Raw genomic sequence first — 57671 nt, 5'->3', positions numbered from 1 at the left:
ACTGGTTTTTGGGCGAACGCGAGCGCAGCAGAAGGCACTTCGCGCTCGCCTACGAGACCGCCGTGACGGAGGGGGACCGTGAGGATGTCCGAGAAGCGGTACGCACGGTGGGTGCAGGGGATCCGGAGGAGCTCGGCCTCCGGTGACGGGTCGGACGGGGGCGCTCGTCCTGCCGACGGGTCGGACGGGGGCGCTCGTCCTGCCGACGGGTCGGACGGGGGCGCTCGTCCTGCCGACGGGTCGGACGGGGGCGATCGCACCGCCGACGGCCCTGAACACGGCTTGGCCAAGGCGCTGATGGCGGCGGAGTCGGTCCAGCAGGCCGAGGGAGTGCTCACCGGCCAGGCCGGGCGCTACGACCCCGATGCCCTGCTCCGGGAACTGGCTTGTCTGCGGGACGAGTTGACGGCCCAAGGGCGTCCCGCCGAGGCGGCCCTGGCGGACTTCCACCGGGAGTCGGTTGCCCACAAGCGTTCCTTCCTGGAGCGCGCAGGAGCCCTGCGCAACCGCGCCACACGACCGGAGGGCCGCGACTGGCCGATCGGCTTCCCGGAACCAGTCGACACGCCCCGGGAACTGCTGGAGCGGGAGGCGTCCGGGCTCATGGGACGCGGTGAGCTGGACGCCGCCCTCGCCACGCTGCGACGGGCCGAGCGGATCCCCTCGTCCCGGCCGGAGGACGTCCCGGGGTTCGCCGGACTGCGCATGCACCTCGCAGGTGAACTGCGCGCCCGGGGGCGGTCCCGGGAGGCGCTCGCGCTCCTCGACACGGTCGCGTTCGGCCCGGAGGCCGGCGGAGTCGTCGCCGCAGACACGCTCACCCAGCAGCTGCGCACCCGGTTCCAGCGGCTGCGGGGACTGCTGTGCGACGACAACGGCGCGTACGAGGACGCCCGGTACTCCTTCCGGCTGGCGATGGACGAGGCCCGGGCGTGCGGCGACCTCGAAGCCGAGTACCAGGCGCACACCGACTTCGCCGCCTCCTACCTCAAGGCGGGCCGCCCCCGGGAGGCCATCCGCGAGTTCCGCCGTGTGCTGGCCTTCGTCGAGGCCCGCGGCGGCCGGACCGTCGGTGTGCTCAACAACCTCGGCCTCGCCTACCAACAGGCCGGATACACCGGTGCCGCGCGCGGCTGCTTCCACAAGGCGCTCGCCCTGCTGGAGCAGGAGGGCGGCGAGGGCATGAGCGTGGTCAACGCGCTGCTCGGCCTCGGCGACCTGGCCTCGCGTGAGGGGAACAAGGAGGAGGCGGCCGAGGCGTACTTCCAGGCGCTGCTGAAGAGCTGGAGCCCGGTCAAGGGCGTCCTCGAGGCGGGGATGCCGCTGGTCATCTCCCGGTTCTCCGGCCTCGGGGAGGCCGGTGACCTTCTTCTGACCACAGCTGAGGTGCTCCGCGACCAGATGGGTGTCGACCTGGACGCGTGGCCGGGCCAGGCCCTCTACCGCCAGGCACGCGCGGACCGGGCGCTGCGGGCCGGGCGCTACGCCGAGGCGGTGGCGGAGCTGCGCGACCTCAGGGCTCAGGCCGAACGGCAGGCAGCGGACGTTCAGTGGCGGCTGGGGGTGACGCTGCGGCTGGCGGACGCCCTGGCGACCTGGGCGGTGGTACGCCCCGAGGCGCGTCAGGAGGCCTTCGACGTCGTGTGGGAGGCCCGCGAGCGGCTGCTGCACGGCGCGGTGAATGGAAACGTGCAGGACCGGCCCGCGCTGGTCGCGCTCCACAGCGGCGTGTACGACCGGCTGATCGGGCTGCTGGCCGACCACGGACCCGCGCTGCGCCCGCCCACTGGGCAGCCTCCGCTGGAACTCGCCTTCGATCTCCACGAGGAGTACAAGACGTGGACGAGCGGCGTCGGCCGCGAGCCGGTCACGCCCGCCTGCTTCCGCGACCTGCGGGACTGGCTGCGCGGCCACCCGGACGCCGCCGACTGCGCCTTCCTGTCGTACTTCTGCGGCCAGGACGCCGTCACCGTCTTCGTCCACCTGCCCCTGACCGACCACCTGACGGCCGTGCGCACACCGCTCTCCCGCGACGTGCTGCGGCAGGCCGCCGAGCGGCTGCGGCGCACGTTCGACGGCGACCCGGACGCGTTCCCGCCGCAGGGCCCGCTGCCGGCCAGGCGGCCGTGGCGGCGCCCTCTCGGCTTCTTCGAGGAACTGGCGCCCGCACTGCTCGCCGCTCTGCCCCACGTGGCCGGCCGTGAACTGCTGTGCGTGGCCGCCGACGGCCCCGTGCACGACCTGCCGCTGCCCGCGCTGCCCCTGCCCGGCGACGGCCGCCCGCTGATCGAGCGGCACGCCGTCGTCCAGGTCGGCAGCGCCACGACGCTGCTTCGGCTGGCCGCCCTGCCGCCCGCCCAGGCCGACCCCACGGTGTACGTCGGCGCGGTCGCCGCCCGCGACGATCCTGTCGCCGAACGCCTGGAGCGGGACGCGGAACTCGTCGCGGTCGCCGGCCTGCCGGTCACCGGCGCGGCCGGCGCCGAGGCCACCGCGGACGCGGTGGCGGCAGGGCTGCGCGGCGCGACGGTGGCGCACTTGGCGGCGCACGGCTGGTTCGACGTGGCCGAGCCGCTGGACTCCGGCGTCTTCCTGGCCCACGGCGGGCGACGCCCGCCCCGGGATCCGTACGCCGTCGACGTCCAGACCCGGCTCGACCACCTGCTGACGGCCCGGCGGCTGGCCCGCCAGGGGCTGCGCCTGGACCTGCTCACCCTCAGGGCGTGTTCGACCGCGCGCCGGGACGCGCACAGCACCGGCTACCTGGAGGGCATCGTGCAGGCGCTGCTGCACTCCGGGGTGCGCACCGTCGTGGCCACGCTGTGGGACGTGGACGACACCAGTTCGCGCAGGCTCTTCGCCGAGTTCTACCGTCGCCTCTTCGACGACGGCGGCCGCCCCGGACAGCCGCCCTGGCGGGCGCTCAGGGACGCGCAGCGTGCCATGCTGCGGCAGCCCGACGAGCCCTGGGAGTCCCATCCTTTCCACTGGGCCGCACCGGCCCTGTTCGGTCTCTGGAGGCACACATGACCGTCGACCGGGTCGCCGCTCTCGACGACCGCTCGCTGATCCTGGCCCTCGAGGAGGTGATCGAGGACCTCACCGCCGAGGTGCCGCCGGAGACCCTGCCCATGGACCGGGACGAGGCCCGCGCCCTGCTGTCGGCACTGCTCGAGGCCGGCGGACAGGGCGGCACGGAGCTGCCGGAGCTGGACGAGCCCGACCAGTACGCCGCCGCCCGCCGGGTCTTCGCCGCGCTCGTCCAGGACCCGGCGACCCGCGGGACAGCCGGCCCCGTGCTCGCCGAGCCGCCCACCGACACCCGGCTGGGCGCGGAACTCGCGATGCCGTCCCTGGTGGCGGTGGCCGGCGTGGTGGCCTGGCTGCAGACGAAGGTGGATGTGCGGATCAAGCGCAAGGACGGCAGAACGGAGTTCGAGTTCCGGCTGGCGAAGGAACCCGCCTCCGCCGGGCTCCTGAAGGAGCTGGCGGCGGCGGTCCTGCGGCTGTGGAACGGCCCACCCCCACAGTGAGGGCAACCCCGTCGTCACGGACGTCGTCAAGTGCGCGCGCGGCGGCCCGCCTGGCCGGGTGACGGTCGGCAGAAGCTGCTACGGGGCAGAGTGCTGTGGCGTGGTGGTAAAGGAACCGCCGGGAGCGGGCGGCGGCGCTCCATGCGGTGCGGGGGCGGAGACGCCGGTGTCTGCTCGGTGACGGCGGATGCAGAACCGCTGGTGCGCCTCGTGCGGTTCAGCGTTCGGCCGTCTCCTGCAGTACGGCGCCCCCGTGCGGCCCCGGTCGCCACGTTCACCACGACGTCGCCGGAGGCCGGGCCGGTGCATCGTGAGGCTGTGCGGTTGGGGCGGGCGGAACGGCTCCGGGGTGAGGCATCTGAGTTCGCGGCCGCTGTGTTCGGGTCGCTGCCGCAGTGTGACCAGCGGCGGCAAAGCGAGTGGTGTCCAGGGGGACGGTTGTAAGCCGGCCGTGGAGCGGGGGGCGGCACCGACGGTGACGCGGGCCGGGGTTTCCCTCCGGGGCCGGCCATCACCGTGCTGGCGTTCATGTCATGTTCCGGTGCTCGGGTCCGGGATGCCGCTCGGGACCAGATCGTGCCGATCGACGCCACCGGTCGCAAGGCCGCGCAGCTCATCGCTGACGCCGAGCTCAAGGTGTACGAGGCCGGCAGCCACGGCATCGCGATGGTCGACGGGGACAAGCAGCGGTTCAACCGGGACCTGGTGGACTTTCTCGCCCGCTGAACGGCTGGCTGTCGCGCTGTGTCACGCGTGACGACGAGACGGATGACTGACGGCCCAGCTCGGCGGGCCCCTCGTGCCGGTCAGTGGTGTGCGTTCATGTGGGCGAGGGTCTGCCGCGCGCTGTCATGGGCGAAGGCGCTCCGGATACCTTCGGCGGCGCCCTCGGCGGCCTTGATGGAACGGGGCAGCAGGGTGTTCTCGTAGGCCGTGACGACCTCGTCCAGTGTGGGCTCGGTGACGAGGGCGCGGGCGAGGTCGGCGTCGAGCATGGCCAGGTTGGCGCCCATGCCGGAGAAGGGGGACATGAGGTGCGCCGCGTCGCCGAGAAGGGTGACGCCGGGGGTGTGGGGCCAGGTGTGCGGGACGGGCAGGGCGTACAGGGGCCGGTTGACGAATCCGGTGTCGGTTTCGGTGATGAAGCCCAGCAGGGTGTCGCTCCAGCCCGCGAACCGCTGAAGTAGCACGTCGCGTACGGCCGTGGTGTCGGTCGAGTAGTTGGGGCCAGTTCTCGTCGGTGCGCATGCCGATGTAGGTGCGGATCTGTCCGCCGCTGTTGCGTTGGGCGACGAAGCCCTGGTTGTTGTCGAGGGCCATCAAGGTGCCGTTTTCGGTGAGGGCGGCGAGCTGCGGATGCCGGGCGTCGGCGTTGTCGAGGCCGGTCTCGACGAAGGTGACGCCGGTGTAGAGGGGCGCAGCATCGGACAGGAGCCGGCGGACCTCCGACCGGGCGCCCTCGGGGCGCCGTCGGCTCCCACGAGGAGAATCGGCTTCGGCGGTGGCGCCGTGGGCGAAGTGCAGGCGGTGCGTGCCGTTGCCGAGCGGCTCGGCGCGTTCCAGCTTGTGGCCCCACCGCACGGTTCCCGGAGTGAGGGAGTCCAGCAGAAGGTCGCGCAGTTGGCCGCGGTCGATCTCCGGGTTGCCGTCCTCGGGGTCGGCTGCGGGCGGCGTCGAACAGGACGCGTCCGTCGCGGCCGACCAGGCGCATCCGCTGGCCTTCGGGGCGGGCGAGGGGCAGGAAGTCGTTCCAGAGTCCGGCTTCGTGCAGGGCCCTCTGGCCGGAGTCGGGGTGCATGTCTGGCGGGCTCCGTCCTCCGGAGGGCGGAGCCCGCCGCCGCAGGCCGGAGTGTCAGGCGGTGTGCAGGGTCAGGCCGTAGCGGTTGAGGATCTCGTTGACGGGCTGGAACCAGGTCTCGCCTCCGCTGGTGCAGTTGCCCCAGCCGCCGGAGGTGACTCCCTGTGCCTGGTCGCCGCTGATGAAGGAGCCTCCCGAGTCGCCGGGTTCGGCGCAGACACTGGTCTTGGTCATCTCATGCACCGCGCCCTGGCTGTAGTTGACCGTCTCGTTCTTGGCCAGCACCGTGCCGCAGTGCCAGTGCGAGGTCGAGCCCGACCGGCAGATGGAGGCGCCGACGGGTGCCTCGGCCGAGCCCCGTACGAGCTGGTCGGAGACGGTGCCCCAGCCGAGCACGACCGGAACCGTCCACCAGCCGTTGCCGACGCTGACCCAGGCGTAGTCGTTGTCGGGGAACGAGGACCCCTGGAAGGTGCCGATGTAGGAGCCGTCCCAGCCGCTGACCCCGGCGCCGGGCTGTCCGCAGTGCCCGGCGGTGACGAAGCCGCCGTACACCGAGAATCCGATGGAGCAGCGGACGTTCCCGGTGTAGTAGGGGTCGCCGCCGACGGTTCCGGCGGCGTAGGTGCGTGGTGCGGCGGCGGCCTCCTCGACGGTGACCGGACCTGTCCGGCGCGCGCGGGTGAGGAACCGTTGCACGTCCTTGTCCGCGCGCCGTCCGTGGAGGACGGTGACGACGACCGTGCTGGTCTTGGGGTCGACGTGCCAGCTGCTGACGCTCTTGGGTGCGGACAGCTTGTCGAGCCGTGCCTTGGTCGCGTCGAGCTGTCCGGCGCTGTGGGCGACGGTGCGGACGGCCGCGCCGGTGGCGCGCAGCGCGCGGACCGTGGTGGTGGGGGCGTCCGGGGTGAGGGCAACGGTCAGCTTGCCGCTCGAGGAGTCGATCCAGGAGCCGCCGTAGGATGCGCCCGCGGTTCGGCGGGCCTTCGGTTCGAGATCCGTTGCCGTCCTTTCGGTGGCCAGACGTGCCTCGGCCTGGGTCCGCGACAGGCCCAAGTCCCGTTGCATGGCGTCAAGGAGTCCTGCCGAGGCCGGCTCCTTGGCTGAGGTCGTGGGGGAGGGCGAGCCGTCGGCGGAGGCGGGTGATGCGCTCACGGTGGTGGGGGCGCCGAGCATGAGCAGCGCGGTCAGGGTCAGGGCGGTGCATGTGCTGCGTCTCATGGGAGTTGCCCTTCGTTGTTCCATCGAGGTGGGGGTGGAACGGCAGTTCTCTGAGAGCGCTCTCATCGCTGCGGGGCCGAGTGTAGCCCCGGATTGTGGACAGGTCCATGCCAATTTCGCCTCGTCGGCGCGACATCAGCACGTCGCGTCGGCCCGGGCCTTTCGTGGAAGGGAACCGGGAGCCCGCGTCGGCTCGTCCATCAGGAGGGACCGGTACGGGGGAGAAGGCCAGGGAGCGGCCATGGACGGCGGGAGTTGGAAGCGGGTCGGGCGGAAGATCGGGCGCCTGGGACGGCGGACGGACAGCGGCCGCTGTGAGGAGAACGCGCCGTTCACCGTCACTTCGACGACGAAGGCGGACGGCACGCCCGTCATCGAGGTGACCCTCGGTCCCGTGATGAGCTGGGCGCTGAAATACCGTCACGAGGCGAAGACGTACGGCCCCACCGACCCGAGGACCTTTCAGACGGGCACCGACTACGCCCGGATACTGATGGAGTACAACGAGGTCGCGGAGGCCGTCGCGACATACCGTCACATCGTCGCAGGCAAACGGGCCTCGCTGGGCCCCGACCACCCCGACACCCTCACGCGCGAACACAGCCTCGTTTTCGCGCTGTTCACCCAGGGCTCGTACGCCGACGCCGAGAAGGTGCAGCGGGCGGTGTACGACAAGCGGTTCAGGATTCTGGGCGCCGATCACCGCGAAACGCTGACCAGTGGCACGAACCTCGGCGAAATCCTCCACCGCCTCCGTCGGCTGGAGGAGGCGGAACAGGTGCACCGGAAGATCACCGACGGTATGTCACGGTCGCTGGGCGACGACGCGCCGGACACCCTGCTCAGCCGAATGAAGCTGGTCGGCGTACTGCGAGCCGGGGCAGCAGCGCGACCGCGTTCCCCAGCACGTCGGCCGCCGCCTGCCAGTCGCCGAGAGTCGCCCGGGAGTGTCCCAGGACGCCCAGGGCCTGAATGCGGCTGCTGACCGGGGCGGCAGGTACCTGCGAGGCGGCGGTGGCCACCTCGGCGGCCTCACGCACCAGGTCGCGATCGCCGGTGCGCAGATGCTCGGCGCGCAGCGCCTGGGAGAGTGAGTGCCGGGTCGCCATCTGGCCGGGGTGCTGGGGCGGGAAAACGGCGGCGGCCTGCCGCAGCAACTCGATGCACTCGCGCAGGTCGGCGAGGTCGCCGAGGGCGTCGTACCGCTTGCGCAGGGCGTAGCCGAGGCCGTCGAGGAACAGCCTGCGATCGTCGTCTTCCGGCGGGCACAGGGCAAGGCCCTGCCGGTAGTACCCCACCGCGTAGTCCAGCGACGTCAGGTCGCCGGTGCGTCGGTGGGTGGCCTCCAGCAGAATCGCCTTGGCGAAGTTCCCCCGCCCCGAAGCGCTGAAGCTCGCGGACGCGGTCGGTGCGACGAGGAGGGGGCGACATGCGACATGCCGGCCCAGGCCGCACACGCGGCATCGCGGCCGACGCCGGGCCCATGCCAACACAACCGTGGCGACGACGACCACGGTCGCCATCACAACAGGAACCACGGACGGTTCGACGACGACCACGGCTGCGGCGACCACAGCAACGGCCACGGCGACCACGGCGACCAAGGACACGCCAGGTGATACCACCCGCCGGGCCCGGCTCCTCTCTCCCTCCCGGGGCCGGGGCCGGGGCCGGGGCCGGGGCCGGAGCCGGAGCCACCCGCCTGCCCATATAGCCCGTGCGGGCGGGTGATACGAGGACATAGGTCGCTATGGGGATCTCTTGCTGCCATAGTGCGGCCATGGAGATCACGACCGCTGGCAGCCGAGTCAGTCGTACGACCGGCAGCCGTGTGCGTCAACCGACCGGCAGCCGCGTCCATCGGCCGATGAGCAGCCGTGTACGCCGGCCGATGAGCAGCCGCGTACGCCGGCCGATCCGTGCATCCCACGCCGCCGACCGGTCCCTCCGGTGAAGGCGTCGCTCACGCGGTCCCCGCAAGAGCCGGCCCGGAGGGGGCGCCCCCGCCGTGGCCTCCGTACCCGCCGCACGGCCCTCGCCCTCGCTTTCACCGGTGCCGCCGGGATCACCGCTGCCGCCGTCCTCGCCGGCGCCCTCCCCTACGGGGGCCACCGCTTCCCCGCCCACGGCCCCTCCGCCGCCTCGTCCGTCGAGGCCCCGTCCCCCGGCGCCCCGGGCATCGGCGACCCGCTCATGCCGCTCGACGGCAACGGCGGCTACACGGTCCGCCATTACACCCTCGCCTTCGACTGGCGGGCACCGAGGACGCCCTTCGACGCCAGCATCACCATCAGCGCCACCGCCATGCAGGCCCTGTCCCGCTTCGACCTCGACTTCGCGGGCAACACGCTGCACACGGTCACCGTCGACGGCGCACCGGCGACCGCCGTACGCGACGGCGACGAACTCGTCGTCACTCCCGCGAAGCCGATCCCCCACGGCAGCACTTTCACCGTGCGGGTCGCCTACACCGCCGACCCGACGCAGCGACGGCACCGCGGCGACGCGATCGAAGACTACGGCTGGGTGCCCACGCCCGACGGCACCGTGCTCTATCCGCAGCCCAACGGCGCCAAGATGATCTTTCCGGCGAACGACCACCCGAGCCTGCGGGCGCCGGTCACCTTCCGCATCACCACCCCACCGGACCTCAGCGCAGTGGCCAACGGCCGGCTCGTCGAGCGCGTCCGGCGACCCGACGGACGGGTCCGGTGGACGTACGACTCCGAGCAGCCGGTCGCGGCACAGCTGGTCCAGGTGGCGATCGGGAAGTTCGCGTTCGTCGACAGCATCGGCCCACGCGGACTGCCCCTGCGGGACGTGGTTCCGGATGGCCTGGTCACCGACACCGAGGCATACCGCTCGCTCACCCCCGAGCACCTGGCCTGGCTGGAACGGCGGCTCGGCCCGTACCCCTTTCGCCGCTACGGCGTGCTGGTCGGGGACACCGACCTGCCGGTGGCGCTGGAGACGCAGTCGCTGTCCGTCGTGCCGAGGGCCGACCTGCTGAGTGACCGGGTCGACGCCGAACGCAACCTCGTGCACGAACTGACCCACCACTGGACCGGCGACAGCGTCGCCATCCGGCGGTGGTCCGACCTGTGGCTGAGCGAGGGGCACGCCCGCTTCTACGAACGTCTCTACTCCGACGCGCACGGCGGCGACAGCATCGAGGCCGCGATGCGGGCGGCGTACGAGCAGCACGACCAGTGGCGTCACGACGACGGAGCGCCCGCCGAACCCACCGAGCCGACCCTGTTCAAGCAGATGCGGTACGACGGCTCGGCGTTGGTGCTCTACGCCCTCCGGGAGAAGGTCGGCGAGGAGACCTTCGACAGGATCGAGCGGTCCTGGGTGACGAAGTACCGGGGCCGGGCCGCCGGCACCCGGGACTTCGTCGCGCTCGCGTCCGAGGTCGCCGGCGAGGACCTGAACCCGTTCCTGGCCCCGTGGCTGTACGGGGCGCACACTCCGCCCATGCCGGGGCACCCCGACTGGCAGGTGGACCCGGTCCACGACTGAGCCGTCCACCCCGCCCCCGGCCCCCGTACCGCACCGCGCGGTACGGGGGCTTGTCGTATCGCACCGCGCGGTGCGGGGGGTTGCCGTATCGCACGGCGAGGTACGGGGGCTTGCCGTACGGCACCGCGCGGTACGGGGGAGTTGCGCTGAGTCCCCGCCGGAACGGACGTGCTGCCGCCGACCGGGTGGCCTCTGCCGGGCGGCTGGGCCACCCCGGTGACGCTTGGCGCGACGTGGCGTGGCGGGCACGAAAACGTAGGGGGTGGCGTTAAAGGGCAACTCCTTTGTCCTGGCTGCGACGAGCATGGTTGGAGGCCCTTGCTATGAGAAGACGTGTCGCCCCCCTTGTCCCCCGCGCCGTACGTGCGCGGCGGCGGATGGTCTGCGTGACCGCGTCGGCGGCCGCGTCGGCGGCGCTCCTGGTGCCGCTGCTGACCGGTCCGCCGGCCGGCCTCGGAGTGGCGGCCGACCAGCGCCTGCAGAACGTCTTCACGGCCGCCGCGGACGAATACCACGTGCCGCGGAGTGTGCTCATGGGCGTGTCCTACCAGCAGTCGCGTTGGGACTCCCATCCGGGCGCCCCGAGCGTCGGCGGCGGCTACGGGCCGATGCACCTGGTGGACGCCCGTCAGGCCCAGACCCAGATCCCGGCCCAGACGCAGACCCCGGCCCAGACCCCGGCCCCGGCGGCGCACAGCGGGAGTGCCCGGCCGCGCGCGGTGACGGCGGGGCCGTCGGCCTCACATGAGGCGAACTCCTCGGGCAGCCGCTCCGAGCAGCCGGCGGACCTGCGACGCGCCGCCCGCCTGATCGGGGCCCCGGAGGGGCGCCTGCGGACGGACGCCGCCGCCAACGTCCGCGGCGGCGCGGCACTCCTGGCGGCGACGCAACGGCAGCTCGGCAAGCCGCTCAGCGCCGACCCGGCGGACTGGTGGGAGGCGGTGGCGCGGTTCCCGGGCGCGGGTGACACGGCGTCGGCGGCGACGTACGCGAACGACGTCTTCGCGGTGATCCGCCAAGGCGCGCACCGCACCACCGACGCGGGGCAGCAGGTCACCCTCCCCGCCAGCCCGGGCGTACGCCCCCACACCCCCGGCCCGCAGGGAGCACAGCGGGCGAAGGAGGTCGAGTGCCCGGCGGAGCTGTCCTGCGACTGGCTCAGCGCGCCGTACGTCGAGTTCGACGACGGGTACGGCAACCACGACCTGGCCGACCGGCCCAGGGACCAGAAGATCGAGTACATCGTCATCCACGACACCGAGGCGAAGCTGCCGTCCATGCTCCAGACCGTGCAGGATCCGACGGAACCGTCGTGGCACTACTCGGTCCGCTCCAGCGACGGCCACATCACCCAGCACGTCAAAACCAAGGACGTGGCCTGGCACTCCGGCAGCCAGTTCGTGAACGCCCGCTCGATCGGCATCGAGCACGAGGGATTCCTCAGGCAGCCCGGCGCCTGGTACTCGGAACAGATGTACCAGGCCTCGGCCCGCCTGGTGCGTTACCTGGCGAAGAAGTACGGCATCCCGCTCGACCGGCAGCACATCTTCGGCCACGACAACGTGCCGCCCCCGACCGCCTCGAGCATCCCCGACATGCACGACGACCCCGGCCCCTTCTGGGACTGGCGCCACTACTTCGACCTCCTCGGCGCGCCACTGCGTGCCACGGCCGGACCGGACAGCGACATGGTCACCGTGCTGCCGGACTTCGCCACGCACAAGCCCCTGTTCACGGGGTGCACCAAGACCGGTGTGCCGTGTGCGCCGCACGGCTCCAGCGCGGTCCGCCTCCACACCGAGCCGGACGAGAACGCCCCGCTGATCCAGGACCCGGGCCGGCGCCCGGACGGCGACGCCTCCACGGTGGACGTCAACGACCTGGGTTCGCGGGTCTCCGCCGGCCAGACCTACGCGGTCGCGGGGCGCAGCGGCGAGTGGACGGCGATCTGGTACCTGGGCCGGAATGCGTGGTTCAGGAACCCGCAGAAACACCCGACGGCCGTCGGTGCGACCGGCCGGATGGTGACTCCGAAGGACGGCTTGAGTGAGATCCCGGTGTACGGGCGTGCCCTCCCGGACGAGGACGACTACCCGGAGGGGGTGCCGAAGCCGCCCGACTCACCGCTCCCGTACAGCTTCCGCGCGGGCCAGCGGTATGTGACACAGTCCCGCCTCGGCGGTTCCTACATCGACAGGTCGACCTTCGGCGAAACACCGGACCCGGTGGTGAGCGGCCAGGAGGAGTACTACGAGATCCAGTTCGGCCACCGGCTCGCCTACGTCCGGGCGAGCGACGTGGACGTGGTGAGCGCACGAGCCACGGCAGGACCACCGTCAGGACACGCGGCGCGCCCTCCCCAGCGGTGACGGGGCGGAAGCCGGATGCTGCCTCCAAGGCCGCCGACGACCTGGCCGAGGCGGGGTGGAAAAGACCTGGCCAGGAGGGGCGACGTGCCCAGAACAGTGCGTGCCCGCCGTCACCCTCCGGCATGAACTCCTCGCGCTCGACCGTCAGACCGGTCTGAGTGATCCACTCACGATGGGTGGCGGCGTCCGTGTGACTCCACCACATCGGGGCCCCGCCACCGAGCCGATCGCCGACGAGGTCGGCGAGACGCGGTTGCGTGAGTGGTACCGGCCCATGGACCTGCTGCTCGGCGGCATCGAGACGGTGATCCCCGCCACCAGCTCCCTGAGCGGGACGATCGACCTGGTCATGAACAGCTCCGGCCTGGCCGCGCTCGCCGAGGCGCAGGCCACCGGCTGAACTGGTTCACAGGAGCGCGCGTGACCTTGTCGGCGCGCGCCGCTGAACGTTGAACTCGGCATCGCGCTGCAGGAACATTCGCCCCGCACGGAGACGCGGACCGTGGGAGGGGCCGAGCCCGAGACCGGCTCTTGGGAGGCGTCGGACCGGGGCCGAGGCGGCGGAGTTCTCGTCGGATGTCAGTTCACTAGAGGAACCGTTTAAGCTGGTCGCGTGAAGCGCACACCGTTCGCGTCCTGGCCGTGCTCGATCGCCCGGACCGTCGACCTGCTCGGAGACTGGTGGACCCCGCTGGTGCTGCGGGAGGCCTCCTACGGGTCGAAGCGCTTCGGGGAGTTCGAGGCGAACCTGAAGATCGGGCGCAACATCCTCACGCAGCGGTTGAACCGGCTGGTGGAGGAAGGGCTCTTGGAGCGGGTGCTGTACCAGGAGCGCCCGGAGCGCTACGAGTACCTCCTCACCGACAGCGGCCGCGACTTCTTCCCCGTTCTGGCGGCCATGGCTCACTGGGGCGACACCTGGCGTTCGGGCAACGAGGGTCCGCCCGTGGTGATGCGCCATCAGTCCTGCGGACACGCCACCCACGCGGAGGTCGTCTGTGCCCACTGCGGTGAGCCCCTGAAGCTGGAGGACGTCACCTCGGAACTTGGCCCCGGATACCCTCAGCGACTGCGGGAGAAGGCCGAGCAAATGCCCCGCTTCGCCGCTCAGCAATAGCCACTGGGGACCTTCCCGAGGCCTGGAGCGCAGCAGTCCGGCCAGAGCGTCGGACAGCAGCGGCGTATCCCCGGTGCGCTGCCGGACCCTGACGAGTCGGCGTGTCCGCAACTCCCCAGCCCCCTGTCCGGTTCGGCCGCGTCCCGTCCTGGGTGGGGACCGCCTTGCGCCGTGCGCAGGCCCACTGGGGCGTGCCGTTGGTGACGGCGCCGGCCATCGGCAGGCGGATCGGATGGCGATGGTCGGCGCATGCGTCTTGTCTCTGGTTCGCGGTTCGGCGAAGCGAGTCAGTTGCACTACTGAACACACCTCTCTAGGGTGCTGCCCAGAGCGTCAGCCTTGCGGCGCCCCCGAAGGATCCAGGAGGACCCCGATGAGAAGCCGCTGCGTCTGGACTCCCACCTGAAGGGCAGGCACCGGCTGACCTCCCCTCATGTCCGCCCGCTCCCACGCGCCTCGGCCGGCCGGTCTTCACATTTCCGTACTCACCCCCTGAGCGTGCAGGGGCGTTCAGAACAAGGAGGTCATCCGATGGTGGAATGGACAGGCGCACGGTACCCGGACAAGCCGACGGTGGAGGCGGCGGTCTGGATCGACGCCCCGCCGCAGGCAGTGTGGGACCTGGTCTCCGACATCGGTTTGATGCCGCGCATCAGCAACGAATTGCAGTCGGTCGAGTGGCTCGACGGCTGCTCGGGCCCCCGCGTCGGCGCCCGCTTCCTGGGTCGCAGCAGGCACGAAGCGCTCGGTGAATGGTCCACCACCTCGTACGTCGTCACGTACGAACCGCCGCGCGTGTTCTCCTGGGCCGTCCAGGACCGGCAGAATCCCTCGGCCGTCTGGCGGTTCACCCTCGAACCCCAGGAGGGCGGCACGCTGCTTCGGCAGTGGGCGCAGCTGGGCCCCGGACCCTCCGGGCTCTCCTTGGCCATCGAGCAGATGCCGGACAAGGAACAGAAGATCGTCTTCGTGCGGCTGCGGGAGTTCGAGACCGCCATCCGCGCCACCCTGACCACCGTGAAAGAGATCGCCGAAAGCGCGTCCGGAGCCACCTCCGCCGCCACGGCAGCAGACGCAGGAAAGGCGAGTGAGTGATGCGCACGTCGACCACCATCGAAGCCTCACACGGCAGTTGGCGCGAGACCGTCGACTTCGTCACCGAGGCCGAGAAGCTGGGACTCGACATCTGCTGGGTGGCGGAGGCGTGGGGCGCCGAAGCGCCTTCCCCGCTGGGCTATCTCGCCGCCCGCACGGAACGGATGCTGCTCGGCTCCGGCGTCATCCAGCTGGCGACGCGCACACCGATGGCCATCGCCCGCGCCGCGATCACCCTGTCGAACCTCTCCGAGGGGCGTTTCCTGCTGGGCCTGGGACCCTCCGGCCCGCAGGTGATCGAGGGCCTGCACGGGGTGCCCTTCGCCCGGCCGCTGTCCCGGATGCGCGAGACCGTCGAGATCGTCCGGCAGGCGGCGACGGGGGAGAAAGTCGCCTACACCGGACGGGAGTTCACCATCCCCCTTCCGGGCGGCGAGGCGAAACCGATGCGTCTGGACGTGCGCGCCGAGCACGACATCCCCATCTACCTGGCCACCCTCTCGCCCAAGATGCTGCAGCTCACCGGAGAGATCGCGGACGGGTGGCTGGGCACGAGCTTCGTTCCCGAGGGCGCCAAGGCGGCGTACTTCGACCACCTGGACCGCGGACTGGCCACAGCTGGCCGCACCCGCGCCGACCTCGACATCTGCCAGGGGGCGGAAGTCGCCTTCGCCGAGGACGAGGAGGCCCTACGCGCCATGGTGGCCGGACGCAAGAAGGAACTCGCCTTCAGCCTGGGCGGGATGGGCTCCGCCAGCACCAACTTCTACAACCAGGCATACAGCCGCCAGGGGTGGGCCGAGGTCGCCACCGAGGTCCGCGAGCGCTGGCAGGCCGGCGACCGGGACGGCGCGGCCGCCCTCGTCACCGACGACATGGTCCTCGCCACCACCCTCATCGGAACCGAGGACATGGTGCGCCGGCGTCTGCGGGTCTGGCGCGACGCCGGCGTGAAGACCGTCCGCTTCTATCCCGCGGGCGACACGCTCGACACACGGCTGACCACGCTGGGGCGCGCCCTCGATCTGGTCCGCGAGATGAACAGTGAGACGGCGTAGCAGCAGGCGCCTCTTGCGTATCACCGCAGAGGCGCGTCGTTGGGCGGTTCGGCCATGCGGGCACCCTGTGCGGCACCGCCGACAAACCGTCCCAGGCCATGGAGCCGGTTGCCGGTTGCCGGTTGCCGGTTGTCGGTTGCCTGTTGCCGGTTGAGTGTCGCGCCATTGACTTTCCGCTTATCCGTCCTGAGTAGCCTTGGGCCTACGGTGATCGGGAGCGCAGCCTGATGCCCGGTTCTGCTCCGCGTGTGTCGTGCCAGGCAGTGGCGTGATGAGGCCACCGCCGCAGGCAGCCGCCGCAGGGCAGCTGCCGCGGGACAGTCGAGACTGGGTGCCGGCGCGGCACACCGCGGGCGCGACGACTCACCGTTCCCTTCGACGAGGAGGAGCTGTCGCTGGCGGAGGAGCTGGTGGCTCGTGCCGCGGTCAGCATCGACAACGCCCGCCGCTACACCCGTGAGCACGCCCTGGCGGTCACCCTCCAGCGCAGCCTGCTGCCGCGGGCCCTGCCCGAGCAGAGCGCCCTCGAGGTCGGCTACCGCTACCTCCCCGCCCAGTCGGGCGTGAGCGGAGACTGGTTCGATGTGATTCCCCTGCCGGGCAGCCGGGTGGCGCTGGTCGTCGGTGACGTGGTCGGCCACGGCCTGCACGCCGCCGCCACGATGGGGCGACTGCGGACCGCAGTGCACAACTTCTCCACGCTCGACCTGCCGCCCGACGAGCTGCTGAGCCATCTGGACGACCTGGTCGGCCGCATCGACCAGGACGAGGCGAGCACGGAGATCGCCGCGGCCGTCGTGGGCGCCACCTGCCTGTATGCGATCTACGACCCCGTGACCTGCCGCTGCACCATGGCGCGCGCGGGGCACCTGGCGCCCGCGCTGGTGCGCCCGGACGGAGGCGTCAGCTTCGTCGACCTGCCGACCGGACCGCCGCTCGGCCTGGGGGGCATGCCGTTCCAGACGGCCGAGCTGGACCTCGCCGAGGGCACCCAGCTCGTCCTGTACACCGACGGCCTCATCGAGGACCGCACGCGCGACCTGGACGCGGGGATGGAACTGCTGCGCGATGCCCTGGCGGGCCACCCCGACCGGCCGCCGGACAAGAGCTGTCAGGCCGTGCTGGACGAGCTGTTGCCCAGCAGGCCCCAGGACGACGTTGCTCTGCTCATCGCCCGCACCCGTGCGCTGCCGCCCGGCCGGATCACCGAATGGGACGTGCCGCCCGACCCGGCCGCCGTCGCCAGGGTGCGCGTCGCGGCGTCCGACAAACTCGACGAGTGGGGCATGCCCGAACTCGGCTTCAGCACCGAACTCGTGCTGAGCGAGCTCATCACCAACGCCATCCGTTACGGTTGCGAGCCGATCCACGTGCGGCTGATCCACGATCGCACGCTGATCTGCGAGGTGGCCGACGGGAGCAGCACCTCGCCGCATCTGCGCTATGCCGCAACGACCGACGAAGGTGGCAGGGGCCTGTTCCTGGTGTCCCAGATGACCGAGCGCTGGGGCACCAGGTACACGCCCCAGGGCAAGGTGATCTGGGCGGAACAGGCATTGCCGGAGGTCACCGAGGGTCCCGGCCCGGCACCGGCCGACGCGGACGCGGTTCCTTAGGCCGGATGGGCAGCCGGGCCGAAAGCCCCGGCATCCTGCTGAGCAGCCCGGGCCGGGCGGCGTCAGCCGTGGAGTGTGTCGGGCTGGTGGTGGATGTTCTGGTTGCCGTGCTGGTTCATGAACACCCTGCCGTGGCCCGTGGCGTGGCCGTGCTGCTGGTACTCCGTCGTGGCGCCGGACCCGGGCCTGGGCAGCGCGGCGATCACGGACCGGAGTTCCTCGGCGGCACTGGCGTGCTCGTCCAGAAGGTCTTGGAGGCGGGCGCGCCAGGTACTGCGGGCCTCCGCCAGATCCCGGTCGCTTCCCGGTGCCCGCGCGGTTTGGCGCAGGGCGTCCAGACGGCGGGATGCCGTCCGGCTGCGGTCGGCGTCGCCGCGGCCGAGGAGCTGGACGAAGCGCTCGCGGGCGGTCTGCCAGGCGTCGGTGGAGGCGGCGCCGACAAAGGCCGTGGCCCCGGCTGAGGCGAGGTTGGACAGCCAGTCGGTCATGGATACGAGCCCAGCCGGCGGCCGCTTCGGTGGTGAGGCTGACCAGCCGGCCCCGGTCGTCGATGCGTGCGGTGAACGGCACGGACGCAACGCCGGCCGGTGGGGACGGTGCAGCCGGCGGCGATCAGAGGAGAGCGCCCCGGCCGGCCCGGCGGCCGGCAGGGCCCGTCCCGTCCCGTCACGTCCTGTCTCACCGATCCCAGCTCTCCGCAAAGCGTGGCCCACGATTCCTTCCTGCCCCCGGGGGTCGAGGAGTTCGTCGGCCGGGGGACCTCGCTGCACCTGCGCGGGCCGGTGCGCTGACGACCAGGGACCGGCGCGTTGAACGGAAAGCTCCTCAGGAGCGGCCCCCACCCGGGATCACTCGACGTGGCACACCGTGTGCGCGTCGGCGCCCTTGCCGCCCGGAGGCGCGGTGAGCGGCTGGTCGCTGCCCGCCGGCCGCCCGCACACGGTCGCCGACCGCACCTTGTTGCCTCGGTAGGTCACCCGCACGATCTCGTAGCCGTGTCCCCGCTGGTCGGCATAGGGCCGGCTGCCGGCGAAGCTGACCGTGCCGACCGGCAGGTTCGGGTTGGGGTGCCAGCGCAGGTCGGCCCAGGTCTCCGCGGCGGTCTGCGGGGCGTCGCCGTTCTTCGAGGCCCGGTACAGCACTGCTGTGGCGCTGTAGGCCAGTACCGTCTGGCCACTTGAGAACAGCGCGTCGGCCCAGGGCCGGGCAGGATCGGCGAGCGCGGTCGGGGCCGTGTTCGCGGGGAGCAGCCCGGTGACCGCGCGGTGGGCGTCGTCGTAGAAGTCGGTCACGCCGGCGAGGTCCATGGGGGCCAGTGCGAAGTGGTAGAGGGTGACCTGTGGCGGGATGCGAAGCTCCTCGCCTTCGTCGTAGTTGCTCTTCGCGAGGTCGTCACCGGTGAACACGGTGATGCTCCGGCCGGAGCAGCCGGGGGTGGAACCAAGTTGGGACATCAGGTTGGGCACGTCCTCCACCCGGCCCGCGAAGTACAGGGCCCTCGGCACCGGGCGACTCGCGCAGATCGCTTCGACCGGGGTGGTGAGTTCCGGTTCGCTGTTGGGGCTCAGCCGGTACGTCCGGGCGGGCAGCAGGGTGAAGTGTGCCTGGTCCAGCATGTCCTTGCCCACCCTGGCCTGTTCGGTCGTGTAGAAGTCCTTCTCGCTGCCGACCTGCCGGGAGAGCACCACGGCCCGCGCGCCGTGCTCGCGTTGGGCGAGTTGCCTGGCGACGACGTACAGGGCGTCCGCCTCCTCCTCGTCGGTGGCGGCCAGTCCGAACCAGTTCGACAACCGCCGCGCCAGATGGCTGCCGGAGTTGGTGGTGCTCACCACGGGCAGGCCCGCGCCCTTGAGGATCTCCCCGGCGGCTTTGCTCTCCGTGGTGTCGCGCCCCATGCCGACGACGCCGACGACGGACCGGTCGCGCCGGGCCAGGTCCGCGATGTGCTGGGCCATGGGCAGCACGTGGAGCATGTTCTCGCCGGCGTTGGCGAGCAGCACCCTTATCTTGGTCGGCTGGTGGGTGCTGACATTGGTGTAGTGCTGATAGAGGTAGACACCCGTGATCTCCTCAAGCCCCTTGCGGGTGTTGTCCTGGTCCGCCGCGGTGACCGGGCCGGCGTAGACGATCGTCACGTACTTGTCGTTCGAGCCGATCGCCGCGTTCTCAGCCCTGATCGCCTGCTCGACGGCGTCGAAGGTGACGCCTTTGCCGGCACCGGACAGTCCCAGGTCGTTGCCCGCGGCCAGCCGTACGTCCCCGGTGGCGACGCCCACGCACTGGCCGTCCATCATGACGGAGTCCGTGTTGGAGCCCAGCAGCCGGCCCTCGCAGTAGCGCTGGGCCATCCACCGGTTGCCCAGGAAGCCGAGGCCGAGGGCGATGGCGAGCACCACCGCCAGGCAGGGCCTGGACCACAGCAGCCAGGCAGTCGTACGGCGGATCCTGGTGGTGGAGTGCTGCGCGGAGTGCCGGCGGCGCAACTCGGCGGGGGACAGCGGTATCCACAGGATCCACGGCAGTGCGGCGGCCCGGCCGGGGGACTGGCCGACGTTGAGGTTGGTCACCCACTCCTGGTACCTGGCGTCCGCTCCGTAGGCCCGCTCCTCGTCGTCCTCCCCGGCGCCGTGGAGCGGTGGCGCGGGGGGCTGCCCGGGCTCCCCGGAGCCCGGCGGCCGCAGTCGCTCGGCCGCGGGGACGGCGGCCAGCATCAGCAGCGGGTCCACTTCGCTGCGGCGGCTGCGCACGTTGCTGATCGCCCGCAGCAACAGCAGGCCGCCGTCGTCCTCGGTGGCGCACGGCAGGTACACCACCGGCGGAACCGTGCGCTTGCGGCGGCGCAGGTCCAGGGTCCTCGGCCGGAAGTTGTCGCGCAGATCCTCGAGAAGTGCCAGCACCCGCAGCTCCAGGTGGAACTGGCGAGCCGTCACATCGCCCGTCTGGGCGGCGACCACCTGTTGGGCGACGGCGAAGGCCCGGCCGCGGATGGTCTCCCAGGACTTCGCCGGCCGCCACCGGGACCACTCGGCGGCCTCCGGCCGGTCGCTCGAGGGTGCCAGAAACGTGGTGGTCGCGAACCACCGGCTGGCTCTGCGCAGCCACAGCAGCGGCGGCGCGCTGCGCGCCAGCAGTTGTGCCACGCCGAACGCCGCCAGCGCCAGGGCGCCACCCCACACGGCCGTCTGCCAGCCGCCCTCGCCCAGCAGCACGCTCAGGCAGGCGATGAACATCGCCCCGACGAAACCGGACGGGTTCACCACGGCGCCGATGGTTTCCGCCAGCTCCGAGGCGCGGTTCTCCCTGTCGGCACCGTCGGGACCGCCTCCCGGCCGCCAGCGCAGCTCGGCCAGCCGTCGCATCAGGCGTTCGCGGCGCTGGGCGGTGGACCATACCGTGGTCACCTCCCCGCCGACCTCCGGCGCGGCCTGCTCGATAGCCCGCAGGAGCCGCGAGCGCGGAAAGGTGAACGGCTTGTACTGCGACTGGTTCTGGTTGTCCCAGGAGTGTTCGCACAGTTGGCGCACCATGTCGATCGCGGAGGAGTAAGCGTCCGGGCCGCCTCCGCCGTCCAGCCGCTTGGCGATCAGCCCCCGCGGCTGATGGCCCTGGCGGACGAACTCCACTACCTGCGCGACCCGTCGGTCGAGGGCGCCGGTCTGATCCTCCTCGGTGGCCTGCAGGACCACCAGCGGCGTCACCGGAGTGTTGTCCCGGAAGTTGTCGATGAGCCGTCTCATCAGTTCGAACACCGCGTCGGCCGCCTCGATCCCGGCGCTGCCGTTCCACACCTCTCTCGGCATGTGCTCCGCCCCCCGTCGCATCCGCCCAACCGGGCACCTGAATCCGATGGAGATACCCATACCGAAAAGGGACTGCACCGCTGAGACGTTCCGAATCTCTGACCGACCCGTTACGGAGCACATCAGTTCAGGTTCAAAAATGAGTACTTATGACTAAATTCATGCAGATTCTGCACGCCGGAAGTCGCTTGGTCTCCGCCCGTGCGGGCCGATCGGCTCGGCCATGAGGCCGACCACGGCAGTCGCGCGGGCATGGTGCCGGATCGTGCTCCGTGGTCGGGGCTGGTGGCCGCCGGTCTGGCCGGGGGCGGCGGTAGGCATGCCCGCATGCGCGGTCGGTGCTGCGCGGCAGCCCTGGGAAGCGGCCCCTGGGATGCGGACTTGTCGGCGTAGAGGGACAAGCGTTCAGCCCGGTACAGGGGGCCCTGACCGCAGTGGAGATGGCGGTTTTCATTGCGGGGCTGCGGGCCGCTCGGCGGTGGGCGGCACGGATGAGAACGGCGACCAGGACTGCGAGGTCCGCGGCCCCGACCGGATTGTCGGCGTAGCGTGTGGTCTGCAGCGGACCAACCTGGTCCAGCCGGCGTTCATGTCCTCCATGTCCAGATCATGTCCCGACCATGTCCCGACCGAGCCCGACGTGTCGGAGTCCAGGGCGTACGCCCGTCAGCTGCTCCGTCCGCGCGCTCCGCGCATCCCCCGTGTAACGGCGGCCGCTTCCGCATGGCATGGCCTCGCTCAACTCGCCCTCCCCGCTGTGCCCTTGGGCTCGGGAGATGAGACCGCCGAAGGACGGCGGGTGCCTTTCGTCAGGGCCGCAGCCGCCGTGAGCTCCTGGCAGCGGCCTGGCCCGAGACATGCTATCGTCCAAACGATCGGCTTTCGGTACCCAGAATCTTGTGCGCCTGCGAAATCTGCCTCAGGCGCCTTTTGTTTTCCCGGCGTATCCGGTTTTCCGATGCCGCCACCTCGGGCTTCCGCGAACTGCAGGAGGGACAGAAGGTCTCCTTCGACGTCATGTACGCCAGAAGAGCCCGCAGGCGGAGAACCTTGTCTCCGCCTGATCGCCGGTACGCGCTCCACACAGGCCGGGGTCCGCACGCGACGGCGCGGGTCTCGGCCTGCGTCTGCCCGCACATCCGCAAGTCTCCGTTCGCGTGGCACCCGGCCGTGAGTCCCAGGAAGCCCGTCCGTGAATCCGTAGGGAAGGAAAACCACACCTCGTATGACTCGATCCGAACGCCCCACTCGTCAGCAGCCGGGGAACTCTCGTGGCAGGGCCCGGGCGAATGGCTCCGGCAGGAGCCGCGGAAAAGGCAATGGCAAGACGCCTGCCCGTACCGCCGCCGCTGCGCAGGAATTCGCGATGCCGGAAACCGTCACCCCCGCGCTGCCCGCCGTCGAGTCCTTCGACGTACTGGACATGCCGGCCGCTCTGAAGAGGACCCTCACAGCCCAGGGTGTCACCGAGCCGTTCCCGATCCAGGGCGCGACCCTGCCCAACTCCCTCGCCGGGCGCGACATCCTCGGCAGGGGACGCACCGGGTCGGGCAAGACTCTCGCTTTCGGCCTCGCCCTGCTCGCGCGCACGGCCGGCCGCCGCGCCGAGGCCAGGGCACCGCTCGCGCTGGTCCTCGTGCCCACCCGCGAGCTCGCGCAACAGGTCACCGACGCGCTCACCCCGTACGCCACCGCCGTGAATCTGCGCGTCGCCACTGTCGTCGGCGGTCTCTCGATCAGCAAGCAGGCGGCCGCGCTGCGCCGCGGCACCGAGGTGCTCGTGGCCACACCCGGGAGGCTCAAGGACCTTCTGGACCGGGGCGACTGCATTCTGGACCGGGTATCGGTAACCGTGCTCGACGAGGCCGATCAAATGGCCGACATGGGGTTCATGCCGCAGGTTACGGCGCTGCTCCAGAAGGTCGAGCCGGGCGGCCAGCGGATGCTCTTCTCTGCGACGCTGGACAAGAACATCGACCGGCTCGTGCGCATGTTCCTGGCCGACCCGGTGGTGCACTCCGTCGACCCGTCGGCGGGTGCGGTGACCACGATGGAGCACCACGTTCTGTATGTCGCGGACGAAACCGACAAGAAGGCCGTGGCCGTGCGCATTGCCGCCCGCGACGGCCGGGTGATTCTGTTCGTGGACACCAAGCGCGGCGCCGACCGCTTCACCAAACGGCTGCTGGCCAACGGCGTTCGTGCCTCGGCCCTGCACGGCGGCCGCAGCCAGCCGCAACGCACCCGCACGCTCGACCAGTTCAAGAACGGACAGGTCACCGCGCTGGTGGCGACCAATGTCGCGGCGCGCGGCATTCACATCGACGACCTCGACCTCGTCGTGAACGTCGACCCGCCGACCGACCACAAGGACTACCTCCACCGCGGCGGCCGGACGGCCAGAGCGGGTGAGTCCGGCAGCGTGGTCACGCTCGTCCTTCCTGAGCAGGTGCGGGAGATGACGCGTCTGATGACGGAAGCGGGGATCAACCCGCGCTCGGCCAGGATCAAGTCCGGCGACGAGGTACTCGCCCGCCTCACCGGCGCCCGTGAGCCGTCCGGCATCCCTGTGACGATCGACGTGCCACAGCCCGCCGAACACCCGAGGCAGAAGCCGAGGGCGGGAGCGCAGTCGAGGGCTCGACGGCCGCAGCGGGGCGCGCAGCGTCGTGCGGCGGGCTCCGGCCGCCGCACCACCGGCACCGGCCGTTCCGGCGGCCGCGCAGCGGCCTGAACCGTGTTGCGGAGGGCCTGACCGTGTCGGAGGTCTTGGCCAACAGGTCGGATGCGGGATGAAGGATCCGGCGGTACCGTCAGGCCGCGCAGCAGCCGGTGCCACCCACCCGGCAACCGTTGCTTGTGGTCTTCGGGTCTCCGCCTGAGCGGCTGCGGACACGTGCGGATCGGTTCCCGACCCGGCCGTGGGCCGCCTTGGCGTGCGTGCTGACGGTCTGGTCGGCGACGGGGGGAGGGAAGGCTGTTGTCCCAGCCGCACGCGTGATACGTACGGCCTCCGTCGTCGGACGTCCGACGGGACGACGGAGCCGCCCGAGGAGCTCGTCGAGGAGCCGGAGGGCGGGCGAACCAGTCGACGGCCGCACGCACCTCACCCTGGCCCTTCTGCACAAGCCGCTCGGCGTGGTCTGCGAGTCCGCGGGCTCGCCCGACGGCGGCTTTGCGAGGGGCGCTTCCCCGGTCACCTCGTCCTCGAATTGCCTTCGAGTGCACTCCAAGGCAAATACTGCGTACCCGCCGCGGCTGACGCCCATGCGGCACGGACAAAGGAGCGAGGAACAGTGACCACCAGTGCACACCGGCAACGGCAGCCGCTGCCGTACGACCACTACGTGGACGCGATAGAGCGCGAAGCCGCCCGCTTCGCGGCGACGGTCGCCGCCGGGAAGCCCACCACGGCCGTCCCCACGTGCCACGGCTGGACGCTGGCAGATCTGACCCGGCATGTCGGATCGGTCCATCGGTGGTTCAGCGTTCTGCTGGTCCGACTCGACCAGGAGCCCCCGCGCAGCCGCCAGGTCGATCTGGATCTGCCGGCGAGCGAGGATGCGCTGGCCGACTGGTTCTCCGCCGGCCTGCCCCAGGTCTCCGCCGTCCTGCGGGCCACCGATCCCCAGGACGCCATGTGGGCCTGGGGTCCCGACCACCACGCACGATTCTGGGCCCGCCGGATGCTCTTCGAGACCCTGGTCCACCGCGTGGACGCCGAGCGGGCACTGGGCCTGAGCCCGACCATCGACCCGGCCCTCGCAGCCGATGGAGTGGACGAGTTCTTGGTCAACCTGCCCTACGCGGGATCGTTCGCACCGGACGTGGCGAAACTGCGTGGAACCGACGAAGCGATCAGGTTCCAGTCCATCGACCCCGACCCCGACCCCGACGCCGCCGGCGACTGGGTCGTACGGTTGCGCCCCGACGGGTTCGGCATCGAGCCCGAGCCCGAGCCGGTGCGGCCGGAGCAGGCCCGTGTCCGCGGCCGGGCAGCGGACCTGCTCCTGCTCATCTACGGCCGGATGACCTACAGCGACGGGGCCTTCGACGTGTGGGGAGACGAACAACTGCTCACCCGCTGGTTCACCCACTCGACGTTCTGAGACCGCGGTGAAGCGGGCGCTCGGCAGGCGTGACGCCCCCCATGGGCGCGGGAACCAGACCCGGCTGCCACGCCGTGCCGCGCGTCCGCCACGCCGTGCCGCGCGTCCGGCAAGGCCGCCGGACCCCCGACCGGGTTCAATGGTCCTGCGCCAGCACGCGCACGCCCTGCTTGAGTCACCGGCAGCGTCGTGCTCGGCGTCGATCCGGCCGCCACACCCTGACCGGTTCCCGCCGGTGGCGGACCGGTCCCAGCGGGGCCCGGCCACCACCGGCAGGTGAGCGGCGGGACCGAAGGTTTCCTCGGGGAAGGGCGAGTCCAGGCCAGGAACCGGGAATGAGCCCGAGTCGAACCTGTGAGTTATGCGGTGGCGCCCTCGTCGCGAGGGCGCACGGCGGCCGGCCGGCCCGCTACTGCTCCAACGCGTGCAGACAGCGGGCGTTCCGGCAGCGGTCGGCCCTGCGGAACTCACCCCGGGGCGCGTCCCTCGCCTCTTTCTCCGCCGCGTCGGCCTTCTCGACCGCGTCTGCGCCCTCCGCGGCGTCGGCTCCCGCCCCCGCGAGCGCCCGCGGAAGCGGCCTGCCACGGGCACTCGACTCCTTCGTGGGGCGCCGACAGGAGCTGTCGCGCCTGCGGACGCTGATGAGGACCGCGCGGCTGCTCACCGTCACCGGTGCCGGCGGGGTGGGCAAGACGCGGCGGGCCCTGGAGCTTGCTGGGCGCTTGCGGGGCGGCACCGGCGACGTCGGCCTCGTCGAACTCGACGCACTGCACGACGGCTCCCTGCTCGCCCAGTTGGCCGCCGCACTTGCCGTCGGCGAGCGGGCGGGACGGACCGGCGCCGGCGTCCTGGTGCACGCGATCGGCGACGCGCCGCGGCTGACAGCTGTGAGCACCTGGCCGAGCCGTGCGCCCGGCTCGTCGCAGCCCTGCTGAGCCGCTGCCCCCGGCTGCGGATCCTGGCGACCAGCCGGGAGGCCCTCCGCGTACCCGGGGAGGTGGTGTTCCGACTCGGTGAGCTCCCCTTGGCCGGGGCCGGCGACGAGGACGACCCGGCGCTCCTGATCAACGCCGACGCCATCCAACTCTTCGCCGAGCGCGCCGCGGCCCGCGCACCCGGATTCGCGCTGAACCGCGCCAACGCCCGCACCGTAGCCGAGATCTGCCGGCGGCTGGACGGTCTGCCGCTCGCCGTCGAACTCGCGGCGCGCCGGGGCGGGACCCTGTCACTGACCGACATCCTGACGGGCCTGGACGACCAGCTGTCCCTCCTGGCGGACGGGAGCAGGACCGGGCCCGGCCGCCATCGGGAGCTCTCCGCGGCGATCGACTGGAGTCACCGGCTGCTCGATCCGATGGAGCAGGCCGTCTTCCGGCGCCTCCATGCCCTGTACCCGTGGAGGGGCTGGCCATCGTGGCGGCCGAACGGGGGGACATGCCACGTGCGCTGCGTCTGTACGAGGCCACTGCCCGGGCACGCCGTCGGCTGGACACCGAGCCAGAGGCCCCGTGGCGGCTCCGGGTGGAGCAGACGGCGGAACGTGTGAGGTCCCGGCTGTCGCCGTCCGCGCAGGACGCGGCCGTCGTGGGCGGGCGCCGACTGCGCGGGGAAGGGCTCGTCGCGTACGCCCTCCGGGGCCTGGGCGGCGGCCGGGAAGGCGACACCTCCCCGGCCGCGGGTGTACAGGTGCCGCTGACGGCACGGGAGTTCACCGTCGCCGAGCTCGTCGCCGAGGGCCTGACGAACCGTGAGATCGCCGGCCGGCTCGGCCTCTCCGCCCGGACGGTGGCCACGCACCTGGACAAGGTCCGCGACAAGCTGGGGCTGCGCTCCCGCACGCAGATCGCCCTCTGGACGGTGGAGCGGGGGTGCCGGCGGGGCTCTCCCTGATGTCGCCCCTCCCGGGAACCAGGGCGCGTAGCCCCCGGCGTGTCGTTGGCCAGCGGCTTACCGCCTCGTCCTCAATCGCCGGGCGCGTGGCAGTTCGGCATCGAGGAACTGGACTCCGGCGACTGGATCTTCCACACCCGCGGCGCGGACCGGGCGAGCGGCTTCCTGGAGGGCACCGCCGACGGCTTCACCTTCGACCAGGGCGGCAAGCTCTGGTACAGCATGCAGGAAAGGGTCGCCGCCTGGATCATCGCCCACGGCGGATCCGCGAGGGTCATGCCCAAGGAAGGCGGTCGACTCAGGTGGTCGATGGTGCGGGCGCTGCTGCGTCTGCCGACGGAGATCTGAGCGGTGGCGAGAGACCGACGACCGCCGCTCCCGTCATGTGACCGCGTTTCGGAGCAAGCCCCCGGAGCCTGCCGGCGAGCACGGACCTCCTACGCTCGACCCCATGTCCCCGCACGTCCTCGTCCTCGTCGGCGCCACCGAGGCACGCGCCCTGGTCCGCCGAGCTGGCGGCGCGCCCCGGCGTACGGGTGACCACGCCGCTGGCGGGGCGCGTGTCCCGGCCGGAGACGCTCGAAGGGGACGTACGGATCGGCGTGTTCGGCGGGGCGGAGGGACTGGCCGAGTGGCCGATCGAGTGGCCGATCGAGCAGCACGTTGCGCGGACCGCGCCGGGCGACACGGCGACTCTGCCGGTCCGTGACGTCCTGCAGGAGCTGCCGGTAAAGGACGAGAGCCGGGCCGGCTACGAGCGCTCGAAGTTCCGGCACTGGGATCGATGCGGACCGAGACGGCTGCAGTATCCGCGCAGATATCCTCCTGGAGGAGGCCGTCACCACCCCCTCGCGGGGCCCGAACTGCACGCTCACCGGCGCGACTTGGTACAGCCAGCACGACGACCGCTGCTTCGACCGTGCTCGTCTCCTGGACGTCGACGACTGGCTGCGGAGGGCAGCCCGCGTCCGCCACGGGCCGGCCGAGCCAAGAGAGAACGCCTCGTCGTTGTGGCCCGGCCCTTCGGCCACACGCAGACCTCGCCTCGATGCGCGCCCAGACCGTGCGGTCAGAGGTCGAGGACGACTTCGGAGGTCGGTTGGCTGCAGCACACCAGGATGGTGCCGGAATCGGGTGGCTCTAGCGGCGGGGTGGTGTAGGTGATGTCGCCCGAGACCAGGGGGGTGATGCACGTGTGACAGACGCCGGTCCGGCACGACCAGCGTGTGGGGATGTCGCAGGCCTCGGCGAGCTCCAGAAGTGACGCACGGCCCGGTGGCCAGGGGGTGCTTATGCCGCTGCGGGCGAAGGTGACGAGCGGTCCGGTGCCCGTGGGGCCCGGTGGCTGGTGCGGCCGGACCGCGCCGGTCGGCGTGATGCCGGGGTTGATGGCGGGCAGGGCGCTGAACGCTTCCGTGTGGATCCGCTCGGGGCGCAGGCCGTGATCGCGCAGGTAGCCGCTGAGGTCGTCCATGAAGGCGGGCGGGCCGCAGAGGTAGGCGTCGGCGTCAGGAGGAATGCCGATGTCCGCCAGCGATGGGGCGGTCGGACGGCCCCGGCTGATGTGGGGCTCGTCGGGATGTGGGGCGGGTTCGTCCGCTGCGGTGTAGTAGACGTGCTCGTGGGCGTGCGGGAGCTGCGCCACGAGCGCGTGGGCCTCGTCCGCGAAGGCGTGTTGAGCGCGGCCGCGGGCTGTGTGGATCCACCAGACAGGGCGTGTGTCGCGCACGGCGGCGAGTTGGTGGAGCATGGCCAGCACGGGGGTGGCGCCGATCCCTGCGGAGATGAGGACGACGGGGCTGGTGCCTTCTTCCAGTACGAAGGTCCCGCGCGGGCTTGCGATGTCCACGAGATCCCCGGGGTGGAGGCTGGCGTGGAGATAGCTGCTCACGTGCCCATGGGGCTCGTGCTTGACGCTGATGCGGTAGGTGTCGGCTCCGGGCGCGGAGGACAGGGAGTAGCTGCGCACTGCGGGGGTGGCACTGCCGGTGGCAATTCGGATGGACAGGTACTGGCCGGGGCGGCCCTCGGGCAGCGGTGTGCCGTCGGTGGTGGCCAGGTAGATCGACGAGACTGTGGGCGTCTCGGGGACGATGCGGGCGACGCGCAAGGTCTTGAAGCCCGGCCAACCGGGTACCTGTCCGGGCTGCTGGGCGCCTGCGAGTTCGCGGAAGGACTGCTGCCACCCTGGGCTGAGGGCGGGGATGTTGAGTGCTCTCTGCAGCTTGGTGGGGTCGCGGCCGGGGAGGTAGAGCAGCGCGTCGGTGTCGGCGACGCTGAGTTCTTCCGGGCCCTTGCGGGTGAGGGTGATCTCGTCGCCGGCTTCGACGTATCCCTCGGTGATGACGCGCAGGTAGAAGCCGGGGCGGTGGTGGGCGACCAGGAGGGAGGCCATGGCGGGTTCGCCCAGGCGCATGCCGACGCGGTAGCAGGTGACGCGAGGCTGGGTGACTTCGAATTCGGCTTCGCCGATGCGGTACCGGTCGCCGATGCACACCTCGTCGTCGGGCAGGCCGTCGACGGTGAAGTTCTCCCCGAAGTTCCCGAAGGCCAGGTCGTCGCGGCCGAGCTGCTTTTGCCAGTACCGATAGGACTGCAGTTGGTAGACGAGGATGGCGCGCATCTCGCCTCCGTGCCCGGCCAGGTCTCCTTGGCCGTCTCCGTCGATGTTCAGCCGCCACACCATCCGGGGGCCGCGCACGGGTGCCTTCCACGCGCCGGTGTGGACGGTCTTTCCCTGCCAGGAGACGTCCTTGGGCATCCCTACGTTGACGGACAGCAGCGTCGCCATTGCGGTTCTCCTGCGGGGGTGGCTGACCGGGAAGCAGTCCCTGACGTGGTGATCTGTGTACTGAGCTCGATCCTAGTTCTTCGGCCGGTGCTGCCGCGATTGTGTGATCATGAATCTTTTGAGGCATCCCCTGAGATTTTTTGAATGAACGAGACGGGTGCGGGAATGTGAGCACCCATTCGTCTTTCCTCAGCTTTTCGTTCAAATCGCGCATGACTGCGTGGTGGCGGGGTGGTGGCGCGCGGCGCCAGAATGATCACATGGAATGCAAGCTCGAGGTCGTCATCCTGCCCGTGAGCGGTGTTGACCGCTCACTGGCCTTCTACACCGAGCGGCTGGGCTTCCGCCTCGACGTGGACTACGGGCCCAGCCCCGATTTCCGCGTCGTGCAGCTGACGCCCGAAGGTTCCGCGTGCTCGGTGCAGATCGGGGTCGGTCTCACCGACGCCGAGCCCGGCTCGGTGCGGGGCCTGTATCTGGTGGTCCCTGATCTCGAAGCCGCGCGGGCCGAGCTGGTGGACCGAGGCGTCGACGTCGGGGAGATCAAGCACAAGGCACCGGTCGACACGTGGAAGGGCGGCTTCGCGCCCGGCGTTGATCCGGAGCGTCGCGACTACGCGAGCTTTGCGGTGTTCGCTGACCCCGACGGCAACGCGTGGGCTTTGCAGGAACGCGGGTTTTCGCCCCTCGTGAGGTGAAGCCGCTACCTGCGGCTCCATGACCTTTCTGCATGTTTTCAGGACCCTTGCCCGCTCATTCCGGCTCGGTGGCCCGGCGGCGCGGTCGGGTACGCCCGCGATCGATCTCTAGGATTCACGAATATGGCCGCTTTGCGGGCGCTGGAGTGTTTGGTTGCTTTGGTCAACGAGGGTTCGGTGACCAAAGCCGCGGGCGTATTGCACATGTCGCAGCCGGCGCTGTCCCATCAGATAGCGGCATTGGAACGGGAGCTGGGCACCCCGGTCGTGGAGCGGCTCGCCCGGGGCATCCGGGTCACGGCAGCCGGCCAGGCCGTGTCCGAGGAAGCGCGCGTGGCCCTGGCGGCCGCGTCTCGTGCGGTCCAGGTGGGGCGGCGCGTCGGGGGAAGGGCTGGGCGGCCGTCTGCGGATCGCGTGCGCGGAGACGATGACGGCCTGGCTGCTCGTACCGGTGCTGCGGCGCCGGCGCACGCGCCGGCCCGATGTCCAGCTGGACCTCACGGAGTTCACCAGTGCGGACCGCATGGTCGAGCACCTGATGGCCGACGGCACGGACCTGGTGGTGGGGCCCGAGCCAACGACCACCTCCGCTTACGTGGAGGTGCTGGGCCGCGAGAAGACGGTGGTCGTCGCCTCGCCCGGCCACCCCTTCGCGGACCGGGAGTCCGTCGCGGTGCAGGACATCGCCGGCGAGCCGTTCGTGCACTACGACCCGGAGAACGGGATGGGCGTGTGGATCGACCAGCTCGTCGCGGCCCGACAAACAGCCCTGACCGTCGTGTTGAGGACGCACAGCCCGCGGATCGCCGCCCAGTTGGCGGGGGCCGGCATGGGGGTGACCATCGTGGCGGTGTCCGCGTTGGCGGGACGGCCCTCCGTCGTGGTGCGCCGTGCCGAACCGCGTGTGCACCGCGACATCCTCGCCCTCACGATGGTTCCTTCCGACGCGCTGGTCCGCAGGTTCGTCGCTGACTTGCCGAGTCGGGGGCTGCCCCGGGTCAACACCGCAGCGGGGGACCGGTCGGCGGAGGTCGTGCTGCGGAGGGCTGAGCCCCGCCGCCTGCCTGGAGGGTGCCGGAGGTGTTACCCGGCTGCGCCGTCGCGGGTGCGGTGGTAGTGGCGCCGGGCCTTCATCCGGTTGCCGCAGACGGCCATCGAGCACCAGCGGGCCTTGTTGGTCTTGCTGCGGTCGAGGAGGAACCGCCGGCACTCCGGGTTGGCACACGGCCGCAGTCGCCCTGGCATCGTCTCCTGCAGCGCGCTCCAGGTCATCACGGCCTCCACCGCGATCCGACGCTCCTCGGGCACATCGAGCTGCCAGGACACCCCCGCAGGCGTGATCTGCGGGCGGGAGGTGACGCCCTCCAGGAGCGCAGCCAGCGACGTGGCCGGCCGGCTGCCGCGCACCACGCCCTGGAGCGCGTCCCGGGCCTGCAGGAGGTTCCGGTGCTCGTCTGCGGTGCCGCTGCCGCCGTGCGCCCGCTGCCAGGGCCTGGCCGCTTCCGGGTCCGCCAGTTGGTCCTGGACGCTGCCGTTGACCACCGGCGTGCTGTTGAGGAGCTCCAGCAGTGCGTCCTGCTGCTCTCGATCGGCCACCATCGGCCTCCTAACCGGATTGGCTTGCTTGACAGGTTACATGAACCGTGGGGGGCCGTGTCGACCGACAGCGCCCTGGCACTCGGCGTCTTCAGCTGATGGCCCGCCGTCTCCCGCGCAGGATCCGGACCTTCCCTGCTCACGCTGTTCGTCGTCGTTCGTCGTCGACGACCTGGTCGCGTTTCTGGTGATCGCTGCCTTCTACAGCCATCACATCCGCCCGGTCCCACTGACCGTCGCCGCCGCGGCCTTCGCAGTCGTCCTCGCCGGCCGCACACCGCGCCTGCGCCATCGTGGCTGCCTCGTCGTCGCGCTGGGCGCCACGATGTGGGCCGGACTGATGGCCGGCGGCGTCGACCCGGTGGTCGCAGGCCTGGCGGTCGGCCTGGTCACCTACGCCTACGCTCCCATGCGCACCGACCTGGAGCGCGCCACCGGCCTGGTGCGGCTGTTCCGCGAACAGCCCAGCTCTCAGCGTGCCCGCTCCGCGCACGCGGGGGAGCCGAGCTCTCCCGCGCGCTGCCGGCACCCGATGACCGGTTCTGCGTCCTGCGCCGGGCCGCGCGCCGGTACCGGGCCCGAGAGCCCCGCCACCTCTCCCGCCCCCGCCGCGCAGGCCGCTGGCTCGCACCTCCCGCCGGCACCAGGTCGGCGCCCGACCACCTCAGGCCTGCCGGCCACGAAAGCCCGGGAGCGCCGGCCGACATGATCCCGATGCCGCGCGAGACCGGCCGGTCGGCACCGGCCGGTTGAGCGCGCACGGCAGCCGGGGGCTGCACTGGCTCAGGGCTGTCCAAGGGAAGAGGCTTGAGTTGGGCGCCCGGTCTGCTCGGCCCTGGAGCCGGCCTCCTGGCCGACGCGAGCGCGTCCTGCCCGGGCGCGGGGGCGTCCCGCCGCAAACCGCCCAACCTAACCGGTAAAAATGTATTAACGGGTTAGGTTGAGTGTGGGCGACCGGCTTTATAACCACTAAATCTCTATAGAGGGGTTAGGAAGATGCATTCCGCAGTCCACCACCGCACCGCCACCGTCAACGGCCTCGAGGTCTTCTACCGGGAGGCCGGCGACCCCCAGACACCCGCCCTGGTGCTGCTCCACGGCTTTCCGACCAGCTCGCACATGTTCCGCCACCTGATCCCGGCGCTCGCCGACCGCTACCACGTCATCGCCCCCGACCACATCGGCTTCGGCCAGTCGGCGATGCCCTCCCTGCAGGACTTCCCCTACACCTTCGACGCTCTCACCCAGGTCACCTCCGGCCTGCTCCAGTACCTGGGCAGCGACCGGTTCGCGATGTACGTCCAGGACTACGGCGCCCCCATCGGCTGGCGGCTCGCGCTCCAGGCCCCGGACCGCATCACCGCGATCATCACCCAGAACGGCAACGCCTACGTCGACGGCTTCGTCAAGCCCTTCTGGGACGGCGTCTTCGCCTACGCCCAGGCGCCTGGACCGGACACCGAAGCCCCCATGCGCGGCGCCCTGACCGCCGAGGTCACCCGCTGGCAGTACGTGAACGGAGTCGCCGACCCCAGCCTGGTCAGCCCCGACAACTGGGTCCACGACCAGGCGCTGCTGGACCGGCCCGGCAACGACGAGATCCAGCTCAAGCTCTTCCGCGACTACCCGACCAATGTCGACCTCTACCCGCAGGTCCACCAGTACTTCCGCGACTCCCAGGTCCCGCTCCTGGCGGTCTGGGGCGCCAACGACGAGATCTTCGGCCCCGCGGGCGCCAAGGCGTTCAGCCAGGACCTGCCAGGCGCCGAGATCCACCTGCTCGAGTCCGGGCACTTCGCCCTGGAGAGCCACCTTCCCACCATCACCCAGCACATCCGCGACTTCCTCGGCCGCGTCCTCGCCTGACGCGCCAGGGGTCGAGGCTGCGGCGGCCGGGAGCCATGCAAGCCCCTTCTCCCGCCGCAGCCGGCAAAGGACCCCCGCCATGCGACACCTCGCACAGCACGCCTTCAGCTCCCCCCCCAAAACCGTCCGGACCGCCCGCGCATTCGCGATGCAGGCCCTCGACTCCTGGGGCGGCTGCCGACGCCGCGACGACATCCGGGCATGCGTCTCGGAACTGGCCGGCAACGCCATCCTGCACGCAAGCCCGGACGGCCGCACCTACCTGGTCCGCATCATCCGGCACTCCCACTGCCGCCACGTCGAAGTCCACGACAGCGCGCGCCAGTCCAGCGTCCGCATGCCGCCTCCCTCCCTGCCGGGGGAAACAGGACGAGGCATGCACATCGTCCAGGAACTCTCCGACGACTGGGGAGTCCAGACCGCCGCCGGTGACGGCAAGGCCGTCTGGGCCTGCTTCCGCCGTCCCGAGGCCCTGGTCTCCCGCTGCTCCTGCGAGCACTGACCCGGCAAAGACACCACCCCACCCACACACCCCCGGGGTGCAGCACCCTTGCCGCACCCCGCACCCGGAAGGAACACACCATGGGACTGTCCTGGCAGCAAGGGCCCCTTTCCGCAGGCGCGATCGGCCACTTCCTCACCCCCGACCCCCTGCCGCAGCGCCTGCTGTTCGCCGAGCGGCTGCGCCGCCGTATGCGCGTGCAGTTCAACGACACCTGGATCGCCGACAGCGAGAACGTGATCCTGCTGCACGAGCCGGGCCGCTACCCGGTCGCCTACTTCCCCCGCGAAGACGTGGACCCGCGGGCCCTGGTCGCAAGCGGCAAGGTCACCCAGCACAAGGACCTCGGCGACACCACCTGGTACGCGGTGCAGGCGGGCGACCGCACCACCGAACGCGCCGCCTGGGAGCTCACCGCGCTGCCCGAGCACGCCGTCGAGCTCCAGGGCCGCATCGCCTTCGCGTGGCGCGCGATGGACGCCTTCTACGAGGAGGACGACCGCCTCCTGGGACACGCCGCGGACCCGTACCACCGCATCGACATCCGCAACACCTCCCGCACTCTGGAAGTGCGCCTGGGCGACATCGTGGTGGCCCGCTCCGAGCACCCCGTCGTGCTCTACGAGTCCGGCTTCGCCCCGCGCTGGTACGTCCCGCGTTCCGACATCGACGCCAGCCGGCTCAGCGCCGTCGAAGGACAGACTTTCTGCCCCTACAAGGGTCTGTGCGACTACTACGACATCGGCACCGCCCACCGCGCCGCCTGGTCATACCGCAACGCCTACAGCGAGGTCGGCCGGATCGGCGACCTGGTGTCCTTCGAACCGGACCAGGTGGAGGTCTACCTCGACGGAAAACGGCTGGAACTCGAGCCCGGGCAGAAGATCGTCCCCCACGGCGTCGACCGCGGTCTGGACGTCGACGAAATCAGGCACCACTGATCCCTCTGACGGCGCGAAACACGCGGTGCGCACGCATGATCGGGCCGAACATCGGGGCGGCAAGCGATCCGTTGGAGTACAGGCCGGGCAACACGGCCCCTCGGCAGTCCGTCATCCAGCCTTCGAAGGCGCCTTCCACACCGGCTCCTCGGCCCGTGCTACCGCGGCGATCGACCGTGATCCCTCGTCGACGCCAATGGGACGGCCAGTGAGGATGATCTGGCTGGCGACCTCACGGTCATCCGAGGTCCTGCACCACATGTTCGGCCGCCTGATGCTCTGCGGCGGCGGGGTCCAGCTCGCTCACGCTCAACAAGTCCGTGTCGTCGCTGAGGTGCCTCTCCCATGCCTGAGCCATCTGCTCCTGTTTCTCCCGAGGCAGCTCCCGGACGCGCTCCTGGCTGGCCGGTGACAGCGCGTGCAAAAAGCGCGTGACGGTGTCGAACTCCATGTTTCCTCCAACGGTTTGGTGCGGGCACTGCCCTCAATGTCCGGCACATCAGGTTGCGGGCTGCGACTGCTGTCGTGCCCGCATGCCAGAGGTCGGGTCGAATGGCCAGATATACGCGGGCTCCGGCGAGCATGGCGAGTGTGCCGCCGAGGCTGTGCCCGGGTGAACCACAAGCTCTGTTCCCTTGGTGCGCGGCTCGGCGAGAGCGTCCTGAGCGTCCGGGAAGATCGATCAAGGGCGAAGCCGTAGGGCCTTCTCCTTGTAGGCCCCGGTCGGCTGTCTGTGCCGGCATGCAGGCGTGCTCCAGTCTAGCCGTGCGGCGCGGTGATCGAACGAGGCGGGAACGGCCACGGGGCGTACTCCTGTTTGATGAGCGGACCACGGACGGCCAGCAGACACCCACCCGTCCATGTCACGGACCGTAACGAAAGACGTGGCGGGCGTCGTGCACCGAGGAAGCCGACACACCGGCGGTCACCCCAAGAGACTTGCTCACCAACGTTCCGCCATCCGGTGGGCGAGCTGCCTCATCGTCAGGTTCGTGCGGTAGTAGACCGCCGCCAGCAGCACCCGATCGGCCAGCGGCAACCGCCACGGACGCCCCGTCCACACCCGCTCAGCCCGCAACGCCCCACCCATACACGGGAAATGGCCTGATCGCGGCCTTCTGCAACACGTTTGAAGGCTGTCCCGCAAGGGATCTTCCTCGGCGTTCGAAGGGTCGCTGGAAGGAGCCCGGCATGAGTCCGCGTGGCGCGGAGACAGGAGGGCAAGCGGACTGCGCTGCTCCAACGACTGCCAATCCGGCAGTTCCTGCAGCAGCAACGACAGAGGCACGCAGACCCCCGCCTACTCCACTGTCTCACAGCGCAGTCCTGCCGAACGTTGGTTCCGCGTTGGCTGAGAGGTCAAGAGGCCGAAGGGCAGCTGTCGTTCGCGCTTGGCCTGGTCGGTAGTTCACTGGTTCGCCTCGGCGGCGATGGTCTGCAGGAGCCGTCTGCAGGAGCCTCGTGGCGGCTTGTGCGACATCGGGATCGATCCACTCCGCCAGTTCCTGGAAAACACGTTGACCCGCCAGCACTGCTTGCTGTGCTGCTCCTTCCCACCCAACCTGCCGTGCGCAGTGGTGCTTTCGGGGCGGGGATCCGCCGCGGCTGTGATGGCGGCCGATCAGTTCACCCAGATCGCCAACGGCCTACTCCACGACAGCCGAATGTCGTTCGAGGCGAAGGGGATCTGCGGCTACATCAGCACGCACCGTGACGGCCCAGTGTGTGCGGTGGCGTGTACGGCGCTGGGCGGGGGTCCCGGTCGCCGTCAGCGGCGAATACGACGGCGCGGCGAGTTCCATGGGCGAACCACACCCGCGTCGCGGCCTGGCACCTGGCCCGGTCGAGGGAGACAATCGGTGCGAGTGGCCCGGCTCACATGGCGTGACGGGGACGTGGCCGACACGATGGTCATCGTCACCGGCAGGCCGAAGGGATCCAGGATGTTCCGCAAGGTGCTGGTCGCCAACCGCGGCGAGATTGCGATTCGCGCGTTCCGCGCCAGCTATGAACTGGGCGCGCGAACAGTTGCTGTCTTCCCGCATGAGGACCGTAACTCGCTGCACCGGCTGAAGGCCGACGAGGCCTATGAGATCGGCGAGCTGGGGCACCCGGTGCGGGCGTACCTCTCCGTGGAGGAGATCGTCCGTGCGGCGCGCCGGGCCGGAGCGGATGCCGTCTACCCGGGTTACGGGTTCCTGTCCGAGAACCCGGAACTGGCGCGCGCCTGCGAGGAGGCGGGCATCACGTTCGTCGGGCCGGGTGCCGACACGCTCGAGCTGACGGGGAACAAGGCCCGCGCGGTGGCAGCCGCCCGTGCAGCCGGCGTGCCGGTGCTCGGCTCCTCGGCGCCCTCCACTGACGTCGACGAACTGGTCCGTGCCGCCAAGGACATCGGTTTTCCCGTGTTCGTCAAGGCGGTCGCCGGCGGCGGAGGGCGCGGCATGCGGCGGGTCGAGGACCCGGCCGCGTTGCGCGAGTCCATCGAGGCGGCGTCCCGGGAGGCGGCGTCCGCGTTCGGTGACCCCACCGTCTTCCTGGAGAAGGCCGTCGTCGATCCGCGCCACATCGAGGTGCAGATCCTCGCCGACGGGCAGGGCAACGTCATCCACCTGTTCGAGCGCGACTGCTCGGTGCAGCGCCGCCACCAGAAGGTGATCGAGCTGGCACCCGCGCCGAATCTCGACCCGGCGCTGCGGGAGCGGATCTGCGCCGACGCGGTGCGGTTCGCCCGCGAGATCGGCTACCGCAACGCGGGCACCGTGGAGTTCCTGCTCGACCGCGACGGCAACCACGTCTTCATCGAGATGAACCCGCGCATCCAGGTCGAGCACACGGTGACCGAGGAGGTCACCGACGTCGACCTGGTGCAGGCACAGCTGCGCATCGCCGCCGGCGAGACGCTGGCGGATCTCGGACTGTCGCAGGAGACCGTCACCCTGCGCGGCGCCGCTCTGCAGTGCCGTATCACCACCGAGGATCCGGCCAACGGCTTCCGCCCGGACACCGGCAGGATCAGTGCCTACCGTTCGCCGGGCGGCTCGGGCATCCGCCTGGACGGCGGCACCACGCACGCGGGTACGGAGATCAGCGCGCACTTCGACTCGATGCTCGTCAAGCTCACCTGCCGGGGCCGGGACTTCAAGGCCGCGATCGGCCGGGCCCGGCGTGCCGTGGCCGAGTTCCGCATCCGCGGGGTCGCCACGAACATTCCGTTCCTGCAAGCCGTGCTGGACGATCCGGACTTCCAGGCGGGTCGGGTCACGACGTCGTTCATCGAGGAGCGGCCGTACCTGCTGACCGCACGGCACTCCGCCGACCGCGGCACCAAGCTCCTCACCTACCTCGCCGACGTCACGGTGAACAAGCCCCACGGCGAGCGCCCCGAGCTGATCGACCCGGTCACCAAGCTGCCGCCGCTGCCTGCCGGCGAGCCGCCCGCGGGTTCCCGGCAGCGCCTCGTCGAGCTCGGCCCGGAAGGCTTCGCCCGCTGGCTGCGCGAGTCGCCGACCCTCGGCGTCACCGACACCACCTTCCGCGACGCTCACCAGTCGCTCCTGGCCACCCGGGTGCGCACCAAGGACCTGCTGGCCGTAGCTCCGACGGTGGCCCGGACTCTGCCGCAGCTGCTGTCCCTGGAGTGCTGGGGCGGCGCCACCTATGACGTCGCCCTGCGCTTCCTCGCCGAGGACCCCTGGGAGCGCCTGGCGGCACTGCGCGAGGCGGTGCCCAACATCTGCCTGCAGATGCTGCTGCGCGGCCGCAACACCGTGGGCTACACGCCGTATCCGACCGAAGTCACCGACGCCTTCGTCCAGGAGGCCGCGGCCACCGGCATCGACATCTTCCGGATCTTCGACGCGCTCAACGACGTCGGCCAGATGCGGCCGGCCATCGACGCCGTGCGGGAGACCGGGACGGCGATCGCCGAGGTCGCCCTGTGCTACACCGGGGACCTCTCCGACCCCTCGGAGCGTCTCTACACCCTGGACTACTACCTCCGCCTGGCCGAGCAGATCGTGGCCGCCGGCGCGCATGTGTTGGCGGTCAAGGACATGGCCGGGCTGCTGCGCGCCCCGGCCGCGGCGACGCTGGTGTCGGCGCTGCGCCGCGAGTTCGACCTCCCGGTTCACCTGCACACCCACGACACCGCGGGCGGTCAGCTCGCCACCTACCTCGCCGCGATCCAGGCGGGCGCCGACGCGGTGGACGGCGCCGTGGCCTCGATGGCCGGCACCACCTCGCAGCCGTCGCTGTCGGCGATCGTGGCCGCCACCGATCACTCCGAGCGGCCGACCGGTCTGGATCTCCAGGCCGTCGGTGACCTGGAGCCGTACTGGGAGAGCGTACGCAGGGTCTACGCGCCTTTCGAGGCGGGCCTGGCCTCGCCGACCGGACGCGTCTACCATCACGAGATCCCTGGCGGCCAGCTGTCGAACCTGCGCACCCAGGCGGTCGCGCTGGGCCTCGGCGACCGCTTCGAGGAGATCGAGGCGATGTACGCCGCCGCCGACCGGATCCTGGGCCGCCTGGTGAAGGTCACGCCGTCGTCGAAAGTGGTGGGCGATCTCGCCCTGCACCTGGTGGGTGCCGGGGTGGCGCCGGAGGAGTTCGAGGCGACGCCGGACAGGTTCGACATCCCCGACTCCGTCGTCGGCTTCCTGCGCGGCGAGTTGGGGACCCCGCCGGGCGGATGGCCGGAGCCGTTCCGTACCAAGGCGCTCCAGGGCCGAGCAGAGGCCAAGCCCGTGCAGGAGCTGACCGCCGAGGACCGTACGGGCTTGGACAAGTCCCGGCGCTCGACACTCAACCGGCTGCTGTTCCCCGGGCCGACGCGTGACTTCGAGACCCACCGGCAGGCCTACGGCGACACCAGCGTGCTGGACAGCAAGGATTTCTTCTACGGGCTGTGTCCCGCCAGGGAATACGCCGTCGACCTCGAGCCCGGAGTGCGGCTCCTCATCGAGCTCCAGGCCATCGGCGAGGCGGACGAACGCGGCATGCGCACCGTGATGTCCACACTCAACGGCCAACTGCGCCCGATCCAGGTACGCGACGCCGCGGCGGCTTCCGATGTACCGGTGACCGAGAAGGCGGACCGGGCCAACCCCGGACACGTGGCGGCGCCGTTCGCCGGTGTGGTGACGCTCGCGGTCGCCGAGGGCGACGAGGTGGAGGCTGGTGCGACCGTGGCCACCATCGAGGCGATGAAGATGGAAGCCGCCATCACCGCCCCGAAGGCCGGCCGGGTGACCAGGTTGGCCATCAACCGAATCCAGCAGGTGGAAGGCGGCGATCTGCTCGTCGAGGTCGCGTGAGGCGCCTCGTAGGGGATGAGGCCCGGCCCCGCCCCGAGGATGTCGGGGCGGGGCCGGACCGAGGTCGAGGCACGTGTCACGGCTCGGTCTCAGAACCTCACGGTGGCCATCAGGCACCTCGCTTGATCCGCGTGAGGATGGACTCGTCGGTGATCTTCGTGTCGGAGGCGAGCAGGAACGCCTTGCTGAGGATCAGTGAGAGCCGGTCGTCCTCGAACGGCAGGAACACCTGGCCGTCACTCTTGCGACGCGACGGGACGATGCACAGGTAGGCATTGTCCGGTTCCATCAGGATGTCGGCCGAACCGATATGGATCTTGTATGTTGCCAGGTCGCCCCGGACCACCACGAAGCGGCCGTCGAGGGAGCACCGGTTGGCGATCTCCAGGCGCGGCAGGATCCGTTGCAGGGCTTCGCGGCGCGCCTCGGCGCTCTCGGTCAGCTCGGCGAACCCGGCCAGCTCCCAGTAGGCGCGCTCGGGGCCCCGGTCGGTCCAGTCGGGATCGGCGGCGATCGAGGTCACGCCTACGAACAGATCGACGTCCCGCATCGCTTCGCTGAACACCAGCGGCGGCACTTCGGCGAGCGGCACCTCCCGCCAGGTGCCCTCCAGCCGGCGGGCGAAGCGGACCTGACCGGTCGTGGCCAGCTCGTGGTCACCCGCCCAGTCCGCCCGGGCGTGGAAGAAGCGGACCTGCCATGCGCCCGCGGCCAGGGTCCGCACAGCCTCGTCCTCGTCGCTGCCGTCCCAGGGGCCAAGCAGGCCGCTCGCCCATCCCCGGGCCCTGAACAGCGCGAACATCCTGCGGTGGTGCACGAGGTGCCCGAAGCGGTTGGAGTGGACGCGGGTGTCCTCCTCAGCCGGGGTGAGGAGGTAGATTTCGCGGAACGCCTGCTGGATCCGCCGTTCGGTGAGCAGATCCCGCCAGGCCCGTACGGTGCCTGGGTCGGAGCGGATCGGGTGCCAGAGCCGTACGAGGGCGTCGTCGGGCGCGTCGGGAAGATGCTCGGCCTCGGGCAGTACGGGCCGCCATTGGCCGGGCGTGACCTCGATCTCCCAGATCAGCCGGCGTACGACGGCCCGGGCGAGCGGATGCCCGGCCAGCTCGGCGCGCCACCATCCGTACGGGTGGACGGTGTCGACGGTGAAGCCGCCCTCCAGCGCCCGCGTGAGGGTGCCGAGCTGGACGCCCACCCGCTTCACCAGGTCGCGCAGTTCCTTGACCAGGTCGCCGTGGTCGCGGCGGACGGCCCCGGGGACACCACGCAGCGGGCGGTCGTCCTTCTCCCAGGTCAGCCCGGCGGTCTCGGCGACCGTGACGACGGCCGCGTAGCCGCCCGCCTGTCTGCCCCAGGACGCCGTCCTCATCGAATCCGAACGTCGGAGGCCGTAGCGCCACGTCGGTCCGCTCGGCCAGGGCCGCCTCGACCTTCTTGAGCATCTTGTCGAGCTGCTTGGGCACCCCGGCGTGTCGGACGATCGTCCGCATTTCTCCGCGGCCATGATGGTCACCGCCGCATTCCGGTGGGCGGGCCGGGCGTAGTAGCGGTCGCCGACCAGTCCCAGATCGCGCCGTACTTCGACTTGCGGCACGCGTTCGTCGGACGGACCGGGCAACGGCCCGGCCGCGGGCCGCCCGGCCAGCCGGTGCGCAGCCGACACCAGCAGCTGCAGCACCTCCACCTCGGCCATGGCCTTCACTCAATGGGGTTCCTCTCCTGCCGGGCGCGTCGGTCAGAGGCTGTCGCTGGGCGCCTGCGCGAGGGCCACGACGGCGCCCCGGCGGCTAGTACTGCTTCTGCCGTTGACGAATCAGCCGGTCAGTGACCCCGAAGACCTCACGGTGACGTGCGCCCTTCCCACGTGGCGGCGCACCGTACGCGACGAGGAAGAGGCCTCGCGCATCGGCTCGCCGGGCCCCGGCATACCGACACCTCGAGCCGGAAAATGCGGCTCCCGTCCCTGGTAGGGGGAAGATGAGATCGCGAGCGGATCCACAGTCGATATGGAGGAGTGGGTGCCATGCAGTATGAGCGAGCGGGCAAGCCGGCCGGACCCGACGACCTGATCGACGTCGCCCGGCTGGTGACGGCGTACTACGCGCTGCACCCCGATCCGGCTGAGCCGGGGCAGCGCGTGACCTTCGGTACATCCGGACACCGTGGATCGTCGCTGGCGGCGGCGTTCAACGAGGACCATATCGCCGCGACCAGCCAGGCCATCTGCGAGTACCGCAAGGGGCAGGGCACCGACGGCCCCCTCTTCCTCGGTGCGGACACGCATGCCCTGTCCGAGCCCGCGAAGATCACCGCGCTGGAGGTGTTCGCGGCCAACGACGTGACTGTGCTCATCGACAGCGCGGATGGTTACACCCCCACCCCGGCGGTCTCGCACGCCATCCTGACGTACAACCGGGGTCGCACCTCGGGCCTCGCCGACGGCGTGGTCGTGACACCCTCGCACAACCCGCCTGCCGACGGCGGCTTCAAGTACAACCCACCGAGCGGCGGCCCGGCAGGTTCCGGCGCGACCTCCTGGATCCAGGACCGGGCGAACGAGATCATCGCGGGCGGGCTGAAGAACGTGCGGCGCATGCCGTATACCCAGGCGCTCGCCGCGCCCGGCACCGGCCGTTACGACTTCCTCGGCACGTATGTCTCCGATCTGCCGAGCGTGCTGGACCTCGATGCCATCCGGGCCGCGGGCGTGCGCATCGGCGCCGATCCGCTGGGCGGGGCGTCCGTCGCCTACTGGGGCCGCATCGCCGAGCAGCATCGTCTCGACCTGACCGTGGTCAATCCGCTCACCGACCCCACCTGGCGGTTCATGACGCTGGACTGGGACGGCAAGATCCGCATGGACTGCTCGTCGCCGTACGCGATGGCTTCGCTCATTGAGCAGCGCGATCGTTTTCAGATCGCGACGGGCAACGACGCCGACGCCGACCGGCACGGCATCGTCACCCCGGACGCAGGGCTGATGAACCCCAACCACTTTCTCGCCACCGCCATTTCCTACCTGTACGCCCACCGCACGCAGTGGCCCGCCGATGCGGGCGTGGGCAAGACGCTGGTTTCGTCCGGCATGATCGACCGGGTCGCCGCCGACCTCGGCCGCCGACTGGTCGAAGTACCCGTGGGCTTCAAGTGGTTCGTGGACGGGCTGATCGACGGATCGCTCGGCTTCGGCGGCGAGGAGTCCGCCGGAGCGTCATTCCTGCGCCGGGACGGTTCGGTGTGGACCACGGACAAGGACGGCATCATCCTGGCCCTGCTCGCCTCCGAAATCACGGCCGTGACCGACAAGACGCCATCCCAGCACTACGCCGCGCTCACTGCTCGCTTCGGCGAACCCGCGTATGCCCGCATCGACGCACCCGCATCCCGAGAGGAGAAGGCCCGCCTGGCCAAGTTGTCCCCGGCACAGGTCAGCGCCGACACCCTCGCCGGGGAGCCGGTCACCGCCGTGCTCACCGAAGCGCCGGGCAACGGCGCAGCCATCGGCGGCATCAAGGTGACCACCGAGAACGCCTGGTTCGCGGCCCGCCCCTCGGGAACCGAGGACGTCTACAAGATCTACGCGGAGTCGTTCCTGGGACCCGACCACCTCCGTCAGGTGCAGGACGAGGCCAAGGTGGTGGTCCTCGGGGCGCTGGGCGGCTGACGTGCCCCACGCACACCCTCCGGACGGCGCGTCACGCCACAGCAGGGCAGACGTCGCCCGACGCGGCGCGTCAGACTTGGATTGTTCGTTTTCTTCAACCGTTCGTGTTTATGACGCTAGGTTGGGCGCCATGAACGGATCCCAGGCTCCGGCCACCGCCGAGGAGTTGCGCGGTGCCGGCCTACGGGTGACAGCCGCCCGCGTCGCGCTGCTCGAGACCGTCCGGCACGGTGACCACCTCGGCATCGAGGCGATCGCCTCCGGGGTACGTGATCGCGTGGGCCATATCTCCCTTCAAGCCGTGTACGAGGCTCTCCACGCGCTCACCGCGGCGGGACTCGTACGCCGCGTCGAACCGGCCGGCAGCCCGGCCCGGTTCGATGGACGCGTCGGGGACAACCACCACCACGTCGTGTGCCGATCGTGCGGTGTCGTCGCTGACGTCGACTGCGCGGTCGGCGAGGCGCCCTGCCTGACCGCGTCCGACGACCACGGCTTCTCGATCGACGAGGCCGAGGTCATCTACTGGGGCCTGTGCCCCGACTGTTCCACCGCCCGCAGTTCCTGAGCACCGTGATCCGCCCAGTCCGGAAGGATTCCCATGTCCGAGAACCATGATGCAATCGTCGTAGACGCGAAGTCGGAGGGCGGAGGTGGTTGCCCGGTCGCGCACGGGCGCGCCCCGCACCCGACTCAGGGCGGCGGAAACCGCCAGTGGTGGCCGGAGCGGCTCAACCTGAAGATCCTCGCCAAGAACCCCGCCGTGGCCAACCCCCTCGGCGAGGAGTTCGACTACGCCGAGGCGTTCAAGTCCCTCGACCTCCCGGCGGTGAAGCGGGACATCGCGGAGGTGCTGACGACCTCGCAGGACTGGTGGCCCGCCGACTTCGGCCACTACGGCCCGTTCATGATCCGGATGGCGTGGCACAGCGCGGGCACCTACCGGATCAGCGACGGCCGCGGCGGTGCCGGGGCCGGCCAGCAGCGCTTTGCCCCCCTCAACAGCTGGCCGGACAACGGGAACCTGGACAAGGCCCGCCGCCTGCTGTGGCCGGTCAAGAAGAAGTACGGCCAGAACATCTCGTGGGCCGACCTCATGATCCTCGCCGGCAACGTCGCCCTGGAGTCGATGGGCTTCAAGACCTTCGGCTTCGGCGGCGGCCGTGAGGACGTCTGGGAGCCCGACGAGGACGTCTACTGGGGTCCCGAGACCACCTGGCTCGGCGACGAGCGCTACACCGGCGACCGAGAGCTGGAGAACCCCCTCGGCGCGGTCCAGATGGGCCTCATCTACGTCAACCCGGAGGGCCCGAACGGCAACCCGGACCCGCTCGCCGCGGCCCGCGACATCCGTGAGACGTTCCGCCGGATGGCGATGAACGACGAGGAGACGGTTGCCCTGATCGCGGGCGGCCACACCTTCGGCAAGACCCACGGCGCGGGCCCGGCGGACCACGTCGGCCCCGACCCCGAGGCCGCCCCGCTCGAGGAGCAGGGCCTCGGCTGGAGGAACTCCTTCGGCACCGGCAAGGGCGGCGACACGATCACCAGCGGCCTCGAGGGCACGTGGACGAACACCCCGACGACCTGGGACAACAGCTTCTTCGAGATCCTCTTCGGCTACGAGTGGGAGCTGTTCAAGAGCCCCGCCGGCGCGCACCAGTGGAGGCCGAAGGACGGCGCCGGGGCGGGCACCGTCCCCGACGCCCACGACCCGTCCAAGATCCACGCTCCGACGATGCTGACGACCGACCTCGCGCTCCGCGTCGACCCGGCCTACGAGCAGATCTCGCGACGCTTCCTCGAGAACCCCGACGAGTTCGCGGACGCCTTCGCCCGCGCCTGGTTCAAGCTGACCCACCGCGACATGGGCCCGGTCGTGCGCTACCTCGGCCCGGAGGTCCCGACCGAGACGCTGCTGTGGCAGGACCCCCTCCCCGCGGTGACACACGAGCTCATCGACGCCGAGGACATCGCCTCCCTCAAGGGCCGGATCCTCGCCTCGGGCCTGTCGGTGTCCCAGCTCGTGTCCACCGCGTGGGCGTCGGCCTCGTCCTTCCGCGGCAGCGACAAGCGCGGCGGCGCCAACGGTGCGCGCATCCGCCTCGAGCCGCAGAGCGGGTGGGAGGTCAACGACCCCGACCAGCTGGCGACGGTGCTGCGCACCCTGGAGGGGATCCAGAAGGCCTTCAACGCGGCCCAGACCGGCGGCAAGCAGGTCTCGCTCGCCGACCTGATCGTGCTCGCCGGCTGCGCGGCCGTCGAGCAGGCCGCCAAGGACGCCGGATTCGACGTCGAGGTCCCCTTCACGCCGGGCCGGGTGGACGCGTCGCAGGAGCAGACCGACGTGGAGTCGTTCGCCGCGCTCGAGCCGACCGCCGACGGCTTCCGCAACTACCTCGGGAAGGGCAACCGCCTGCCGGCTGAATACCTGCTGCTCGACCGGGCGAACCTGCTGACCCTGAGCGCCCCCGAGATGACGGTCCTCGTCGGTGGCCTCCGCGTCCTGGGCGCGAACTACCAGCAGTCGCCGCTCGGCGTCTTCACCACGACCCCCGGGTCTTTGACCAACGACTTCTTCGTCAACCTGCTCGACCTGGGCACGACGTGGAAAGCGACGTCCGAGGACGCGAACACGTTCGAGGGCCGCGACGCCGCCACGGGCGAGGTCAAGTGGACCGGCAGCCGTGCCGACCTCGTCTTCGGGTCGAACTCCGAGCTGCGCGCGCTCGCGGAGGTCTACGCGAGCGATGACGCGAAGGAGAAGTTCGTGAACGACTTCGTCGCGGCGTGGGACAAGGTGATGAACCTCGACCGGTTCGACCTCGTCTGATCATGACGTCCAGTTCGGCCCGACCCGGCCGACCTGGACGTCCTCAGCCCGAACGACCTCGACATCTCCGCCTCCAGCGCGACGTCGAAAGGGCCGCGGTCAAGCAGGGGCGAGCGTCCGCGTCGGTGGTCGAGGAGGCCACGAAGAGCCGCGCGGATGCGGGGCCGTGATCTCGGTTTCCTCGGAAAAGGGTTCGGTGGTGAAGGTCAGGCCGTCACCGCGAGCCTCGAACTCCGCGCGCGCCTCGTCGACCGGGGGGGCTCCTCGGCCAGGGCGCCGCTGTGAGGATGCAGATGGAACTTGGACCTGGTCCGGGCGAGCGGCCAGTCCTGTTCCGGGCGCAGTTCGAAACTGTCGTCGGTGTGACGGATATTCGGTGTGACGGATATTCGGTGTGACGGATATTCGGTGTGACGGATATTGAGCTGGACCCGGACCCGCGGTTGCTGGTCCCAGCCGGTGTCCTGGCCCTTCAGGAAGCGCCCGAAGGGCCGCTTCTGCAGAGCCACCCCATAGTCGGTGTAGAACTCGGTGATGTGTCCGAGCCCATGAACCTCAAGCCAACGCTGGTCCGATGCGACCCGGGTGTAGCCCTCGAAGCCGCCACGAGTGTGCGGGGGGTGACCCCAGTTGGCGGCCGACAGCACCGGGCCTGTGATTTTTTCCAGCTCCGCAGAGCGGTCCCGGTAGTACTCGCCGTCATAGGGATGTGCCAGTAGCTCGGCCATCGGGTCGGTGCGGTGGGCGGCAGCTCCTCCTTCGGCAGGGTCTCGGGCCCGGCGACCGGATCTCCTGTGTTGGGGTCTCGGGGCCCGCGCGTGCCGACTCCGTGCTGCACCGCCAGCACCAGGGCGGGGTACCAGACGGAGGCGAAGGTGTCGATGATGCCTGCGTGTCGGGCGAACTCGCGGCAGTAGTCGTTGGCCCCTTCCTACGGGCAGATGGCTTCGATGCACTCGTAGAAGTCCTGCAGTCTCCAGCGGGGAGAAGATGTCGAGGCGGCCCGGGGACCGGCCGGCGCATGCGAAGGGTGACGCCTCCTCAAAGGTCAGGCCCTTGGCGTGCACAGCTGAGCGGTCTGCGACCCAATTCGCTCCAGGATTGCCTGGTTCAGATTTGATCGGGTCCCCACTCGGGGACAGTGGGGACCCGATGTCACCTCACTAGTGGTTGTGGCCGCCGTGGCCGCCGTGGCCGCCGTGGCCGCCGGAGCGTCCGTGGCCGTGATCACCGTGGCCGTGGTCGCCGTGGCCGCCGTGGTCACCGGAGCGTCCGTGGCCGTGATCGCCGTGACCACCGTTGTGGCCGTGGTCATCGTTGAAACGCACAAAGTCGCTGTAACGGCCGTCGCCGTGATGTCCGTTGTCGTGGTTGGAGTATCCGGAGTCGCCGTGGTGCGAGTCTGCCGCGACTGCTGTGCCGGCGCCGATACCGGTGAACGCGAGGACGAGCGCGGCGAACACTGCGGCAATCAGGCGCCCGGGCCGGGACACGGTTGTGCTCATGATTGTTCCCTTCCAGGGATGAGCGGGTTTCGCAGGCCCGGAAGTCCCGGGCCCGGCGCGCATCCGGCCCGCCGGGGAGCCCGACGCGCGGGGTGCACTCGCGACCCTGTCCGGCACCGGCACCCCATCCACGCGCGGCGGGACTGACGCCGCCTCATGAGCATCGTGAGGAAGTGCGGGTGGGATTCGGCACCGGGCTTTTCGCGGCCGTGTCGGCGTGAGACGACAGGCCGCTGTTCCGCGACACCACCCCGCCGCCCGGGCCGCACGTTCGGTCACGGTCCCGACCGGTCTTCGAGATGCCGAGGAGCTCTAATGGTTGAAACCTCTACGACATCCCGTGCCTTCCACGCTAGGCCGAGGGGGTCGCACGGTCAAACATTTAGGGCAAAATGCACTAAAAGGAACATTCTGTAGCTGTGGTGTCACCCGCCGTCCAATCCGGTCCCGGGAAGGCGCGATCCGCGCCGCGGGGTGGCTACCGAGCGATCACCGACCGTCTGGACGAGTTGTACATCCCGGCCGGCGAGCCGGAGCATCTCTATGTGGCCATGCAGCAGACTCGTGAGTCTGTAGGCCGTCTCCGGTGGGGTGTGGCACCTCGGGTGGGGGGAGGCGGCCGATGCTTTCCCGGAACGTTGCTGGGAGGGCCCTCTTAGCTGTTTCGATCGCGGAGCCGGTCATGGCCACGGAGGCCGGCGTCGAGCGGGGCAACAAGGGGGAACATTCCGGGGCGATCTCCTCGATGACCTCGGGTCAGCAGCGGAGAAGGGGGCCTGTCGCGCTCTTCCACGGTTTCCCGGATCGCGGACAGGGCCTCCTCGCGGCGCTCGTAGTCCGCGTCGTTGTCATCGGTCAAGGTGAACTGCTTGAGAAGACCCTGGAGTTCGAAGGTCAACCGTACGAGGGAGGACAGATCCTGGTGCAGTGTCTGCACAGGGCCGCCGTTTTGCGAGAATCCGTGAACGCTGCCCAGGTTCAGTGTCAGATGCGTCAGAGGGATCCAGTCGAAGACCACCCAGTCCTCGCTGACCTGCGGCGCTTCGTGGTCGGACAGGCCGCCCTTGTCCCTGCCAAGTGGGAACTGGCCGGTATTCAGGGGAATTTGAGGCCGGAAGATCCCCGTCGGGATGCCAGTGGTGACGAGTAGCCGGTGGGCCTCCGATTCTTCAGGTAGGCCGCGGGATGCTGCGGGAGGCGCAACGAAGAGGGCATCACGTCCCAGCGCGGAGACCATGTCGTCGCGCGAAATGTCAAACAGCATCAGTCCACGATCATCACCGCGTCCTTGGCGAACCGCTTGCCCAGCTGCAGCGCAAGCTTAGGCCCCGGATGGTCGATCACCCGGTCGGCCGCCGACTTCGACACCCCGAACAGCGGGGCCAGTTGCCGCAGCGTCAGGTTCATCCGCCAGTAGGCCGCAATCAGCAGCACTCGGTCCTCCAACGGTAGCTTCCAGGGCCGCCCCCGGCCGGGCGCGTCGGCGCCCTCCCGACGCAGCGCGGCCACCAACTTGCCGAAGGCGCGCGGCTTCAGCCGGGTGAACGGGGCTGTCCAGGACGATTCCGGCGCCGTGATCACACCAGCCACACCAAGATCATCGCATGTGACTGGGCGGTGCAACTGGCCGCCCCGAGCACGCGAGGTTGCCCCTGTGCGGGGATGCAAAGCGCCGCCGCTCGTTTCCTTGGAGTTAGGGCGGGGTGGCTCGGCGCGTGGCCTGTCGACGGAAAGGTCAGCGCTGCCGTGACCGGTACAGGTCGCGGATCAGGGCGATCTCGGCTCCGTGGTGCAGCAGCTCCTGGTTGACCCACCACACGATGTCGATGAACGGCTCGTCGGGGTCGCTGCCGTGGGGATAGGTGCAATACCCCCCCGGTGTCGAGCGCGGCGTCGTCGACGCTCAACAGCGCCTTCCGCCAGGCCGTAGCGCCTTCTTCGAAGGCCGCGACCGCCCCGGCGACATCCCCGCTGACGGGGTAGTCGTTGCGGGTCATCGCGTGCTTACCGGCCGTGTGGTCGGCGCGGAGCGACAGCATCTCGCTGAGATGACTCAGTCGCCGAAAGTGGTGATCGACGCAAATAGCCACGGCCACCCCCACACGGCTGGAGGGTCCGAAATGAGCACCTACCTGATCAACCACCTGCGCATCCCAGGCGGCGTTCCGAACGAGGCGGGCCTGTCCTACCTGGAGCAGGTCGAGGCGACGGCGAAGCCATTCGGCGGCAAGTGGCTCGCCCAGGGCGATGCGGACGTGGTCGAGGGGGCATGGCCAGGCTCGGTGGTCCTGATTGAGTTCCCCAGCCGCGCCGACGCAGAGAACTGGTACAACTCGCCCGATTACCAGAAGATCCTGCCCTTGCGCGTAAACAACGCGATTTCTGACCTCATCCTGGTCGACAGCGTCGGCCCGGACTTCACTGTGCGCGGCTTCGCCCAGCAGATCCGGGCCGCGATCGCGGGAGCCTCCGGCATCGAGGTCTGAGGTGAGCTACAGCAGACGGCGGTCACCGTCGGGATCGGATCGCCGCGCCCCGCACTACCCGGCCCGTTCAGGAGCCTTGCGCGGTGCGGCCGGGGCGGCGATTCGCCCTCTATTGGGCCTCTCAACTCAATGACTTGAGCTGTCGCTGGGTGATGAGGCAGCAGCGAGTTGAGGAGGGCGTCTCTTGCATGGGCGTCATGGAGCGGCAGCGGTCACCAGGAGCCTGCGGGAGGCCGGCGCCCGGTTGGATCATGAACACCTTGGAGAAGGCGGGGCGAAGGTCAGCCGTGCCGTGTGGGACGGTCAGTTGATGCCCTCGGAGTTCGCTCCGTACACGGGGGAGATGCGGGCCAAGGCACCCCGATCAACTTCGTGGCGTTGAAGAAGGGCACGGTGGTGTGGCCCGGGCTGTCGGACGGCAAGGGCAGTAACCACGTCTGTACCTGGCGGGCCGCGTACACCATCGAGGCATCCGGAACTGACTGTTTCGAACAGAAGAAGTGAACCGCGCCGAGCGAGGCTCCGATGGACCGAGGGGCCGTCTGCTGCGACAGGATCTGTTGCCGAACGGCAGGGCCGGAGTCATCGGTCTGCAGGTCGGGACGATCCACTTGCGTGGAGCCGACGGTGGCCGTTGACGGAACGGGCGGTGATGTGCGGCCGGTGGAGGTGGGGGAGGCGAAGCGTTCCATGACCAGGAGGGTTGGTGGCGTCGTCCGTGGGTTGCTCACCGATGTGGGCCAGCAGGTCCTCGTGTATGTGGCGCACCGGGGCCTCGGGACCGGACGCGCGGAAGGAGGCGACCCGCTCGGCGAGCGGATGGAAGTCTCCCGTCGGTGAGCGGGCCTCGATGACGCCGTCGGTGTAGAGCAGGAGGATGTCGCCGCTCTCGGGGGTGAAGGGGTCGGCGGGACCGATCGGGCCCGGCTCAGCTCCCGGCCGCGCCGCTCCATCGGCGGCCTGCCGAGGGGCGGTAGGTCGGTGGTCCGTGCTGCCCGTCGGGCACGATCAGCCGGTTCCCGGCGGGGGCCGGGCTGCCCGGGTCAAGACGGAGTTGCCGGCCTCGCCGCAGCTGCCAGGCTCGGCTGGAGGCGGCGGGCGACGTCGAGATGGTCGGCGGTCCAGATGATGCGGACGGCCGTGGCGGTGGGCTGCCCCTTCTCGTCGGTCAGGTCGCGGCGCAGGGATTCGACCAGCTGCCCTTCGGCCCCGGGGTTGCGGGGCAGCGGCTCCGGGACGGCGGCCCCCCGGCCCAGGGTGGCGGCCAGGTCCCGGTACCAGCCGGTCACCCCGTCGGCGGCGCCCAGTATGACGAGGCGTGCCTCGGCCTTGTCCGTGTCGACGTCCTGTTCGTCGGCGCGCTGCCACAGTCCCAGCACGGCGTCCGCGGCGAGGCGTAGTCCTACGATGCCGGTGACCAGCGTGGTCATGTCGGCAAGCGGCACCGGTTTCGCACCGCGTTCGGCAAGGTAGCTGCGGAAGGCGTCGTCCAGCCGTCGCGCGGCAGCGGCCGCCGCACGGCCTTCCTCGAGGGGAGCGTCCGCCCCCGGTGCGGGGACGGGGCTGCAACGGCCCACGGCGTACTTCACCGTCCCGGCCAGATAGCGGGCGCTGTCGGCGTATGCCTCGGCGAGCGCCCGGTCGACAGCGGCCGCGGCGCCGCGTGGCCAGAAGAACAGGCCCACCAGCACGCTCACCGCGCAGCCGATCGCGATGTCCTGGATGCGCAGCAGGACGATGTGCCAGTCGGGGTCCTGGCCGATGTTGAACAAGATGACGAGGGCGACGGTGAAGGCGGCCTGACCGGCGGCGAACGAGATGGCGGCGGGGGCGATACCGGCGAGGAGCACGGCGAGGGGCAAAAGGAACCAGAGCACGGTGCCGTGGTGGCCGATGAGCTGCAACAGTCCGGCTCCGATGATCGAACCCGCGAGGGTGCCGCCCAGGGCCCGGATCACGTTCTGTCCTGTGTTCAGGGCGTTGGAGCGCAGCACCGACAGGGTTCCCAGGAGCACCCAGAACGAGTGTTGGACGCTGGTCAGGTCCGCGAGGGCGACCGCGATGCCGAGGCCGAGCGCGCCCCGCAGGCTGTTGTGCAGCCAGACGGACCGCGGCTGAAGGTGGGCGGCAGCCCGCTCGCGCGCCGAGGCCAGCGGTTCGGTCATGGCCCCGGGCTCGCGGCCGAGCAGGCGTGCGAACGAGCCGCGGCGCTCGGCGGCCGCGGCCAGGTCCACATTGCCGGCGACCTGCAGCGTCGCGAACCCCAGCTCCTGCGCGCGGAAGGACAGGTCCAGGACCCCGATGACGGGATGCACCTGTGACGGCGTGCCGGTTGCCCCCGGGTGCACGGTCAGCCGGGTGGTGGCGTTGCGCTCCATGTCGGCCATGGCCGCACGCAGGTCGTCCGAGGCGGCGCGCAGCGCGTCCCGTGCGCTCTGCGGGCCATCGAGCAGGTCGGCTGCCTCGTCCAGGACACGGGCGGCGGCCCGCCGCACGGCGTGGGCGTCGGCGTCGCAGGCCGGGCGCCCGTCGAGAGGCGGCGCGCTGTCGGCCAGGATGCTGCTGAGCCAGGTCAGTTCGTCTACCAGGCGGACGGTGGCGCGTGAGCTGGTGGACAGACCGGTGGGCCGGTAAGGGGTGGCGTCGAAGACGACGCGCAGGTCGGCTGCCGCGGTGGCGGCCTGGTCGGCCGTGGCCCGGCACTGGCCGATGCCCGGCGTCTCCGGGCCGCCGGCCAGCCAGGACGCGTCGGTACGCAGCTGTTCCGCGGCGGTGCGGCAGACCCGTGCCGCGGGCGGGCTGAGCGGGTCCGCGGTCGGCCGGGGCCACAGCAGGGAGATCGCGAGCATGGCGGCGGCCGCGGCCAGACCGGCCCCGGCGAGCCGGTCGGGGAGCTGCGACAGCGGCGCGGGCGAGGCCACCGGCAGGATGAAGGCCAGCAGCAGCGCGGTCGACGCGCCGGCGAGGACAGAACTGACGACGCCCGCGAAGAGCACCAGGAAACCGATCACGACCGTGACAGCAACCGCGAGCCAGGTCTCGCGGGCGACGAGCGTGCCCAGGCAGATGAGGGCGGCCCAGGCCACCGCGAGTCCCAGGTGCGCCTGCAGCCGCTGCGGCATCGGCCCGGTGAAGTCCACGAGCAGCAGCATCGAGAACGAACCGAACGCCGCGAAGATCGCCATCGTCGGCGAGCCGATCACCTGGCTGCACAGGGCGAACAGGGCGGGCATCACGATCGCGGTCCGCCCGGCGCGGCGGGTCGCCGCCAGTTCGGGATCGTGGGCACGCAGCCACGAAACGGCTCGCCCGAGCCTGCTGGGACCAGGTTCCTGCACGCTCCCGCACCTCCCGTAGACGGGGCACCTCGCTCACCATCATTCCCCGCTCCCAAGTCTTGCGGCCTTGGCAGGGCCCGGGCGATGGACGGGGCGGCGCCGATGGGCGCGCAGGACCCTCGACGTCTCCCGGGTTGCACACCTGGTGATCGCCGGAGAGGGCACCGTGCAAGTCGGTCGCACAGGGAGATCGAGGTGCTGGGCACGGAAGTACGCTCGAAAGGTGACCAATGACCAGGGGAGTCGTCCCGGGCAGGCCGACGGCCCAAACGGTGCTGATGATGCGGCTGGGACCGGCGACAAGGCCGACCAGCGGCAGCCCGTGTTCGAGCTCGGCACCGACGGCCCGAAAGTCATCGTCGTCGGGGTGGACGGTTCCGATTCGTCCTGGCGGGCAGCCTCCTACGCCGCCGGCTTGGCCCGCCGCCAAAACGCCCTGCTGGCGTTGGTCTACATCCAGCCCCTCACGACTTCCCCCGTCCCGGGCGCCATAGCGGCCCTGGCCGAGACAACGGAGCAGATCGCCGAAGACATCCTCGAACAGGCGCGCAAGGACACCGAACGGCTGGGCCGTGTCTTCCAGCTGCGCTGGGAGTTCCACACCATGCGCGGTGACCCTTATAGAGGCCTGGCCAAGACGGCCGACGACCTGCGGGCCGACGCACTGGTGGTCGGCGCCTCGGAGCGGGCCGGGCACCGGATCATCGGTTCTCTGGCGGTACGGCTGGTCAAGACGGCGCGTTGGCCGGTCACCGTAGTGCCTTAGCAAGCAGTCGGCGAGCCTCGGTCGGCGAACGGCAAGGCCTTTGGCAGCCAGCCGCTGGGCCGAGGTGGGTGTCGGGAGCAGCGCGAGCCTGGGCTGGTCCCGTCGCTGAGAGGAGTCGGATGAGAAGTACGACGCCCCAGCATCCGTCGACACATCCTGGCTGCCTGATCTGACCGACGTGGACGGTGTCCAGGCGGTGGTCGACGGGGGTACCGACGACCTGGACGCCGTCTACTACGACACCGCAGACCTGCGGCTGTACGGCCCACGGTGCGCCGCAGGACCGGCGGATCCGATGCCGGCTGGCACCGGAAACTGCCGCTGTCCGGCGACGGTAGGGAGGAGATCGCGGCACCCCTGTCCAACGACCTCCCGGACATCCTGCGGGAGCCGGCTCTCTCCCGTACCCGTGGCGCCGAGCTGAAGCCGGTCGCCCGCGTCCGTTCCACCCGCACCGTCCGGCACCTCGTGGACGCCGACGACACCCCGCTCGCCGAACTCAGCATCGACACGGTGCGGGCCGGGCGATCGTCAAGGAGTACGAACGGCTCGCCAAGCGCGTCGCACACGCTCTGCGGTGTAGTGGGTGGCGTCGATCTGCTGGGCGTCGACGAGTTCGATGGTGCAGCTGAACTCGGTGGCGGAGCTGTTCAGCCACCGCTCGATCGCGGTGGTGCCCTGGTATGTCTTGCCGTCATCGGTCACGGTGGCGTCGATGGTGAACGCGGTGACTGCGGCGGTGGTGTCGTGGGCCTTGAGGTAGCGGGTGATCGTCTCGGGCAGCGCATGCGGGGTGATGGTGCGGGGCTGGTTGCATGACAGTCCTTGGGTGGGTGAGGTGCTCAGACGGTGGGTGTGGTGCCGCCGTCGATGACGTGCTCGGCGCCGACGATGGACGAGGCCCGGTCGGAGACGAGGAAGGCGATGAGTTCGGCGACATCTTCCGGACGGTTGGGGCGGCCGAGGGGAATGCCGCCGAGGGAGTCCATGAGCCGCCCCAGTGCCGCCTCCTGGGTGATGCCGGCGTCCCGGGCGATCCGGGCGACCAGGTTGTCTGCGGCGGTCGTCTGGATGAAGCCTGGTGAGACGGTGTTGACACGGACGCCGTGCGGGGCGACCTCGTTGGCCAGGCCCTTGCTGTAGGTGGTCAGTGCTGCTTTGGCGGCTGCGTAGGCCAGGGTGCCGTTCCACAGCGGCATGCGGCGCTGGATCGAGGTGACGTGCACGATCACGCCCTTGCCACTGGCGATCATGCCGGGAAGCAGGCCGCGGTCGAGGCGGACAGCGGCCAACAGGTTCGTGTTCAGCTCCCGGGCCCAGTCCTCCTCGCACAGCGCCGCGAATCCTCCGGCCGGTGCCTCGGAGCCGCCGAGGGTGTGGACCAGGATGTCGACGCCTCCCAAGCGCGCGTCCACCTCGGCGATCGCATGGGCGGCGCCTTCGGCGGTGGACAGGTCGGCGGCGATGAACATCTTCTGCGCGACGTGGTCGGGACGGTTGCGGGAGGTGACGAGCACCTTCGCCCCGGCCTCGGCGAGGCGTCGGGCGATGGCTGCTCCGGTGCCCTTGGTGCCGCCGGTGACCAGGGCGCGGCGGCCTTCCAGGGATTCGCTGATGGCGGTGGTCATGGTGCTATCCGTTCCCGCGTGCGGGCGAGGTGCTGGTCGCCGTGGCGAGCCGGATCAGACTGGAGGACCGGGAGTGCCCGCTGTCCACGACGGTGGAGCACGTCGGCGAGTGGTGGACGCTGCTGATCCTGCATGACGCCTTCTACGGCTACACCCGCTTCGACCAGTTCCAGGAGAACCTGGGTATCTCCTCCAGCATGCTCACCGCCCGGCTGAAGACGCTCGTCGAGGCCTTGTAGGGCGGGAAGTCGTGCGGCAGGTACTCCCACGGAATGCCGGTGCGGTTGACGTACATGATCGCGTTCACGATCTCCCGCAGATCGTGAACGCGAGCTGCCGTTCCGGGCCCCCGCCCGCGCGCCGAGCGGTGAACACCGGCTCGATCCACGCCCACCGGGCATCGGACACGTCACTGCGATACGGATGACGAGCACTCACACGCCGTGCAACGACCGCCGTCGCCAGCAGTCACAAGAACATCCCAAAACACCAGCTGCCTAGATCAGATGCCCTGTAAGAGGGCGTTTAGGTATTGCTTGTGCCACTAAGTCGCTTTTGCGGTCAGTGGCTTTTGGTGGGATTTACACTGTACGCGGCCGTTCGTACACCCC

General features: G+C 70.5%; 44 protein-coding genes and 11 pseudogenes (1 of these 55 running past the window's edge). 36 read left to right on the top strand and 19 right to left on the bottom strand.

Annotated features, from left to right (window positions below; translation table 11 throughout):
- The 4 genes and pseudogenes from ABZV31_RS32380 to ABZV31_RS32365 all read left to right on the top strand — a co-directional run.
- Positions 1-146, top strand: partial view of a hypothetical protein gene (locus ABZV31_RS32380; protein ID WP_355900442.1) — the end only. 1003 nt of this gene lie to the left of the window's left edge; 146 of the gene's 1149 nt are visible here — the last part of the coding sequence; its start codon lies beyond the left edge, outside the window; it ends in the stop codon at positions 144-146.
- A 151-nt stretch (positions 147-297) separates the two neighbouring features.
- On the top strand, positions 298-3030 hold the full coding sequence (locus ABZV31_RS32375) for a CHAT domain-containing protein (RefSeq protein WP_355900441.1): 2733 nt from the start codon (positions 298-300) through the stop codon (positions 3028-3030).
- Complete coding sequence (locus ABZV31_RS32370; protein ID WP_355900440.1) at positions 3027-3533, top strand: hypothetical protein; 507 nt, start codon at positions 3027-3029, stop codon at positions 3531-3533. Before ABZV31_RS32375 ends, ABZV31_RS32370 begins: the two co-directional genes overlap by 4 nt.
- Positions 3534-4100: 567 nt before the next feature.
- Positions 4101-4259: pseudogene (locus tag ABZV31_RS32365) on the top strand (alpha/beta hydrolase); the annotation flags it as partial.
- A gap of 80 nt (positions 4260-4339) precedes the next feature.
- On the opposite strand, the gene ABZV31_RS32360 reads toward ABZV31_RS32365, so the two are convergent.
- Positions 4340-4723 (bottom strand): FAD-dependent monooxygenase, encoded by a 384-nt coding sequence (locus tag ABZV31_RS32360; RefSeq protein ID WP_355900439.1) that lies wholly within the window; start codon positions 4721-4723, stop codon positions 4340-4342.
- 662 nt (positions 4724-5385) lie between these two features.
- Entirely contained in the window at positions 5386-6552 is a 1167-nt protein-coding gene (locus tag ABZV31_RS32355; protein WP_355900438.1) for a S1 family peptidase, read from the bottom strand.
- Between ABZV31_RS32355 and ABZV31_RS32350 the strand changes: the two are divergent.
- Positions 6506-7366: pseudogene (locus tag ABZV31_RS32350) on the top strand (tetratricopeptide repeat protein); the annotation flags it as partial. The gene ABZV31_RS32355 and the pseudogene ABZV31_RS32350 sit on opposite strands and share 47 nt — an antisense overlap.
- Positions 7367-7394: 28 nt before the next feature.
- On the opposite strand, the gene ABZV31_RS32345 reads toward ABZV31_RS32350, so the two are convergent.
- A complete protein-coding gene (locus tag ABZV31_RS32345; RefSeq protein ID WP_355900437.1) occupies positions 7395-8162 on the bottom strand; it encodes a hypothetical protein in 768 nt (255 codons plus the stop codon).
- 340 nt (positions 8163-8502) lie between these two features.
- On the opposite strand from ABZV31_RS32345, the gene ABZV31_RS32340 reads away from it, so the two are divergent.
- The 7 genes and pseudogenes from ABZV31_RS32340 to ABZV31_RS32310 form a co-directional block, all read left to right on the top strand.
- Positions 8503-10074, top strand: coding sequence for a M1 family metallopeptidase (locus ABZV31_RS32340; protein WP_355900436.1), 1572 nt, complete (start codon positions 8503-8505; stop codon positions 10072-10074).
- A gap of 377 nt (positions 10075-10451) precedes the next feature.
- Entirely contained in the window at positions 10452-12443 is a 1992-nt protein-coding gene (locus tag ABZV31_RS32335) for an N-acetylmuramoyl-L-alanine amidase (RefSeq protein WP_355900449.1), read from the top strand.
- Between the two features lie 190 nt (positions 12444-12633).
- Positions 12634-12843 (top strand): hypothetical protein, encoded by a 210-nt coding sequence (locus ABZV31_RS32330; protein WP_355900435.1) that lies wholly within the window; start codon positions 12634-12636, stop codon positions 12841-12843.
- A 213-nt stretch (positions 12844-13056) separates the two neighbouring features.
- Positions 13057-13560, top strand: coding sequence for a helix-turn-helix domain-containing protein (locus tag ABZV31_RS32325; protein WP_355900434.1), 504 nt, complete (start codon positions 13057-13059; stop codon positions 13558-13560).
- Between the two features lie 534 nt (positions 13561-14094).
- Positions 14095-14655: an SRPBCC family protein gene (locus ABZV31_RS32320; protein ID WP_355900448.1), complete on the top strand. Its 561-nt coding sequence runs from the start codon at positions 14095-14097 to the stop codon at positions 14653-14655.
- Complete coding sequence (locus ABZV31_RS32315) at positions 14655-15713, top strand: LLM class flavin-dependent oxidoreductase (RefSeq protein ID WP_355900433.1); 1059 nt, start codon at positions 14655-14657, stop codon at positions 15711-15713. Before ABZV31_RS32320 ends, ABZV31_RS32315 begins: the two co-directional genes overlap by 1 nt.
- Before the next feature lie 371 nt (positions 15714-16084).
- Positions 16085-17329 (top strand): annotated as a pseudogene (locus ABZV31_RS32310) (ATP-binding SpoIIE family protein phosphatase); the annotation flags it as partial.
- Positions 17330-17391: 62 nt separating this feature from the next.
- On the opposite strand, the gene ABZV31_RS32305 reads toward ABZV31_RS32310, so the two are convergent.
- Together ABZV31_RS32305 and ABZV31_RS32300 are read right to left on the bottom strand one after the other, a co-directional pair.
- Positions 17392-17817 (bottom strand): hypothetical protein, encoded by a 426-nt coding sequence (locus ABZV31_RS32305; RefSeq protein ID WP_355900432.1) that lies wholly within the window; start codon positions 17815-17817, stop codon positions 17392-17394.
- A 360-nt stretch (positions 17818-18177) separates the two neighbouring features.
- Positions 18178-21129 carry a hypothetical protein gene (locus ABZV31_RS32300; RefSeq protein ID WP_355900431.1) on the bottom strand — a complete coding sequence of 984 codons (2952 nt, stop codon included), beginning with the start codon at positions 21127-21129 and terminating at the stop codon, positions 18178-18180.
- Between the two features lie 951 nt (positions 21130-22080).
- On the opposite strand from ABZV31_RS32300, the pseudogene ABZV31_RS32295 reads away from it, so the two are divergent.
- The 8 genes and pseudogenes from ABZV31_RS32295 to ABZV31_RS32260 all read left to right on the top strand — a co-directional run.
- Positions 22081-22193: pseudogene (locus ABZV31_RS32295) on the top strand (cold shock domain-containing protein); the annotation flags it as partial.
- Positions 22194-22354: 161 nt separating this feature from the next.
- Entirely contained in the window at positions 22355-23863 is a 1509-nt protein-coding gene (locus ABZV31_RS32290) for a DEAD/DEAH box helicase (protein ID WP_355900430.1), read from the top strand.
- 562 nt (positions 23864-24425) lie between these two features.
- Entirely contained in the window at positions 24426-25238 is an 813-nt protein-coding gene (locus ABZV31_RS32285) for a maleylpyruvate isomerase family mycothiol-dependent enzyme (protein ID WP_355900429.1), read from the top strand.
- A 602-nt stretch (positions 25239-25840) separates the two neighbouring features.
- Positions 25841-26173, top strand: coding sequence for a hypothetical protein (locus ABZV31_RS32280; protein ID WP_355900428.1), 333 nt, complete (start codon positions 25841-25843; stop codon positions 26171-26173).
- A gap of 65 nt (positions 26174-26238) precedes the next feature.
- Complete coding sequence (locus ABZV31_RS32275; protein WP_355900427.1) at positions 26239-26784, top strand: hypothetical protein; 546 nt, start codon at positions 26239-26241, stop codon at positions 26782-26784.
- Complete coding sequence (locus ABZV31_RS32270; protein ID WP_355900426.1) at positions 26781-27128, top strand: helix-turn-helix transcriptional regulator; 348 nt, start codon at positions 26781-26783, stop codon at positions 27126-27128. Before ABZV31_RS32275 ends, ABZV31_RS32270 begins: the two co-directional genes overlap by 4 nt.
- 39 nt (positions 27129-27167) lie before the next feature.
- Positions 27168-27476 (top strand): hypothetical protein, encoded by a 309-nt coding sequence (locus ABZV31_RS32265; protein WP_355900425.1) that lies wholly within the window; start codon positions 27168-27170, stop codon positions 27474-27476.
- Positions 27477-27579: 103 nt separating this feature from the next.
- A pseudogene (locus tag ABZV31_RS32260) lies at positions 27580-27763 on the top strand (precorrin-6A/cobalt-precorrin-6A reductase); the annotation flags it as partial.
- A gap of 434 nt (positions 27764-28197) precedes the next feature.
- Here the strand turns inward: ABZV31_RS32260 and ABZV31_RS32255 are convergent.
- The gene (locus tag ABZV31_RS32255) at positions 28198-29919 is read right to left on the bottom strand and encodes an MOSC and FAD-binding oxidoreductase domain-containing protein (RefSeq protein WP_355900424.1); all 1722 of its coding nucleotides are present in this window, start codon (positions 29917-29919) and stop codon (positions 28198-28200) included.
- A gap of 260 nt (positions 29920-30179) precedes the next feature.
- On the opposite strand from ABZV31_RS32255, the gene ABZV31_RS32250 reads away from it, so the two are divergent.
- From ABZV31_RS32250 to ABZV31_RS32240, 3 genes and pseudogenes are all read left to right on the top strand, one after another.
- Complete coding sequence (locus ABZV31_RS32250) at positions 30180-30617, top strand: VOC family protein (RefSeq protein ID WP_355900423.1); 438 nt, start codon at positions 30180-30182, stop codon at positions 30615-30617.
- A 123-nt stretch (positions 30618-30740) separates the two neighbouring features.
- Positions 30741-30869: pseudogene (locus ABZV31_RS32245) on the top strand (LysR family transcriptional regulator); the annotation flags it as partial.
- A gap of 175 nt (positions 30870-31044) precedes the next feature.
- On the top strand, positions 31045-31734 hold the full coding sequence (locus ABZV31_RS32240; RefSeq protein ID WP_355900422.1) for a LysR family transcriptional regulator substrate-binding protein: 690 nt from the start codon (positions 31045-31047) through the stop codon (positions 31732-31734).
- Here the strand turns inward: ABZV31_RS32240 and ABZV31_RS32235 are convergent.
- Positions 31701-32216 carry a CGNR zinc finger domain-containing protein gene (locus tag ABZV31_RS32235; RefSeq protein ID WP_355900421.1) on the bottom strand — a complete coding sequence of 172 codons (516 nt, stop codon included), beginning with the start codon at positions 32214-32216 and terminating at the stop codon, positions 31701-31703. The genes ABZV31_RS32240 and ABZV31_RS32235 overlap by 34 nt on opposite strands.
- A 37-nt stretch (positions 32217-32253) precedes the next feature.
- Here ABZV31_RS32235 and ABZV31_RS32230 point away from each other — a divergent pair, with 37 nt between their 5' ends.
- The 4 genes from ABZV31_RS32230 to ABZV31_RS32215 all read left to right on the top strand — a co-directional run bounded on the left by ABZV31_RS32230 (position 32254) and on the right by ABZV31_RS32215 (position 35522).
- Complete coding sequence (locus ABZV31_RS32230; protein ID WP_355900420.1) at positions 32254-32922, top strand: Na+/H+ antiporter NhaA; 669 nt, start codon at positions 32254-32256, stop codon at positions 32920-32922.
- 287 nt (positions 32923-33209) lie between these two features.
- The gene (locus ABZV31_RS32225; RefSeq protein WP_355900419.1) at positions 33210-34079 is read left to right on the top strand and encodes an alpha/beta hydrolase; all 870 of its coding nucleotides are present in this window, start codon (positions 33210-33212) and stop codon (positions 34077-34079) included.
- 79 nt (positions 34080-34158) lie between these two features.
- Positions 34159-34581 (top strand): ATP-binding protein, encoded by a 423-nt coding sequence (locus ABZV31_RS32220; protein ID WP_355900418.1) that lies wholly within the window; start codon positions 34159-34161, stop codon positions 34579-34581.
- 80 nt (positions 34582-34661) lie between these two features.
- Complete coding sequence (locus ABZV31_RS32215; protein WP_355900417.1) at positions 34662-35522, top strand: DUF427 domain-containing protein; 861 nt, start codon at positions 34662-34664, stop codon at positions 35520-35522.
- Between the two features lie 238 nt (positions 35523-35760).
- Here ABZV31_RS32215 and ABZV31_RS32210 read toward each other — a convergent pair whose 3' ends face one another.
- On the bottom strand, positions 35761-35973 hold the full coding sequence (locus tag ABZV31_RS32210; RefSeq protein WP_355900416.1) for a hypothetical protein: 213 nt from the start codon (positions 35971-35973) through the stop codon (positions 35761-35763).
- Between the two features lie 516 nt (positions 35974-36489).
- A pseudogene (locus ABZV31_RS32205) lies at positions 36490-36612 on the bottom strand (transposase family protein); the annotation flags it as partial.
- Between the two features lie 853 nt (positions 36613-37465).
- Here ABZV31_RS32205 and ABZV31_RS32200 point away from each other — a divergent pair.
- A complete protein-coding gene (locus ABZV31_RS32200) occupies positions 37466-40840 on the top strand; it encodes a pyruvate carboxylase (protein WP_355900447.1) in 3375 nt (1124 codons plus the stop codon).
- A 109-nt stretch (positions 40841-40949) separates the two neighbouring features.
- Here ABZV31_RS32200 and ABZV31_RS32195 read toward each other — a convergent pair whose 3' ends face one another.
- A complete protein-coding gene (locus ABZV31_RS32195; protein WP_355900415.1) occupies positions 40950-42209 on the bottom strand; it encodes a DUF4132 domain-containing protein in 1260 nt (419 codons plus the stop codon).
- Between the two features lie 654 nt (positions 42210-42863).
- Between ABZV31_RS32195 and pgm the strand changes: the two genes are divergently transcribed.
- From pgm to katG, 3 genes are all read left to right on the top strand, one after another.
- Positions 42864-44504 (top strand): phosphoglucomutase (alpha-D-glucose-1,6-bisphosphate-dependent), encoded by a 1641-nt coding sequence (gene pgm / locus ABZV31_RS32190; RefSeq protein WP_355900414.1) that lies wholly within the window; start codon positions 42864-42866, stop codon positions 44502-44504.
- Between the two features lie 130 nt (positions 44505-44634).
- A complete protein-coding gene (locus tag ABZV31_RS32185) occupies positions 44635-45072 on the top strand; it encodes a Fur family transcriptional regulator (protein WP_355900413.1) in 438 nt (145 codons plus the stop codon).
- A gap of 33 nt (positions 45073-45105) precedes the next feature.
- Positions 45106-47337, top strand: a complete 2232-nt coding sequence (gene katG / locus ABZV31_RS32180; RefSeq protein ID WP_355900412.1) for a catalase/peroxidase HPI — start codon at positions 45106-45108, stop codon at positions 47335-47337.
- Positions 47338-47543: 206 nt separating this feature from the next.
- Here the strand turns inward: katG and ABZV31_RS32175 are convergent, their stop codons facing one another.
- The 5 genes and pseudogenes from ABZV31_RS32175 to ABZV31_RS32155 all read right to left on the bottom strand — a co-directional run.
- Positions 47544-48065: a hypothetical protein gene (locus tag ABZV31_RS32175; RefSeq protein ID WP_355900411.1), complete on the bottom strand. Its 522-nt coding sequence runs from the start codon at positions 48063-48065 to the stop codon at positions 47544-47546.
- Between the two features lie 435 nt (positions 48066-48500).
- Positions 48501-48842 (bottom strand): hypothetical protein, encoded by a 342-nt coding sequence (locus tag ABZV31_RS32170; RefSeq protein WP_355900410.1) that lies wholly within the window; start codon positions 48840-48842, stop codon positions 48501-48503.
- Between the two features lie 655 nt (positions 48843-49497).
- A complete protein-coding gene (locus tag ABZV31_RS32165) occupies positions 49498-50106 on the bottom strand; it encodes an SUKH-4 family immunity protein (protein ID WP_355900409.1) in 609 nt (202 codons plus the stop codon).
- Between the two features lie 2 nt (positions 50107-50108).
- A pseudogene (locus ABZV31_RS32160) lies at positions 50109-50432 on the bottom strand (transposase family protein); the annotation flags it as partial.
- A 145-nt stretch (positions 50433-50577) separates the two neighbouring features.
- Positions 50578-50902: pseudogene (locus tag ABZV31_RS32155) on the bottom strand (DinB family protein); the annotation flags it as partial.
- Positions 50903-50962: 60 nt separating this feature from the next.
- Here ABZV31_RS32155 and ABZV31_RS32150 point away from each other — a divergent pair.
- A complete protein-coding gene (locus tag ABZV31_RS32150; RefSeq protein ID WP_355900408.1) occupies positions 50963-51328 on the top strand; it encodes a DUF1330 domain-containing protein in 366 nt (121 codons plus the stop codon).
- Positions 51329-51700: 372 nt separating this feature from the next.
- Positions 51701-51832, top strand: a complete 132-nt coding sequence (locus tag ABZV31_RS32145) for a hypothetical protein (protein WP_355900407.1) — start codon at positions 51701-51703, stop codon at positions 51830-51832.
- A 78-nt stretch (positions 51833-51910) separates the two neighbouring features.
- On the opposite strand, the gene ABZV31_RS32140 is transcribed toward ABZV31_RS32145, so the two are convergent.
- Both ABZV31_RS32140 and ABZV31_RS32135 read right to left on the bottom strand, forming a co-directional pair.
- Positions 51911-52246, bottom strand: coding sequence for a SpoIIE family protein phosphatase (locus ABZV31_RS32140; protein WP_355900446.1), 336 nt, complete (start codon positions 52244-52246; stop codon positions 51911-51913).
- Between the two features lie 125 nt (positions 52247-52371).
- Positions 52372-54666, bottom strand: coding sequence for an FUSC family protein (locus ABZV31_RS32135; protein ID WP_355900406.1), 2295 nt, complete (start codon positions 54664-54666; stop codon positions 52372-52374).
- Between the two features lie 322 nt (positions 54667-54988).
- Here ABZV31_RS32135 and ABZV31_RS32130 point away from each other — a divergent pair, with 322 nt between their 5' ends.
- Together ABZV31_RS32130 and ABZV31_RS32125 are read left to right on the top strand one after the other, a co-directional pair.
- Positions 54989-55432, top strand: a complete 444-nt coding sequence (locus tag ABZV31_RS32130; protein WP_355900445.1) for a universal stress protein — start codon at positions 54989-54991, stop codon at positions 55430-55432.
- Between the two features lie 270 nt (positions 55433-55702).
- Entirely contained in the window at positions 55703-56251 is a 549-nt protein-coding gene (locus ABZV31_RS32125; RefSeq protein ID WP_355900405.1) for a hypothetical protein, read from the top strand.
- Positions 56252-56274: 23 nt separating this feature from the next.
- Here ABZV31_RS32125 and ABZV31_RS32120 read toward each other — a convergent pair whose 3' ends face one another.
- Positions 56275-57060 (bottom strand): SDR family oxidoreductase, encoded by a 786-nt coding sequence (locus tag ABZV31_RS32120; RefSeq protein ID WP_355900404.1) that lies wholly within the window; start codon positions 57058-57060, stop codon positions 56275-56277.
- Positions 57061-57101: 41 nt separating this feature from the next.
- Between ABZV31_RS32120 and ABZV31_RS32115 the strand changes: the two are divergent.
- Positions 57102-57287: pseudogene (locus ABZV31_RS32115) on the top strand (helix-turn-helix domain-containing protein); the annotation flags it as partial.
- An 8-nt stretch (positions 57288-57295) separates the two neighbouring features.
- On the opposite strand, the pseudogene ABZV31_RS32110 reads toward ABZV31_RS32115, so the two are convergent.
- Positions 57296-57498 (bottom strand): annotated as a pseudogene (locus ABZV31_RS32110) (transposase); the annotation flags it as partial.
- Between the last annotated feature and the right edge of the window lie 173 nt (positions 57499-57671).

The organism is Streptomyces sp. NPDC005202 (genome assembly GCF_040608235.1).
Classification (GTDB): domain Bacteria; phylum Actinomycetota; class Actinomycetes; order Streptomycetales; family Streptomycetaceae; genus Streptomyces.
This window is presented reverse-complemented; position numbering and strand designations above follow the sequence as displayed.

Excerpts from the sequence above, each read along its gene's own strand:
- ABZV31_RS32355 (WP_355900438.1), bottom strand. The coding sequence starts at position 6,552 with ATGAGACGCAGCACATGCACCGCCCTGACCCTGACCGCGCTGCTCATG.
- ABZV31_RS32120 (WP_355900404.1), bottom strand. The coding sequence starts at position 57,060 with ATGACCACCGCCATCAGCGAATCCCTGGAAGGCCGCCGCGCCCTGGTC.
- ABZV31_RS32225 (WP_355900419.1), top strand. The coding sequence starts at position 33,210 with ATGCATTCCGCAGTCCACCACCGCACCGCCACCGTCAACGGCCTCGAG.
- ABZV31_RS32210 (WP_355900416.1), bottom strand. The coding sequence starts at position 35,973 with ATGGAGTTCGACACCGTCACGCGCTTTTTGCACGCGCTGTCACCGGCC.
- ABZV31_RS32255 (WP_355900424.1), bottom strand. The coding sequence starts at position 29,919 with ATGGCGACGCTGCTGTCCGTCAACGTAGGGATGCCCAAGGACGTCTCC.
- ABZV31_RS32305 (WP_355900432.1), bottom strand. The coding sequence starts at position 17,817 with ATGACCGACTGGCTGTCCAACCTCGCCTCAGCCGGGGCCACGGCCTTT.
- ABZV31_RS32370 (WP_355900440.1), top strand. The coding sequence starts at position 3,027 with ATGACCGTCGACCGGGTCGCCGCTCTCGACGACCGCTCGCTGATCCTG.
- ABZV31_RS32230 (WP_355900420.1), top strand. The coding sequence starts at position 32,254 with ATGAACCGTGGGGGGCCGTGTCGACCGACAGCGCCCTGGCACTCGGCG.
- ABZV31_RS32375 (WP_355900441.1), top strand. The coding sequence starts at position 298 with ATGGCGGCGGAGTCGGTCCAGCAGGCCGAGGGAGTGCTCACCGGCCAG.
- ABZV31_RS32240 (WP_355900422.1), top strand. The coding sequence starts at position 31,045 with ATGACGGCCTGGCTGCTCGTACCGGTGCTGCGGCGCCGGCGCACGCGC.
- ABZV31_RS32300 (WP_355900431.1), bottom strand. The coding sequence starts at position 21,129 with ATGCCGAGAGAGGTGTGGAACGGCAGCGCCGGGATCGAGGCGGCCGAC.
- ABZV31_RS32290 (WP_355900430.1), top strand. The coding sequence starts at position 22,355 with ATGACTCGATCCGAACGCCCCACTCGTCAGCAGCCGGGGAACTCTCGT.
- ABZV31_RS32250 (WP_355900423.1), top strand. The coding sequence starts at position 30,180 with ATGGAATGCAAGCTCGAGGTCGTCATCCTGCCCGTGAGCGGTGTTGAC.
- ABZV31_RS32335 (WP_355900449.1), top strand. The coding sequence starts at position 10,452 with ATGGTCTGCGTGACCGCGTCGGCGGCCGCGTCGGCGGCGCTCCTGGTG.
- ABZV31_RS32220 (WP_355900418.1), top strand. The coding sequence starts at position 34,159 with ATGCGACACCTCGCACAGCACGCCTTCAGCTCCCCCCCCAAAACCGTC.
- ABZV31_RS32195 (WP_355900415.1), bottom strand. The coding sequence starts at position 42,209 with ATGAGGACGGCGTCCTGGGGCAGACAGGCGGGCGGCTACGCGGCCGTC.
- ABZV31_RS32150 (WP_355900408.1), top strand. The coding sequence starts at position 50,963 with ATGAGCACCTACCTGATCAACCACCTGCGCATCCCAGGCGGCGTTCCG.
- ABZV31_RS32235 (WP_355900421.1), bottom strand. The coding sequence starts at position 32,216 with ATGGTGGCCGATCGAGAGCAGCAGGACGCACTGCTGGAGCTCCTCAAC.
- ABZV31_RS32170 (WP_355900410.1), bottom strand. The coding sequence starts at position 48,842 with ATGAGCACAACCGTGTCCCGGCCCGGGCGCCTGATTGCCGCAGTGTTC.
- ABZV31_RS32165 (WP_355900409.1), bottom strand. The coding sequence starts at position 50,106 with ATGCTGTTTGACATTTCGCGCGACGACATGGTCTCCGCGCTGGGACGT.
- katG (WP_355900412.1), top strand. The coding sequence starts at position 45,106 with ATGTCCGAGAACCATGATGCAATCGTCGTAGACGCGAAGTCGGAGGGC.
- ABZV31_RS32185 (WP_355900413.1), top strand. The coding sequence starts at position 44,635 with ATGAACGGATCCCAGGCTCCGGCCACCGCCGAGGAGTTGCGCGGTGCC.
- ABZV31_RS32315 (WP_355900433.1), top strand. The coding sequence starts at position 14,655 with ATGCGCACGTCGACCACCATCGAAGCCTCACACGGCAGTTGGCGCGAG.
- ABZV31_RS32175 (WP_355900411.1), bottom strand. The coding sequence starts at position 48,065 with ATGGCCGAGCTACTGGCACATCCCTATGACGGCGAGTACTACCGGGAC.
- ABZV31_RS32200 (WP_355900447.1), top strand. The coding sequence starts at position 37,466 with ATGTTCCGCAAGGTGCTGGTCGCCAACCGCGGCGAGATTGCGATTCGC.
- pgm (WP_355900414.1), top strand. The coding sequence starts at position 42,864 with ATGCAGTATGAGCGAGCGGGCAAGCCGGCCGGACCCGACGACCTGATC.
- ABZV31_RS32215 (WP_355900417.1), top strand. The coding sequence starts at position 34,662 with ATGGGACTGTCCTGGCAGCAAGGGCCCCTTTCCGCAGGCGCGATCGGC.